This is a genomic window from Paenibacillus lacisoli, assembly GCF_030580655.1.
GTDB lineage: Bacteria > Bacillota > Bacilli > Paenibacillales > Paenibacillaceae > Paenibacillus > Paenibacillus lacisoli.
On the sequence record NZ_JAUQTB010000002.1, the window covers coordinates 1 to 57,671 of the forward strand.

Annotated in this window: 47 protein-coding genes and 1 pseudogene (1 of these 48 running past the window's edge); 13 read left to right on the forward strand and 35 right to left on the reverse strand. The window is 49.1% G+C overall.

From position 1 onward, the window contains the following. Positions 1-299: 299 nt before the first annotated feature. From Q5741_RS03815 to Q5741_RS03825, 3 genes are read right to left on the reverse strand one after another with little or no spacing between them, the layout of a single operon-like run. On the reverse strand, positions 300-1,007 hold the full coding sequence (locus tag Q5741_RS03815; protein ID WP_305022740.1) for a hypothetical protein: 708 nt from the start codon (positions 1,005-1,007) through the stop codon (positions 300-302). Between the two features lie 10 nt (positions 1,008-1,017). Further along, on the reverse strand, positions 1,018-6,948 hold the full coding sequence (locus Q5741_RS03820) for an RHS repeat-associated core domain-containing protein (RefSeq protein ID WP_305022741.1): 5,931 nt from the start codon (positions 6,946-6,948) through the stop codon (positions 1,018-1,020). Positions 6,949-6,982: 34 nt separating this feature from the next. Continuing rightward, positions 6,983-8,500, reverse strand: coding sequence for an RCC1 domain-containing protein (locus Q5741_RS03825; RefSeq protein ID WP_305022742.1), 1,518 nt, complete (start codon positions 8,498-8,500; stop codon positions 6,983-6,985). Positions 8,501-9,129: 629 nt separating this feature from the next. Here Q5741_RS03825 and Q5741_RS03830 point away from each other — a divergent pair. Further along, a pseudogene (locus Q5741_RS03830) lies at positions 9,130-10,086 on the forward strand (IS30 family transposase). A gap of 248 nt (positions 10,087-10,334) precedes the next feature. Here Q5741_RS03830 and Q5741_RS03835 read toward each other — a convergent pair. The 8 genes from Q5741_RS03835 to Q5741_RS03870 form a co-directional block, all read right to left on the reverse strand. Then, positions 10,335-11,054: a YebC/PmpR family DNA-binding transcriptional regulator gene (locus Q5741_RS03835; RefSeq protein ID WP_305022743.1), complete on the reverse strand. Its 720-nt coding sequence runs from the start codon at positions 11,052-11,054 to the stop codon at positions 10,335-10,337. A 155-nt stretch (positions 11,055-11,209) separates the two neighbouring features. Then, the gene (locus Q5741_RS03840) at positions 11,210-12,226 is read right to left on the reverse strand and encodes a pectinesterase family protein (RefSeq protein ID WP_305022744.1); all 1,017 of its coding nucleotides are present in this window, start codon (positions 12,224-12,226) and stop codon (positions 11,210-11,212) included. Positions 12,227-12,262: 36 nt separating this feature from the next. Next, positions 12,263-13,165: a dienelactone hydrolase family protein gene (locus Q5741_RS03845; protein ID WP_305022745.1), complete on the reverse strand. Its 903-nt coding sequence runs from the start codon at positions 13,163-13,165 to the stop codon at positions 12,263-12,265. A gap of 3 nt (positions 13,166-13,168) precedes the next feature. Further along, the gene (locus Q5741_RS03850) at positions 13,169-14,539 is read right to left on the reverse strand and encodes a glycoside hydrolase family 28 protein (RefSeq protein ID WP_305022746.1); all 1,371 of its coding nucleotides are present in this window, start codon (positions 14,537-14,539) and stop codon (positions 13,169-13,171) included. Between the two features lie 22 nt (positions 14,540-14,561). Beyond that, positions 14,562-15,677, reverse strand: a complete 1,116-nt coding sequence (locus tag Q5741_RS03855) for a glycoside hydrolase family 88/105 protein (RefSeq protein WP_305022747.1) — start codon at positions 15,675-15,677, stop codon at positions 14,562-14,564. A 43-nt stretch (positions 15,678-15,720) separates the two neighbouring features. Beyond that, the gene (locus Q5741_RS03860) at positions 15,721-16,659 is read right to left on the reverse strand and encodes a pectinesterase family protein (protein WP_305022748.1); all 939 of its coding nucleotides are present in this window, start codon (positions 16,657-16,659) and stop codon (positions 15,721-15,723) included. Between the two features lie 71 nt (positions 16,660-16,730). Then, positions 16,731-18,239, reverse strand: coding sequence for an extracellular solute-binding protein (locus Q5741_RS03865; RefSeq protein ID WP_305022749.1), 1,509 nt, complete (start codon positions 18,237-18,239; stop codon positions 16,731-16,733). A 170-nt stretch (positions 18,240-18,409) separates the two neighbouring features. After that, positions 18,410-19,267, reverse strand: coding sequence for an ABC transporter permease (locus Q5741_RS03870; protein ID WP_407074319.1), 858 nt, complete (start codon positions 19,265-19,267; stop codon positions 18,410-18,412). Positions 19,268-19,664: 397 nt separating this feature from the next. Here Q5741_RS03870 and Q5741_RS03875 point away from each other — a divergent pair, with 397 nt between their 5' ends. Then, complete coding sequence (locus Q5741_RS03875; protein ID WP_305022751.1) at positions 19,665-20,549, forward strand: carbohydrate ABC transporter permease; 885 nt, start codon at positions 19,665-19,667, stop codon at positions 20,547-20,549. A gap of 89 nt (positions 20,550-20,638) precedes the next feature. Here the strand turns inward: Q5741_RS03875 and Q5741_RS03880 are convergent, their stop codons facing one another. After that, positions 20,639-22,879 carry a helix-turn-helix transcriptional regulator gene (locus Q5741_RS03880; RefSeq protein ID WP_305022752.1) on the reverse strand — a complete coding sequence of 747 codons (2,241 nt, stop codon included), beginning with the start codon at positions 22,877-22,879 and terminating at the stop codon, positions 20,639-20,641. 264 nt (positions 22,880-23,143) lie between these two features. On the opposite strand from Q5741_RS03880, the gene Q5741_RS03885 reads away from it, so the two are divergent. From Q5741_RS03885 to Q5741_RS03910, 6 genes are read left to right on the forward strand one after another with little or no spacing between them, the layout of a single operon-like run. Next, positions 23,144-24,553: a tagaturonate reductase gene (locus Q5741_RS03885; protein ID WP_305022753.1), complete on the forward strand. Its 1,410-nt coding sequence runs from the start codon at positions 23,144-23,146 to the stop codon at positions 24,551-24,553. 13 nt (positions 24,554-24,566) lie between these two features. Then, positions 24,567-26,054, forward strand: coding sequence for a UxaA family hydrolase (locus Q5741_RS03890; protein ID WP_305022754.1), 1,488 nt, complete (start codon positions 24,567-24,569; stop codon positions 26,052-26,054). Positions 26,055-26,114: 60 nt separating this feature from the next. Then, positions 26,115-27,545: a glucuronate isomerase gene (uxaC, locus tag Q5741_RS03895; RefSeq protein WP_305023321.1), complete on the forward strand. Its 1,431-nt coding sequence runs from the start codon at positions 26,115-26,117 to the stop codon at positions 27,543-27,545. After that, positions 27,539-28,324, forward strand: coding sequence for an alpha/beta hydrolase (locus Q5741_RS03900; RefSeq protein WP_305022755.1), 786 nt, complete (start codon positions 27,539-27,541; stop codon positions 28,322-28,324). Before uxaC ends, Q5741_RS03900 begins: the two co-directional genes overlap by 7 nt. Continuing rightward, entirely contained in the window at positions 28,324-29,022 is a 699-nt protein-coding gene (locus tag Q5741_RS03905) for a rhamnogalacturonan acetylesterase (protein WP_305022756.1), read from the forward strand. Before Q5741_RS03900 ends, Q5741_RS03905 begins: the two co-directional genes overlap by 1 nt. Before the next feature lie 29 nt (positions 29,023-29,051). Continuing rightward, positions 29,052-29,894: a sugar phosphate isomerase/epimerase family protein gene (locus Q5741_RS03910; RefSeq protein ID WP_305022757.1), complete on the forward strand. Its 843-nt coding sequence runs from the start codon at positions 29,052-29,054 to the stop codon at positions 29,892-29,894. 73 nt (positions 29,895-29,967) lie between these two features. Here the strand turns inward: Q5741_RS03910 and Q5741_RS03915 are convergent, their stop codons facing one another. Then, complete coding sequence (locus Q5741_RS03915; protein WP_305022758.1) at positions 29,968-30,528, reverse strand: GNAT family N-acetyltransferase; 561 nt, start codon at positions 30,526-30,528, stop codon at positions 29,968-29,970. A 217-nt stretch (positions 30,529-30,745) separates the two neighbouring features. On the opposite strand from Q5741_RS03915, the gene Q5741_RS03920 reads away from it, so the two are divergent. Further along, the gene (locus Q5741_RS03920) at positions 30,746-31,516 is read left to right on the forward strand and encodes a polysaccharide deacetylase family protein (RefSeq protein ID WP_305022759.1); all 771 of its coding nucleotides are present in this window, start codon (positions 30,746-30,748) and stop codon (positions 31,514-31,516) included. Between the two features lie 42 nt (positions 31,517-31,558). Here the strand turns inward: Q5741_RS03920 and gpmA are convergent, their stop codons facing one another. From gpmA to Q5741_RS03935, 3 genes are all read right to left on the reverse strand, one after another. Further along, positions 31,559-32,308, reverse strand: a complete 750-nt coding sequence (gpmA, locus tag Q5741_RS03925; RefSeq protein WP_305022760.1) for a 2,3-diphosphoglycerate-dependent phosphoglycerate mutase — start codon at positions 32,306-32,308, stop codon at positions 31,559-31,561. 142 nt (positions 32,309-32,450) lie between these two features. Further along, complete coding sequence (locus tag Q5741_RS03930; protein WP_305023322.1) at positions 32,451-33,137, reverse strand: ArsR/SmtB family transcription factor; 687 nt, start codon at positions 33,135-33,137, stop codon at positions 32,451-32,453. 179 nt (positions 33,138-33,316) lie between these two features. Next, positions 33,317-33,484: a hypothetical protein gene (locus Q5741_RS03935; protein ID WP_305022761.1), complete on the reverse strand. Its 168-nt coding sequence runs from the start codon at positions 33,482-33,484 to the stop codon at positions 33,317-33,319. A 184-nt stretch (positions 33,485-33,668) separates the two neighbouring features. Here Q5741_RS03935 and Q5741_RS03940 point away from each other — a divergent pair, with 184 nt between their 5' ends. Next, positions 33,669-34,283 (forward strand): flavin reductase family protein, encoded by a 615-nt coding sequence (locus Q5741_RS03940; protein WP_305022762.1) that lies wholly within the window; start codon positions 33,669-33,671, stop codon positions 34,281-34,283. Between the two features lie 8 nt (positions 34,284-34,291). Here the strand turns inward: Q5741_RS03940 and Q5741_RS03945 are convergent, their stop codons facing one another. The 6 genes from Q5741_RS03945 to nadB form a co-directional block, all read right to left on the reverse strand. Next, on the reverse strand, positions 34,292-35,428 hold the full coding sequence (locus Q5741_RS03945; protein ID WP_305022763.1) for a 5-methyltetrahydropteroyltriglutamate--homocysteine S-methyltransferase: 1,137 nt from the start codon (positions 35,426-35,428) through the stop codon (positions 34,292-34,294). A 140-nt stretch (positions 35,429-35,568) separates the two neighbouring features. Further along, positions 35,569-36,696 carry a 5-methyltetrahydropteroyltriglutamate--homocysteine S-methyltransferase gene (locus Q5741_RS03950; protein ID WP_305022764.1) on the reverse strand — a complete coding sequence of 376 codons (1,128 nt, stop codon included), beginning with the start codon at positions 36,694-36,696 and terminating at the stop codon, positions 35,569-35,571. Positions 36,697-36,710: 14 nt separating this feature from the next. Beyond that, on the reverse strand, positions 36,711-37,643 hold the full coding sequence (locus Q5741_RS03955; RefSeq protein ID WP_305022765.1) for a LysR family transcriptional regulator: 933 nt from the start codon (positions 37,641-37,643) through the stop codon (positions 36,711-36,713). A gap of 181 nt (positions 37,644-37,824) precedes the next feature. Beyond that, positions 37,825-38,934 carry a quinolinate synthase NadA gene (gene nadA, locus Q5741_RS03960; protein WP_305022766.1) on the reverse strand — a complete coding sequence of 370 codons (1,110 nt, stop codon included), beginning with the start codon at positions 38,932-38,934 and terminating at the stop codon, positions 37,825-37,827. Positions 38,935-38,956: 22 nt separating this feature from the next. Continuing rightward, the gene (gene nadC, locus Q5741_RS03965) at positions 38,957-39,790 is read right to left on the reverse strand and encodes a carboxylating nicotinate-nucleotide diphosphorylase (RefSeq protein WP_305022767.1); all 834 of its coding nucleotides are present in this window, start codon (positions 39,788-39,790) and stop codon (positions 38,957-38,959) included. Continuing rightward, complete coding sequence (gene nadB, locus Q5741_RS03970; protein ID WP_305022768.1) at positions 39,772-41,346, reverse strand: L-aspartate oxidase; 1,575 nt, start codon at positions 41,344-41,346, stop codon at positions 39,772-39,774. The genes nadC and nadB overlap by 19 nt, the downstream gene beginning before the upstream one ends. Positions 41,347-41,627: 281 nt before the next feature. Here nadB and Q5741_RS03975 point away from each other — a divergent pair, with 281 nt between their 5' ends. Together Q5741_RS03975 and Q5741_RS03980 are read left to right on the forward strand one after the other, a co-directional pair. Next, positions 41,628-42,773 carry an IscS subfamily cysteine desulfurase gene (locus tag Q5741_RS03975; RefSeq protein ID WP_305022769.1) on the forward strand — a complete coding sequence of 382 codons (1,146 nt, stop codon included), beginning with the start codon at positions 41,628-41,630 and terminating at the stop codon, positions 42,771-42,773. Further along, positions 42,763-43,305 carry a transcription repressor NadR gene (locus Q5741_RS03980; protein ID WP_305022770.1) on the forward strand — a complete coding sequence of 181 codons (543 nt, stop codon included), beginning with the start codon at positions 42,763-42,765 and terminating at the stop codon, positions 43,303-43,305. The genes Q5741_RS03975 and Q5741_RS03980 overlap by 11 nt, the downstream gene beginning before the upstream one ends. A gap of 143 nt (positions 43,306-43,448) precedes the next feature. On the opposite strand, the gene Q5741_RS03985 is transcribed toward Q5741_RS03980, so the two are convergent. Both Q5741_RS03985 and Q5741_RS03990 read right to left on the reverse strand, forming a co-directional pair. Further along, positions 43,449-44,681, reverse strand: a complete 1,233-nt coding sequence (locus tag Q5741_RS03985) for an aminopeptidase (RefSeq protein WP_305022771.1) — start codon at positions 44,679-44,681, stop codon at positions 43,449-43,451. 75 nt (positions 44,682-44,756) lie between these two features. Further along, the gene (locus tag Q5741_RS03990) at positions 44,757-46,301 is read right to left on the reverse strand and encodes an acyl-CoA synthetase (RefSeq protein ID WP_305023323.1); all 1,545 of its coding nucleotides are present in this window, start codon (positions 46,299-46,301) and stop codon (positions 44,757-44,759) included. Positions 46,302-46,605: 304 nt separating this feature from the next. Between Q5741_RS03990 and Q5741_RS03995 the strand changes: the two genes are divergently transcribed. Then, a complete protein-coding gene (locus tag Q5741_RS03995; protein WP_305022772.1) occupies positions 46,606-46,986 on the forward strand; it encodes an iron-sulfur cluster biosynthesis family protein in 381 nt (126 codons plus the stop codon). A gap of 71 nt (positions 46,987-47,057) precedes the next feature. Here Q5741_RS03995 and Q5741_RS04000 read toward each other — a convergent pair whose 3' ends face one another. The 11 genes from Q5741_RS04000 to pucD all read right to left on the reverse strand — a co-directional run. Next, entirely contained in the window at positions 47,058-47,345 is a 288-nt protein-coding gene (locus tag Q5741_RS04000) for a hypothetical protein (protein ID WP_305022773.1), read from the reverse strand. A 75-nt stretch (positions 47,346-47,420) separates the two neighbouring features. Then, entirely contained in the window at positions 47,421-48,833 is a 1,413-nt protein-coding gene (locus tag Q5741_RS04005) for an alanine/glycine:cation symporter family protein (protein WP_305022774.1), read from the reverse strand. A gap of 134 nt (positions 48,834-48,967) precedes the next feature. Then, on the reverse strand, positions 48,968-49,951 hold the full coding sequence (locus Q5741_RS04010) for an aldo/keto reductase (RefSeq protein ID WP_305022775.1): 984 nt from the start codon (positions 49,949-49,951) through the stop codon (positions 48,968-48,970). Between the two features lie 83 nt (positions 49,952-50,034). Continuing rightward, positions 50,035-51,408 (reverse strand): sedoheptulokinase, encoded by a 1,374-nt coding sequence (locus tag Q5741_RS04015; protein WP_305022776.1) that lies wholly within the window; start codon positions 51,406-51,408, stop codon positions 50,035-50,037. A 139-nt stretch (positions 51,409-51,547) separates the two neighbouring features. Beyond that, a complete protein-coding gene (locus Q5741_RS04020) occupies positions 51,548-52,423 on the reverse strand; it encodes a DUF6612 family protein (RefSeq protein WP_305022777.1) in 876 nt (291 codons plus the stop codon). A 238-nt stretch (positions 52,424-52,661) separates the two neighbouring features. Continuing rightward, complete coding sequence (locus Q5741_RS04025) at positions 52,662-54,140, reverse strand: aldehyde dehydrogenase family protein (RefSeq protein WP_305022778.1); 1,479 nt, start codon at positions 54,138-54,140, stop codon at positions 52,662-52,664. A 241-nt stretch (positions 54,141-54,381) separates the two neighbouring features. Further along, the gene (locus tag Q5741_RS21740) at positions 54,382-54,675 is read right to left on the reverse strand and encodes a hypothetical protein (protein ID WP_455430322.1); all 294 of its coding nucleotides are present in this window, start codon (positions 54,673-54,675) and stop codon (positions 54,382-54,384) included. Next, the gene (locus Q5741_RS04035) at positions 54,672-55,433 is read right to left on the reverse strand and encodes a YqcI/YcgG family protein (RefSeq protein WP_305022780.1); all 762 of its coding nucleotides are present in this window, start codon (positions 55,431-55,433) and stop codon (positions 54,672-54,674) included. Before Q5741_RS04035 ends, Q5741_RS21740 begins: the two co-directional genes overlap by 4 nt. Positions 55,434-55,512: 79 nt before the next feature. Continuing rightward, positions 55,513-56,712 carry an amidase gene (locus Q5741_RS04040; protein ID WP_305022781.1) on the reverse strand — a complete coding sequence of 400 codons (1,200 nt, stop codon included), beginning with the start codon at positions 56,710-56,712 and terminating at the stop codon, positions 55,513-55,515. A gap of 25 nt (positions 56,713-56,737) precedes the next feature. Then, entirely contained in the window at positions 56,738-57,352 is a 615-nt protein-coding gene (locus tag Q5741_RS04045) for a (2Fe-2S)-binding protein (RefSeq protein ID WP_305022782.1), read from the reverse strand. Beyond that, positions 57,349-57,671, reverse strand: partial view of a xanthine dehydrogenase subunit D gene (gene pucD / locus Q5741_RS04050; protein ID WP_305023324.1) — the final stretch only. Its footprint extends 1,966 nt past the window's final position; the window shows 323 of its 2,289 coding nt (coding positions 1,967-2,289); its start codon lies beyond the right edge, outside the window; its stop codon occupies positions 57,349-57,351. The genes Q5741_RS04045 and pucD overlap by 4 nt, the downstream gene beginning before the upstream one ends.

Sequence of the window (57,671 nt, forward strand, 5' to 3'; positions counted from 1 at the left end):
CTAAGTCATTCTTGGCGTTTGTATACGTGGCTGCCATTTTCAAATTGACTCAATGAAGAGTTTTCAGACACGACCTAGTTTCTCTTATCAAAACTCGCATTATAGAAACATTAATCCCTCTTTATACTTTATTAACATTCGAGATTTTTTCCCTAAAAAAAGGAAGCACCTAACACTCTAAAGTGAGCACGGCGCTTCCTGTGTTAAAAAAACATTCAAAAAATTATCCGTTGTTCTCAGCAAGCAAAAAAACTTAAACGACTAACTCAACCTCACATGGATCAGTCAGTTATAATCAATTATTTCTTTCTAAATTTTTCAACTAAACCGTGAATAATATCGAAGTACTCCCTAAGAGATGTACTCGAATCCTTTAACACTATATTTGTTATTGAGAAGGGTCTCCTTTTGTATCCGACTTTTCCTCCAATATTATTCACAATAGGCTCCCCAAACTCATCATAAACCCAATCTGCTCCGAAGTTATTTCGGATGATTTCTCCATAACAATAGCTAATCACCATAATATCATTTTCATTCGGATTGAGTTCAAGCAAATGATCGAGGATGTCTACAGAATTGGAACTAAAAAGGTCAATGTTATTTCTTGCAATAAATTCTTTGATAACAGGCTCCCATGTAATGTCCAGAAAGTTCTGAGCTCTAGCCTTCTTAGGAGCGTTATCTTTAAACCACTTTAAAGCATAATTAATCGTAATATCACCTATAAGTTGCAGCTTCTCTCTTAGAGAATCAACACTATCATAGAATTGCCATTCCTCTAATTGACCTAATAGTAAGGCACTGTTATTGAAAGTGGTTCCATTGGAATAACTGCATCGTATTGCATTTTTATACCTAACACTCGTATCTAGCATGATGTGATCGTAGTAACCATCCATCTTTCGTGAAAAATCCCACGTGCCTGCAGTCTTTTTATATTCCGTAAAGTTATGCTCAAAAAATAATGGTAGTAAGATTTCCTCTATTTCCTTTGTTATATTCATCTTATCCTCCTTATGGAATCACTGGAATAAATGGTACGCCAGGGAAAGGACTTAATCCTCCACCTCGATTTTTGTTTCCACCAAGAGGTGGCATACCATTAGGTAAAGGGGTACCTTCAGGGTAGTACTCAGCTCCAAAGAACTTTTTGAACGAATTTGTTATTTTATCAATTATCGATTTTGGCTTTGTTACCTCCTTTGGATCAATAGAAGTTTCTTGCCTATTAGCAGGGCCATAATAAATCATACCCGGTTCGTTAGAATAATAAGTGTAATATCTTATTTCTTTTTTTGGATCAAATGGATTTAGTATTGCTATGCCATTAGGATTCCAACTAGTACCTGCTATTGCTCTAGCATCTAAATCACCCCTGAATCCATTCTCATTAATTCCTTCAATATATCTTTGTAACTGAGCACTTCCAACACCATTTCCCCTCTGAGATATCGGCTTTAGTTCAAATATTTCATATCGATGTTCACCAGTTTTTAATGCAAAATCTATACGTCCATTTTTGCCACTTGTAAGTGTTACATTTTTCTCTGTAAAAGCTATCTGCTGGCCTACAAATATGTTAATTGTCAGGAACAACCTTTGTAATTGCTTATGCGCCATATTTCCATATGCAAAACTACCAAATTGCGGCGCATGACCAGTTGGATCCCAGTACTTCAAAGGATTGTTATTAACGTAAGCATACAGATTAAGACTTATAGGATCAATTATACTACCAGTAAAAGTATCTTCGCTAATAAATCGGCCCATTTCTGGGTCATACCATCTTGCCCGCAAGTATTGCAGTTCAGTAGCATCATCCCATAACTCACCAGAATACCGGAATGGATTATATACTTTTTCCTCTTTGTAGGTGATGCTGCCCCACAGGTTATACTTATAACGATTTAATAGTTCTCCAGCTTCACTTCGCAATTCCGTGATGTCACCATGGCCATTTGTTGAAATATAAGCCTTGGTTCCATTAGGATATTGTATGGCTTCCAACTTCTGTCCTCGAATATAGTTAGCTTTAAGTTCTGGCTTACCATCTTTAATAGTAGCCTCCGCAACAATCTGATTTCCATCATAATAATAACGGCTTGTGATACCATTCTCCGTTCGTTCCGTTAGCAAACCTTCTCCATTATACTTATAGTTTACTTTTTCACCTGCCTTATTAACCTGCTGGAGCCTATTCCTAGAATCAAAAACATTTTCCGTCTCATGAGGTACGATTTCACCCTCAGTCTCTAATGTAAGTCGATTGCCTTGTTTATCGTAACTATAACTTTCATTATCAAGTGATGATGTACTGATTCGATTCAGTTTATCATACTTAAAAGTATCTTCCGAACCACCTTGAGTACGATTGACAATATTTTTATTGCTATCATATTCGTATGTGTAACTATTTAATCCAGCCTTATCTTTAATTTGATCTAAACCAGTTAAGTCCAAACCATTATAACGTCTGTGGCTTTCTACTCCATTCACTGTTTGTGTTGTATCTTGAAGACCGTTAAGGTAGTAGCTGTATGTTGCATCTGCTTTATCTTTACTACTCCCTACTGAGTTCATTCGATTCATAGAATCGTATGAATAATATACATCGTTCCCAAAAGGTCCTGTCATATGAGTCCGGTTTCCATTGAGATCATAATCTAACCTTAGCGTAAGCCCATCTGGGTACGTAACTTGGGTCAAATTTGAAGTTAATGGATCATACTGGTATGATGTGAGCCCTATGGTGTCCTTCATGCTCAATCGTTTACCAGTGTTGTCATACGTGAATTTGACTATATCGTCCGGACTTTTCTCCTCTAGTAAGCGGTCACGCAGATCATAGGAATAATCAAATATATCTCCATTACGATCAATCCACCGTAATAGATTACCACTTTCATCATAATATTTTTTCTCTGAAATTCCTAACTTATCAGACGTTAAGATTTCTCGAGCCAACTCATCATATTTCTTCTCTTTACTATTACCGTCTGGATCAGTTGTTTTAGTCAAATTACCCATCATGTCATATTCATAGCGATTAATGCTACCATTAGCGTCTGTTACGGATACCAATTGACCTAACACGTCATAGTTAAATGTAGTGGTATTTCCGTTTCCATCTGTCTCTTCGATAACTTTGCCCGAGATATTATCATAGGAATTTTTAGAAAGCATAGTCAAAGAATCATCTAGTTGCTTCTTCTCTTCCGTTTTCAGAAGTTGTCCCCAGACATCATAAGTTTCAGTCAATGAATATCCTTCGGGGTCAGTCTGGATAACTTGTCTAGAAGGATCGGAGTACCTAGTCATGTTGATGGTACCATCAGCAGCAGTAGTACTAGTTATTCGATTCCAACTATCATAGTCATAGCGTGTTCGATTACCCAATGCATCTTCTGTCCAGCTTTGTCTGCTATACGGATCATATCCTGTTCTGCCTGTTATTACGAGGCTATCTTTATAATATCCTTGCTCGATTTGCTGCCTCAGTGCGTTCCATCGTGTGTACGACTGAATCCCTGCTTCGTCCGTGACTGTAACTGTGTTCTTAAAGTCATCGTATAAAGCAGAGACAACCTTGCCATCTGGATAAGTGACTTTAATGGTTCTTCCCAATGTATCATACTGATAGCTTGTTTTGTGCTGATTACCATCCAAAGTGGAGGTCTGCAATCCTGTCGTAGGATCATAAGCTGAAGCATTCGATATGACGCGGACATTACCATCTGCATCCGTTACATTCATACTCTGTTTGGTTAAGAAAGCATTCTGATATTCATTGCTGTATTCGTTAGTTGTTGCAATCGATTGGTTATCATTTTTAATCGTTTGACTAATCGGGTTCCCGTAACTGTCATACGTATAATTAACTTGTCTTAGGAGTGCTCCAGAATCACTGTCCTTCCGTACAATTAACTGAGAAATGGCACCTTGTGGGGTACGAGTATAGGCCATGTACAGTTTAGCATTACTAGTTACTGGACTAGTTGTACTTATTAGCCAGTGTTTAGCACTATCATACGTATTAGTTGTTACTTGTCCTTTTTGATCTGTTGATTGAACGACGTTGCCATAGTCATCATAAAATGTGCTTGTTGTTAATCTATCTCCTGTCTGATTGTTGCTAGTTACAGTACCTGTTGGAGACGTAGACATGTAACTACGGTTCCCAACCTTTTTACCATAACTATAGCTAGTCAATTGCTCTTTTCCTTCTGCAGCTTCGACTGTGCTGTCCAAGTAATACTGAGCTGGTGTACTATCATCAATGAAATTTTTTCGATACATGTAAGTTGTGTTCGTGAGTCCATTATTGATAACAGTCTTAAAATTAGTGTTTTGTCCATAGCTGTTTCCAATATCGGATGGGTAGCTTAGTGTTTGTCGATTGAAATCTTCCGTCTCTGCGTTCTCATAGGTGATCTGATCTTTGCGTGACAAGAGACGGTAACTCTCATTTATCGCTTCAGGACCGATATAACGTTTTACGGCGTTATCTTCATACTGATAAATGGATTTGGCTCCCGTCGGATATTGAACAGACGTTATAAGTGCATAGGGGTTAGAAACTGCCCTCTCTGGATTATTTGTCATCAAATTAAATTTGGCATCTGCAATTTTGTACGAATAAGTGGTCTTCCGTCCCAATTGATCTGTCACAGAGTCTAGTAGTTCAACACCGTTTTGTGAATGCTTATCATACACAACAGTTTTGGTGCCTGATGTCACAGTTACCTTAGAAGTCGAATACTCAATATTAATTGTGTTACCGATTGCATCTTTTACCTGAGTTAGCAGTTTACGTCCATACATAGCATTTTGCTCATATCTAAATTGAACATTATTTCCATAGGCATCAGATGTTTGGAGTAACCGGCCGTCTCCAGTGAAGTATTGTTTTTGAGTTCCGTCAATGGTTGCCAGAACATATTGAGATACATCACCGTTTAGAGATATAGAACTGTCCTGGTTGAGAGAAAGACCTTCCCACTCGTAATTTTTGAGCGTGTTACCCTCAACCTCATAACTTCCACCAGTTTCAAGGTAAACTCTTTTCTTCCCATCCTTAATTTCGATGTAAGGAAGATTCCAAGACCATCCCTTACCAATCGGGTATAATTGTTCTTCAAGAGGCTGAGAAGTTTTATTATAATACGTTACGTCCGTACCTGTTCCCACCTGATATGCTTGTACTGATGCGTTTGGATTAGGCGCCAGGTAATAGTTATAACCATTATCACTACCAAGAGCAGCATTCGGAGCAGAACTAATAGTCTCTTTGATTTGGTTGGCTTCTGACCACAACTCATAAGTATCCGTTACTTGAGTAACATTTTCTGGTGGACCCTCAATTAATTGGGTATCGACCCATGGCAAAACAGAAACACTATATGCATACCTCTGCCTTGCACCACCAGATAATGTAACCCAGGAATCAAAACGAATATTTGAATACGTTGCTGGTTTTGTTACATAACCTTGGTACGTCTGTGTATAACTTCTTGTGTCCTTCGCTGGAATGGTATATGAACCAGTATAGGTAGCTACCCAAGATTTAGTACATACATAATTCGCTCCAGCAAGATACGGAGAGGCGCAGGCTTTAGTATTTTCAGTAGAAGTACGATTTAACGTAACCGTATACCCATCTGCTGTTGTTGTCTTAGTATCAGGGCATGAAGTCCCTGTACCAGTCGCATACCAATTCCCTTTAGCATCGTATTTACCAGGTATTGAATTTGTACAAGTTTGAGCTGGTGCTTGTTTTGTAACTGCAGGAGTATACGTTCCTGATACTTGTGGAGAACCTAGGGACGTCAATGTTCCACTATAGCCTCCAGAACTATACGGAATGGAGTATGCAAAACTGTTAGTAGAACTATAGCGATAATCAGTCACAGATTTCGTATCTGCAGGTGTTGTGTAAACTGCTCTCTGGCTAGCTGCATTATCAGCATCAGTTCTAGAATTGTAGGTTCCTTTTGTAATCTCTTTACTTTCAAGGATAAAGGTTTCATAGTCTACACTACCATCACCATTGTTATCCACTTGGGCCCATTTATCCTCTGTGTACTTGACAGCGTACTGCGTTGTTACTTTCTTACGAACTGCGTTATACTGCACAAAATAGTTGTATATTGGATAAGGATATGTCTTATAACCGAAGTCCATATCATAAAATTGAGATGAGCTTGTGTCATATTTCCTAGTGAGTGAAAAACCCATACCATTTCTACCAGGAAGGGTTGCATCCTTTTGTTCTAAGGTAAGGCTGCCTGTAAGGTTAGAAATCGATTCACCATTACTGCCTACAGAGTAAGGCGCTTGGTTAAACGATGACTTATTATAGACCGGTGCTTTTTCCGAGACATGTGGCTCTTCTCCAGACACTGTAGTACTAAGAGAAACAAGACTTTTTTGCTCGTAAACATCATCGGTAACCGAAGGAGCCTCTTCTTCATTTTTCTCATCAGCCCCATAAACATCATCCGTTACACTATTTGACCCATCACCATATACTGCCTCAGTTACTGGGAAGTAATCATATTTTTTCACAATGCTAGAATCATCAATGTCTACACTGTTAATATCCAACAATTTATTATCCACTTCGCTGTATACTTCAGTCGTAACTGATTGTGATTCATTACTTTCAAGGGGGACTAAACTTTTCAACGCTTCCTTAAAGTCTATATGGCTTAAATCTGCCTTATAAAAAGCAGTAAGTATCTGATTTAGTGTATAACCTTGTTCAAGGTAACCCTGCACAAAGGACTCTGTAGTCCCAAAAAGCTCAACGATACGTTGCACGGTTAGCTGATTATCTTGCACATCATCTGCAGATACTCTCGGTCCGGTAATGCCAGCAATAAGGCTCAGTAATAAGGAAGTGATTACTATGATTGATAAATATCTTTTTATCGTTGTTATCTTCAATTAATTCTCTCCGTTCGATATACAATCCTTAAACCTATGGGTTAATAATTGTTGTTTTAATTAAATTTCCGTTTTTATCGTAAGTGTAAACAATTTTCTTGCCTGACTCATAAGTTATACTGATCAAGCGACCGGCGGAGTTATATACATATGTGTACTGTTTAGATGCTTTTTTCTTAACTGAGTTACTCGGATCAGATACATTCCCTGTTTTATCTCGGGCACGAATCGTAAATGTATACTCCATTTTTGGGTTTAGTGTATTGATAATGTAATTGGTTTCCGTTGTTGTTCCTACTAGAACATCGTTTTGATAGATGTTATAACCAGCCAACATCTCGTTTCCTTCTAAAGATTGGTCCCATGACAATTTAATTGAAGTACCATTCAACACTTTAATTTTTAAGGCTTGGGGTGCAACCAATGGCTCTATCTGTTTAGGGCTATCATTTATCTCAATCTTGACTGGCTTGTTAGAAGTACCGCCCTTAGCATCAGTCATTAATCTCCCCCAGATAAATATTTCAGAGTTCTCTGTAACAGCCATGCTAGTAGCACTGCCTGCACTAATAGAGTCAACTTTATTTATCCCGTGTACTAATGACGGTGACAAATGATTAACATTTGTCTCGTCTCCAAGCTGTCCATTTATATTGCTTCCCCAAGAGAGCATAGATCCATCTTGTTTTAAACCCATACCGAATGTATTCCCTAAAGCAAGCTGTTTGATTGATTTTAAACCTTCAATTTGAATAGGTAACGGCCTGTTCACTTGGGTTCCATCGCCTAACTGACCACTGCTATTTATTCCCCATGCCCAAACATTATCTTGGTCATCAATAACTCCTACATATGTGGTTCCTAAATAAATGTGCTTGATACTTCGAGGAAGAACGATTTGAATGGGAACATTGCTTCCTTGCTGAGTTCCATTGCCAAATTGGTAATAGGAATTACTCCCCCATCCCCATACGGTACCGTCTTTCTTTAAAGCAAGAGTTGTATCGCCTTTTGCAGCAATCTCAATAACATCAGATAAATTAGGTACTTGGACTGGAGTTAACAGAGAAAAATCAGAAGAATTACTACCTATTCCCAACTGACCGACATAATTGCTTCCCCAAGTCCAGACCTTTCCCTCTCGGGTTAACGCCACACCATGTGACGCACCCGCTTCAACATCTATGGCATCTCTGATCGAAGTAATCTTATTAGGCTGGTTGTCTGTTCCACGCCATTGAAAGATCGTGCTGTCAGATGTAAGAACCAGACTTGATAAATTTCCTGCAGCAACATCTACTGCATTCGATAACGAAGGTATCTGACCTACTCCGTCTGTGTAAGAAGCAGTAGGTCTTCCTAATTGGCCTTGTGTGTTTGATCCTGCAGACCAGACAGATTGATCCTTTCCAAGAATAAGGAGATGCTGCACACCAACTGAAATCTTATTTAATCCGTTTGAGGCTTCAGCTGCTACTGCACTAATGCCCCCAATATTTAATAAGTTTGCGACAATAACCAAAAACAAAAAAACAACATTACATTTTTTCATGTTTACTCCGTTCTACTATCTCCATTTTGTGATTAAACTCTGTAGCTCCTTTCTATAAGAATCCTCTCAACTTCTATGAAACTTTTGAAATAGCTTACTAATTATCAATTATTTTTATCTTGAAAGATATGGGCTTTTTTTGTAGAAAAAAGACTTTTTTGTCGAATATTAACCATTTATTAGATACACCAACCTGTTTATTCATTAGATACTTCAAATTAGCAGTTATAATCCACCTTAAAATCAGCTAGTTATGTAGGTTGCTTAATTAGAATATCCTCCTTATTTTCTTACGACTTTACGATAGATCGGCGATACGACTATCATTAAATCTAGAGTTTATTTTTGAAAACTAAAGCCTGTCGAAGAAGAATAGTTAGCTGAAAATACTGCCTTGTTCCTATCGATTATGATCTAAACTATCCCCTCTTCCTTGGCGTCACAAGTCTTATCTAATACGGATTAGATCACTTTTTATCGACATTAATAAATAACAAACAAAGACTAAATATATGACGGATTGTAATATGAAGTGCGACACCTACTGGAAATAAATAAAAAATGGCCCATGGCCGGATTCGTGTAGAATGAAGTCACCACAGCACCATTCACACAAGGAGAATCCAACCATGAGCTACAGACATCTTAGCGTAATCGAACGTAGCAAGCTAGAAATCCTCCACAGACATGGTAGAAGCTCAAGAGCCATTGCGAAAGAACTGGGTAGGCATCCATCAACGATTTGTCGTGAGTTTAGATCGTATGGCTTCATCACATCCATATCAGGCAGAACAAGCTCAGAATGCTTATGAGGAGCGTCGGAAGACTTCGGTTTCTCCAGGGAGATGGTCCGATGCCTTGGCTGCTTCACTGGAGGAAAAATTGGAGGCAACGTGGTCTCCAGAACTAATCACCGAACGTTTCCGCACCGAAGACGGCGTGTAGTCTCTTTCAAAACCATCTATCGCTGGATCTATGCAGGGCGCCTGGTTGAAGGCGTAATACAGGTTCTTCGGCATAAGGGGAAGCGTCAGAAACCCGAAGAAACGCGCGGTAAATTCGCGATTGGAAAGACTATTTCAGATCGCCCGAAAGAAGTCCGTTCCCGTGAAACGTTTGGGCACTGGGAACTGGATACTGTTGTATCCGGTCGTGGGAAAAGTAAGGGCTGCGTAGCAACGTTGATTGAACACAAAACACGTCTATATACCGCTGTTTTCATGCCTGATCGCAACGCTTTGTCGATGGAGATTGCGCTCGGTGTAGCGATCTCACAGTATCCCACGGGAACCTTCCTCACAGCCACGGCTGACCGAGGCAAGGAGTTTGCATGCTATGCCAATCTGGAAACCACCCATAGCCTACACGTTTATTTTGCTGATCCGGATTCATCCTGGCAACGCGGTTCCAACGAGAATGCGAACGGATTACTTCAAGAGTTTTTCCCTAAAGGTACCGATCTCGCGGGGGTGAATGATGATAATCTCGCCCATTCACTCGATCTAATAAATCACAGACCACGAAAATGCTTGGGTTGGAAGACCGCACACAAATCTTTCGCAGAAGAACTGTCGCACTTGGTCTGACAATCCGTCATATACATCTTCCAACAACATAAAAAACCCACTCCTTGTATAGTCATTTTATACAAAAAGTGAGTTTAACAAGCCGCTGCTTTTCAGTTGAATTAGAAGGACGTATATCACCGTATTTATCAATTATAGTCAGCATGTTTATCCTCGCTGAATGAAATAAACGGTGAATTACGTCCAATTATTCAAAATCGAAAAGAAAGCAGAACCATCAAATGCCGGAGGTAAATAGCTCGTAAAGCCTATTCCTCAAACTCAACGTTGTGATACACCTGCTGAACGTCTTCCAGATCCTCCAGCGCATCGATCAGCTTCTCGAATTGTACAGCTGCATCGCCTTCCAGTGTCACATAGTTCTGTGCCAGCATGGTAAGCTCTGCTACAGTAAAGTCGGTGACGCCTGCATTCTTAAATGCTTCCTGTACAGCATGAAATTGATCCGGCTCTGCATATACGATAACTGCATCTTCTTCTTCAAGAATGTCTCGTACGTCAACGTCAGCTTCCAGCATGATTTCCAGCACTTCATCAGAAGTCTTGCCTTCTACACCGATGACGGCTGTCGGATCAAACATGTAAGCGACGGATCCGCTGACGCCCATATTACCGCCATTTTTGTTAAAAGCGGAACGGACTTCAGGAGCGGTACGGTTCACATTGTTCGTCAACGCATCCACGATAATCATAGAACCGCTCGGCCCGAAGCCTTCGTAGCGCAGCTCTTCATACATCTCGTCGCCGCTGCCTTTTGCTTTGTCCAGCGCCCGGTCAATAATGGCTTTCGGTACGTTATACGTTTTAGCTCGTTCCAGTACAACCTTAAGTGCACGGTTAGATTCTGGATCGGGCTCGCCCTTTTTAGCAGCTACATAGATTTCCACGCCAAATTTGGCGTAGACCCGGCTGGTGTTTGCGTCTTTCGAAGCTTTTTTCTCTTTAATATTATTCCATTTACGGCCCATAATATCGCTCTCTTTCACTTATGAATCTTGTACACTGGCATTCCTTGTCCCTGTACATTATATCTTCTGACGATAGGTTAAACAAGTTGTACGGCCTGTTTCTTAGAAACATATAGAAGCCGGACTGCACCTGCAGACCGGCAGTTCCATCCGGATCACCAATCGGTTCCAGATGAATTTTTTGAAATAAATTCGGATCCCGCCAATACATCTTCTCTCCTGGGTGCACCTTCACCGGATGAGTTCACATAGGCCCACCCGACTCTTGAAACGGGATTTTTTATCGCCGATACGGTTCCCCATTCCTTGTAGATGACCGTCGCTTCGTTCTCCGGACGGTCCCAGTTGTGCCACCCCTCAGGATGAAGATGCGATTCCATTCGGCAATTTACAAATTCGGTCTTTGCAAAAGGCCGCCACGGGCGTCCCAGATAGACAGGTCCCGTATCCCCTTGAGCAGAAAGATAACAGCGGTTCAGGACATACCCATATGGCTGATCCTGAGGGGTCGAAGCCGCGGTAATATATCCTTCTGCTCCACGATAATGAGGCAGGCTGATCATCTGACAGTGATCAAACCAGGCGGCAGCACCGCCGAATATGAAATCAACAGTTCCCTCAATGACACAATACTCATACAGCTGCCTGCAGATCCGATGCTTTTCACGTAAAGGGATTCCCTCAAAAGGTTTACCCTCCTTTGTAGAAGGCGGCAGCGGTCCGGTAAACAAAGTGTCCTGATACCCCTTAAATGTGCAGTAACGAAACACTGCCTCATCGCAGTGGGCATAGACAGCCAGCGCCTGGCCGATCTCCGGACCTTGCCCTGCACTGTTCGTGACGGTTATGTTCTCCATGATTATTTTTCGTCCGCCCAGAAATAGCGTAGGGGTAGCAAATGTTCCAATAGGCTGCCCGGAGGCATCCTTTTGTCTAGCGCAGGTATTCATCCGGATCTCTACCTCACCCAAGCCCTTGATATGCAGATAGGATCGGTATATTTTGACCGCTTCTTCATAGACTCCCGGCATAATATACAGCACATCCAAATGTTCGTTCACATCGCCGCTCTCATCCGCAGTTCCGTTCCACGTCCGCTCCAGCGCATCCACCGCCTCCTGGATTTTTGAATAATCACAGTATGGCTCCGGACCCACCCAGACTTCAGCCATAGATTCACCTCCCTGATTGCCGGTGTGTGAGTGTTTTTATAAGTGTTTTGCCAAAAAGACCTTCCAACGCTTCCGCATCTCCGCGGTCTCCATATGACCTCCACCACCACTTACAGCGTGCCAATGGTCCTTCACTCCTGCCTCGGCATAGGCCCGGCTCAAGCCTTCATCCAGCAGCTGTATTCCTTCAGGTGGGCAGAGACGGTCTTGCGTACCGTTCAAGCTCATACGCGGCCTGGGTACAATCCGCTTTTGTATGTCCAGCGTAGTGAAGAATTTCAGCAGGCCCGGTACATAGGAGTAAAAGCCATGGTGGTCCAATCCCCGCTTTTGCAAAAGCGTATGGGCATCCACCTGCCCGCACAGATCAACCGTCACCTTAATCCGTTCATCCAAAGCGGCCAGCCACCAGGCCATCAGACCGCCCATAGACATGCCAATGGTTGCAGTCCGGTTCATATCAAACTCTTCCCGGGTCTCCAGATAATCCAGCAGTCTGCGGCTGTCATACAGCATCATGCCCCACAGCACGCGTCCCTGCCACAGCATTTCCTTCACTAATTCGCTTTCCGTCTTGCCTGACCGTTCATTGAAACCCCACATATCAATACAGCAGGCGGCATACCCCATACCGGTTAATGTCCGGGCGAACGATGGCTGCTGAAGGTAGCTGCTGCTTTCCGTAAATTCACGCCGCCCCATATTATAATTGCCGCCATGAGAATGATTGAAGATCACGATCGGATACGGCGGTTTCACGTGCAGGGGAACAGCGATGGAAGCGGGTACGGACTGAATTCCATTCAGATCAAGCAGCCAAGTCTCCAGCCGATAACCCTCCTGTTCCTCTTCATTCAGCTTTTCGCTGTGAATCGAACCGCCATTCGGAAGATCACCCAGCAGCTTCAACAGCGGATCTGTTTGTAATGAATCCGACATCAGCTACACTTCCTGTTCACTAAGGTCCAGCTGCGGCGGCGGTGCGCTGACCGATTCAACGAGCGGCTGGTTATTGCTAGTTCCTTTGGACCTGCAGTCCTCGACTTCAACGTCTTCGCCATTCTCGATATAGAAGGCCGGCCCTTCATGGTTCTCGATGGTAACCTGCCGGAAGCTCACTTCCCGCACATTACCTAGATAGAACCCTCGTCCGGCCATGTCTTCAATGCCTGACATCATGGCAGGACGTCCGGGTTTCGGATTGTTTGCCATGGAAATGGCAATGTTATTGAAGGTGATCTCCGATATATACTGCTCCGCCAGCCCGTACATAAAGCCTGCGGCAGCGTGGACCTCCCGTGCGGTAATATCAGAGAAATGAATCCGGCGGAAAGACGGCGTTTCGGACGTAACCGGATATGGATTTTTATCCCACACATATTTATCTTTCCCGCGCGGACCGCAGAAATAATAGAGATTCAGGATGAACGGGCAGATAACATTCTCCATGATAATGTTGCTGACCCGCACATCTTCCACTACACCGCCGCGTCCCCGTCTCGATTTCAAGCGGATTCCCCGGTCAGTCTGTTGGAAAATACAGTTGCTGATGACGACATTGCGAATATTCCCGCTCATTTCACTGCCCAACACAACGCCGCCATGACCGTGAATCATCGTACAATTCGTAATGGTTATATTCTCGCAAGGGATCCGGTCAGGGGTATCTTCGGTCCCCGCCTTGATCGCAATACAGTCGTCCCCGACATCGATGTGACAATTGCTGATCCGCACATTACTGCAGGACTCCGGATCAATTCCGTCTGTATTGGGTGAATCAGCCGGGTTCAGGATGGATACATTGTCGATCGTAACATCACGGCAGTTTATCGGGTTAACCGTCCAGCTCGGGGAGTTTAACAACGTCAGATCCCGAAGCGTAATCCGCCGGCAGCTGTCAAAACTGATCATTTTGGGGCGAGGATACTGCAGTAGTCCCCGGTGCTGGCGGAACAGCTCCCACCATGGGGCGCCATTGCCATCGAGTGTACCCGCACCGCTTACACTTACATTTTCAAGATTTTGTCCGAAGATACAGGATGCGTATACTTGCCGATCCACCCCTTCCCAGCGTGATGCCACAACCGGGTAATCTTTAGGATCACTGCTGAACGACAAAACGGCACCAGGGCTCAGATGAAGTTCAATATGACTTTTCATCATAATAGCTCCAGTTCGATAGGTACCCGCCGGGATGTACACCTGGCCTCCCCCTTGATCACTGGCCGCCTGGATGGCCGCCGCAATCGCCTGAGTAGAGAGCTTCTCGCTGTTGCGGAAAGCACCGTAGTCGTCAATATTGTATACACTCATCGTTCATGCTCCCTTCCGTTCTCTATTCAGTCATGTATTCATAAGCCGCACATGCTTTGAGAAAAGCACCCAGCCCCTTCTGGTCATTCGTCACGATAGGTTCACTAATATAATAAGCAAAGGTTCCGTCCCTGCGGTCCTGGCCGCCAAGACCTGCCACCTGGCATACCTTGTTGAGATTCACCCAGCCGTTCTTCGTCATGAGCACAAATTCCGTGATCAGTCCGTTAAATCCGCGGTCAAGCGAAGCCTTCCAACGGCTGCGCTCCAGCAGCCCCAGTTTTATTCCCTTGGCCAGCGCATATACAATCATGCTGGAAGCGGAGGCCTCGAGATAATTGCCTTTAGCCTGTGGTTGATTAAGCACCTGATACCAGACACCGCTTCCCTGATCCTGAACACGTTCAAGCGCCGTCAGAGTCCGCTTCAGAATTCCGCTCAATGTATCATAGTCAACATGTTCCCTGGGAAGCAGCTCGAGTACATCCACAAGCGCCATCACAAACCAGCCGAGTGAACGCCCCCAGAAGTTCTCGGACAAGCCGCTCTCGGGGTGGCACCAAGGCTGTACTTTCTTCTCATCCCAGGCATGGAACAGGAGGCCGGTTTCCGGGTCGCGGGTATGCTGCTCGCAGAGGATGAACTGGCGTGTTACATCGGACAGATCCCCTTCAGGTTCATAACTGAGCAGAAACTCCAGGTAAAAGGGTGCGCCCATATATAATCCATCCAGCCAAATCTGATAGGGATAAATCTGCTTGTGCCAGAATGCCCCCTCTGAGGTTCTAGGATGGTCCTTGAGCTGCGCCCGCAGCCGATCCGCCGCTGCACGGTACTTGGCTTCTCCGGTCTCACGATGAAGAACGAACAGCAGCTTCCCTGTATTAATGTGATCAATATTATATTCGTCTGCACGGTATCCAGTAATGGAACCGTCATCATTAATAAAGTGATCCATATTGGAGCGAATGAATTCCAGATACGACGGATTTCCGGTCTGACGCCACAAAGACTCAAACCCTTTCAACACAACTCCGTAATCATAAGACCACTTGCCGTTATATCCCAGATCCTCATATAGACGCGGTGTCCGTTCCATAATCGATTCTGCCGTCTTTACTGCCCATGTGCTGCTCATGCCCGTTTCCCTCACCTTCTGTTGATAATGTTAAGTCTTCCTTTTATGATTTCGCCCACCATACTTCGGGACCGAGACAGGCTTCCACTCGAAATGTACCTGCCTCCTCATCGGTCAGCTGAGAGGCCCATGACACCCGCTCATCCGCCGCTGCCCCGGGTCCTTCAGAGGCGTATTCTGCATACCTCACTGTAGTTCGGACCGCCTGTGTCTTATCCCAGTCATGCCAACCTTCGCGTTTGATATGATCTCCCATCCAGCAGCGAAGGAAAACGGTCCGGGCATAATCTCTCCAGGGTCTTCCCAGATAGACACTGTCTTCACCAGCATCACTGATCAGACGGCACCGATGAAACACCAGACCCACCTGATGATCCATTGGGGTAGCCGCAGCCGTAATATAGCCGTTCACCGCTTGACCCTGATCTACACTAACAATGTCACAGGCTTCAAACCAAGCTGTTCCGGAGCCGAATATAAAGTCGATGTCACCGACAATTCGGCAGTTCTCCAAATAAATTCGCCCCGTTATATTCTGCTCTGCCTCTTTCGGCCTGCCGAGATATAAAGTATCCTGACGGGCACGAAATACGCAATTTCTGAATTTGATCCGATCTGCATCAACATATACCGCCACAGCCTGACCAACCTCTTCGCCGCTGCCGGCATCATTTTCCAGCTCAAATCCGGTTAGAGATACATCATTTCCTGTAACATAGACGCTGGCCGTAGCAAATGTCCCCATTGGTTTACCGTCTGCGTTTGGTTTGCGAGCAAAATCGCTCCAAGTAATAAGGACCGGACCTTCAGCAATGAATTCAACGTTCGGCTTATTGATGTACAGCTTTTCACGGTAGGTGCCTGCCATAACTCGGATGGTGATTCTGTCCTTATTTAGCTGTGGTATATGGTCTACAGCTGCCTGAATCGTACGAAAAGCCCCCGGATCACCATCCGAACACACAATTAAAGTGGGAGACATGCAGCTTCTGTACCCCTTTCATTAGAACTCATCCCACCCTGGAGGGGTGGGATGAACAAAGAATGATGCGCTTATTTCTTGGCTTTCGCGTAAGCCTCTTCGTATTCCTGGGTAATTTGATCTCCACCCTGTTTCTTCCAGCTGCTCACAGCATCCTTGAAGCCCGCTTCATCAATTTCACCCATAATAAATTTGAAGGTTGCATCGGTAATGATCTTCTGAAGCTCTGTCCCCTTTTCGTTCATCGTTGCAGAATCAAGCGGAACTGTTGGGTCAAGGACGGCAAACTTGTCGTTTTCACGTATGAGCTCATTGGACATTTGTTTCTCGGCATCTGCATCCTTCAGATCATACGTTACTTCGCTTGGCCGGGAGCTGGCGAATGGCTGAACATCGGCCTGCCACAGATCTTTGTTGATGACCTTGAATGCTCCATTGGCATCAATTTCATAATGGGTCCCTTCAATACCACCAGTCATGAGCATAAACACCTTCTCGTCCATCAGATCGTTGACGAATTTCAGCAGACGCTTCAGCTCGGCTTCACTTTTCACTTCCGATTTCGGGAACGCCAGCAGACCGCCGACACCGCTTCCTTCAGACCAGATGTGATATTGGCCGTCCCCTTTGGATATTTTGTTGACCGGAACCAGCTTCATGTTCGGCTGCAGTCCCTGTGACAGGTTGTGAAGATTGAGGATATCGACCATCCCTGTATAAATGCCGGTTTTACCCTGAGCGAACTGCTGCTGCTGATCTGTCTTCGCCGTTACGGCAAAGTCCTTGGCCAGATAACCATTCTGGTACAGCTTATGCGAGTAGTTCATGGTATCAAGATATTCTTGTGTATCAAACTCTGGCGTGAACTTGCCTGCATCGTCCACTTTCCAGCCATTTGGTGTGCCAAAATAGGAACTTAAAGTCTTGAAACTGCTGTAGCGCAGGTCCGAACGATCACCGAATCCGACCGTATCCTTTTTGCCGTTGCCGTCCGGATCATCCTCTGTAAACGCTCTCGCAACTTCGTACAGCTCATCCAGCGTTGTAGGCACCTTGAGTCCCAGCTTATCCAGCCAATCCTGACGGATGACAAATCCGGAACGGGCTAGATTTTTTTGGAAAGGAACTCCGTATAACACACCATCTACCGATGCGGCCTCACGGACTTTGGCCGGGATATTTTTCAGATTACTGAACTCATCCAAGTAAGGACCCACATCCCAGAACAGGCCTGACTTAAGCGAGCTGCGGACAGATGAATTGCTCATCATGGTCAGGGTTACGATGTCTGCCAGTTGACCAGATGCTAATGAAGTGGTAATGCGTTCTTCCTTGGAGGCGTCAGGCACCCAGTTGAAGGTAATTTTGGACTTGGTGTACTCTTCGATCTTGCTCTTCACTACATCGGTAGGCGGGGAAGCCGTATGCAGAATGTTCAGCCATGTCAGATTGACAGTTGAATTGTAATCATAGTTCTGGTCTGCCGATGCGCCTTCTTTACTTTTCTCTCCGCCGCAGCCGGTCAGCAATACCCCCGTTAACATCATCCCTGCAAGAACACCGCTTAACATTTTTTTCATAAGACTGCTCCTTTGCTAATGGATAAGGATTTTTATATATCATTCATCTGGAATACAGGCTCAGGTCTGGATCCATGGCGGACCGTATTTGTCTTGTGCTGTGCTAATGCTCGCCCTCGCCCTCCCCCTCGCCGTCCAGATGAAACTTGAGAACAAGTTGAGGTTCAGGCTTAGTACACTCCGTCTTCGCCCATTTTTTTGGCCAGCTTGTTGGACAGCATGACCAGAACCAGACCTACAATGCCTTTGAATAAGCCTACGGTCGTACTGAAGCTGAGCTGTCCATTCTTCAGACCGGCTGTATAAATATACGTATCGAAAATCTCAGCCACTTCACGGTTCAGCGAGTTCAGCAGCAGGTACATATGCTCGAAGCCCAAATCCAGGGTGCTGCCGATCTTGAGAATCAGAAGTGTAATGATAACCGGACGGATCGCCGGAAGGGTAACGTGCCAGATTTTGCGAAGACGGGCAGCGCCGTCCATTTCCGCAGCTTCATACAGCTGGGTATCCACCACCGTAATAGCAGCCAGATAGATGATGGTCGACCACCCAAGCTCCTTCCAGATGATCTGGCCGATATACACGGTTCGCAGCCATTCCGGTGAAGTCAGGAAGCTGATCTTCTGAAAACCGAGAGCGGCCAGCACTTCATTCAGCACACCGCCGTCCACCGTCATAAACACATAAGTAATCGAAACGATGATGACCCAAGACATAAAATGCGGAATATAAATGATGGTCTGAATACTGTTTTTGAAAAATTTATGACGCACCTCATTCAGCATCAAGGCCAATATAATCGGCAGCGGGAAAAAAATAATGATATTAAGGGCAAACAGGATCAGCGTATTGCTCAGCAGCATAAAAAAGGTGGGTTCTGTAAACAGCCGGACAAAATGCTTAAACCCTACCCACTCGCTCCCCGTAATGCCCAGATAAGGCTGATAGTTCTGGAAAGCAATCACCAGCCCTCCCATCGGCAGATATTTAAATACGATAAAATAAATTAAGCCCGGGAGAATCATCAGATAAAGCAGCTTGTTTCTTCGAATGCTGGCCAGCGTGGTCGATTTCGTTTTGGTCTTCTGCAGCTTGACGTCCACCGCGGCGGGAGTCGATACTTTCACAATGCCAACCTCCTTCGTTAGGTTCCTGAATAGAGCGTACGTGAAGGAGGTCGTTCCGTATATAATCATCTCATGATAGCGATTACATTTCCTTGTGATTCAAGGGTTTATACTCCTCCTGCCTCGCCAGATGATTATCGTCCAACCTGATGATTATAGGTGGAATTCATTCATCACAGTTTGTTTTCCCCTTGTGTTTATCTCTCAAAAGCAGACCTTAGAAAGTGATTATATACGGAATGAGACAGAGCTGATAACGTTGGATGCAAACGATTACAAGGAGGAACTAGCAGCTATGTCTAAATCCCGTAAAAAGAAAGAACCCCTGGGCAGCCGCATTTTTACTATTATTAACAACACCCTGCTGGTGCTGATCGCCCTTGCCTGTCTCCTGCCGTTCGTCAACATTATTGCCAGCTCATTCGCAACGACGAGCGAGGTGATGGCCAAGCGGTTTATCCTATTCCCTACCACATTCTCGCTTGATGCGTATCGCTACATCTTATCTACACCGATGATTTTTAAGGGATTGGCCGTCTCTATAGGCACCACGATTATAGGTACCATCGTCAGTATGGCGCTGACTGCGCTAATGGCTTACGCCTTGTCTCGTAAATACCTGCTCGGCCGTAACCTGATCAATTTTCTCATTGTCTTCTCGATGCTCTTCAGCGGCGGAATGATTCCAACCTTCCTTGTAGTCAAAGCGGTGGGTCTGATTGATTCCTACTGGTCTATGATTTTGCCGGTTGCTATCAACGCCTTCAATCTGATCATTATGCGCAACTTCTTCCAGGCGCTGCCTGACAGCCTTGAGGAGTCCGCTAAAATTGATGGCAGCACCGATTTCGGTGTGTTCTTCAAAATCATGCTTCCGCTGGCGCTGCCATCCATTGCCACAATCTCATTGTTTTACGCTGTCGCATACTGGAACACGTATATGAATGCCATTCTCTACATTAATGACTCCGCCAAATGGCCGATCCAGGTCCTGCTCCGGCAGATCGTTATTGTCTCCAGCGGCATGCAGGCAGAGAGCGGTGCTGTTGATGTTATTCCGCCAGCCCAGACCATCAAGATGGCGGTCATCGTGATTACGACCTTGCCAATGCTGATTGCTTATCCGTTTGTACAGAAGCATTTTGTCAAAGGAGCCATGCTCGGTTCAGTCAAAGGTTGATCGGGCTGACATAAGCAAAGGCTGCCCAGCAGTAAAAAATTCGGGCAGCCCTCTAATATGGTGCTTATGTCCAGCATTTTGAGCGGCCGCTAGAGAGCCTGATTCAGTTTACGGTAGGTACCTGGTGTCACCTGCTCCTTCTTGCGGAACGAGCGGATAAAATTCTGGGGATTCTGGTACTGAAGCCGTTCGGCGATATCCTTGATGGTCATGTTGGTCTCGATCAGCCATCTCTTCGCCATATCCAGCCGGTAGCTCATCAGATAATCACTAAAGGTTGTGCCGAATTCTTTTTTGAAGATGCTGCTGAGATAGCTTGGATTGTAATGGAGACGGTCGCCGATCAGTTCGAGCGACAGATCCTGATCGTATTCCGCACGTACAATGGCTGCGATCTGATCAGATAGGCTGCGGAATTGTTCTGTTGTCTTCTCCTTCATGCTCTTGACCATGGGCTGGATGACCTCCTCGACCAGAATGCGTTCAATCTCTTCCGGATTCCGGATATCAAGCAGCCGGTGGTACAGCATGGAATGGTCCGGCGACAGCAGGACATCACCGCCGAAGATCTGCTCCAGGCTGATCAGGTTGTTTACGAAACGGATAAGCATGACCTCAAAGTTCATCGGATGATGGCTGTGCTTCATCAGCGAACCGAGCAAAGGATACATTGTGCGAGAGACCTGCTCCTCATCCCCCTGACGGATGGCATCGAAGAGCTGTGTTTCCAGCTCGGCCGGATATTGAAGCATTACTTTACCCTGAACTACCGTCGTAATGTCATCATAAAAAATGATGGATTCCTTGCCTAAATGCAGACGATGATGAAGCGCCTGCTTGCTCATCTCACAAGCCTCCTTGCTTCGCAGCAGGTCATGATACGGCCGGCTGAAGCCGATGCTGACAGACAGCTTCAGATATTCCCGTGCTGACCGGATGACACTCTTCGCATCCTCCAGCATCTGCCTGCGCATGTCCTGTTCGCTGGCACCGTTGTACATCAGGATGGTAGCCTGCATCCTGTCATTTAGCAGGATCGGAATCATTCTTCGTTCCGGCGGCACGACCTCTTCAACAAGTTTGTTAACTGCCAGCAGCAGGACATCCTTGTCCGAAGAGGTCAGGTCACCATAATTATCCAGCTGGATGAGCATGGAAGCGAAGACCGATTGATCGTTCAGGGTATAACCGAAACGCTCCAACCCATGGTTCAGCTCCTCCCGGTTGACCCTGCTGCGGAAGAGGTTGAGAATAAACTGGGTTTCCAGCTCAGGCATCTCTTCTTCCATCAATCTTTCCAGGCTCTGCTTCTCGGTGAGAATCATATCGATGGAGCTGATGATCCAATCAATCTCATTGCTGGCTGTCGCAGGTGACATTACCGGCAGACTTCGCTGGATTTTCCGGATCGGTTTGGTAAAGTACAGTGCGATTACCCAAGCGACGATCACGATCAGAAAGGTGGTTACCAGTCCCATCAGAATCAGACCGTAACGGGTTGTCTTGAGCGCACTTGATATCTCCTGCGGATCAAGAAGTGTAACATATACCCAGCCGTTGTAGGAAGATTTGGAATAGATCGCGCGGATATCAGGATATCCGTCTTGTCCAAGGTCGGTCATTCCCATCCGCTGGTCTTTGCCCTCCCAGTTGGCCGCGGATTGCAGCCTGGCATCCTGGGGAAGGTGAAGCAGCTGATCCGAATTGTACATTAACTGACCCTGGCTGTTGAAAATGATCACGGCGTTCTCGTCGCTTTCCAGTGTCCGGTTCAAAGTTTGCAGTGAAATATCAGATAGGGCAATGGCCCTCTTGCTCTGAGAGAAAACGGGCAGCGTGTTGACAAAGCGAATCCCGTCGGTTGTCTTGACCCAGAACAGTCCATTGCTTTGTCCCTCGACATAGGTTTTCTTTAACTGGTCAATATCCGAAGGCTTGAGATGGGTCAGCCGTCCGTTTGAGATCTGCCAGCTCTGCACCAGGCTGATCAGTGTATACTGGGCATCTTCTATTCCCATGGTAGCGATATAATTCAATTGAGAATTGACGTCCCGGTAAGCGGCAAAGTCTCGTTCCGTGATCGGCTGATTAACTACTTGGCTGAATGAGCTCGTTGTACTGTAGGTGTTGAAGGCATACTCAATCGTTCGTATTTTTTGCTCCAGGGTATTTTTAGCCTGAGAGATAAAGCTTTGCTTGCTGTTGGCAACCCTCTCAATTAAGGAATTGTTCGTATTCATGTAAATGTAGCTTCCGAAGCTGATCACCAGCAGAACACCGAGCATCAGAATAGGAATAAAGATTTTGTAAAACATGATGCCTCTTTTCATTGCATAACCCCTTCTATAGCCATTTGCAGACACAACTGATCACTTGGCCGGCTAGCAGCAGAAATGGCGAGTAATTGAAAATAGCAGTAACTTTCATACCTGTATAGATTTGATCTTTTACAATTATAGCGCTTACATTTGAATACAGACAATAATTTTCCATCAGAAGCTTACAAAATGTAATGAGTTCCTTGTAATGACGCTCTTCGTTATCGTTTAACAGTAAATAGAATTTATTAACGCTATAGCACAGGAGGTTTGAACATGCTGAAAACACTGAACCGTGAACTTTATCCCGATCTTCCCGTCTATCCCGAGCGGATGATTCAGTTTGGCGGCGGTAACTTTATGCGTGCTTTTGTAGATTGGCAGCTGCAGCAGTTGAATAAACAGGGTCGCTTTATGGGAAGTGTGGTGATGGTCAAGTCAACGGATCACGGGATCGGAGATAAGCTGAACAATCAGAATGGCCTGTATACGGTGCTTCTGGATGGAATTGAGCAGGGAGCGCCTGTACATAAGGCCGAAATTGTCTCTACGATCAGCCGTGTGATCCATCCTAACGATGACTACAGGTCTTATCTGGCACTTGCTGAACAGGATGATCTCGAATTTATCACCTCGAATACGACGGAAGCGGGCATTGTCTATTTGGAAGAAAGACGCCCGGTTGATCAGGCTCCGGCTAGTTTTCCTGCCAAACTGACTGCCCTGCTCTACCGCCGTTATGAACTGGGCAAATCCGGTTTTGTCATTCTTCCTTGTGAATTAATTGATCGAAATGGCGAGAAACTGCGCGAGCTTGTTCTCAGGCATGCCGAGAACTGGCGGCTGGGAGAGGGTTTCACTCTTTGGTTGAACTCGGAGAATACCTTCACCTGCACCCTGGTGGACCGAATTGTATCCGGTTATCCTCATGCCCGGGCTGATGAGCTGAATAAGGAACTAGGCTACATTGATCAGCTGATGGTTAGCTCGGAGCCCTTTCTCTTCTGGGTAATTGAAGGGCCAGCCTGGCTGTCCGAACGACTTCCGCTGGATCAGGCCGGCCTTCATGTCATATTCACCGATGACATGACGCCATACCGGGAACGTAAAGTGCATCTGCTGAATGGTCCGCATACAGCCATGGTTCCGCTGGGCCTGCTCGCCGGTCTGCAGACCGTAGAGGAAGTCATGAACGATGAGGACTTTGCTCATTACATCCGCGGATTAATGAATGACGAGCTTATTCCCATGCTGTCCCTGCCGCATGAAGAACTCTGTTCCTTCGCTGATGCGGTGGTCGAGAGATTTCGAAATCCCTCCATACGGCATGAGCTGGCCTCCATATCATTGAACAGTATATCCAAGTTCAAGACCCGTCTCCTCCCTCTTCTGCTGCGTTATCAGTCGCTGAACAGCCGGCTTCCGTCCAGGATTACTCTGGCTATGGCTGCCCTTCTTCTGAGCTATCGAGGCGACCGGGTACAGCGTCAGGATGCGCCGGATATACTGGAGCGGTTTGACCGTGCCTGGCTGCATCCGGATACTTTCATAACCTCGATCCTGGAAGATGAGCAATTATGGGGTCAGGATCTGACAAATGTTCCGGGGCTAACTGCTGCGCTAGGAGATTACATCAGAATCCTGGAGAATAAGGGAGCGAGAGCTGCCCTGCATCACACCGTATAGGAGCGTGAATGGGATGAGATCATTAATGATTATGAATACACGGGATAATGTAGCGGTGGCGCTGAGGTCTGTCCATAGCGGAGAAATGATTTCACTGGAAGGACACTCATTCCAGGCTGCCGAAGATGTTACACAGGGACATAAAATAGCTCTCGGCGATCTGCAGGCTGGCGACCTCATCATTAAATACGGTTATCCGATCGGTCACGCCACCATGGACATTCGCAAAGGCGAGTGGGTGCATACCCACAATATCAAGACGAACCTGGCTGGTGAAGAGCAGTATGAATACGTACAGGACCTTCATCCGGTTGTGCACGCAGACCGGCAGCTGAGCTTCCAAGGATACCGGCGCCGGAATGGCAAAGCAGGAATCCGCAACGACTTGTTCGTTATCCCGACTGTAGGCTGTGTCAATGGTATCGCCGAACAGATGCTGTCCGAGTTCAGAGCGATTCACCCCGATCTGGGCGGGTTTGACAATCTGACCGTACTGAAGCATCCCTATGGCTGTTCCCAGCTCGGCGAAGATCATGCAATGACACGCAGTATCCTGCTGGATGCGGTTCATCATCCCAACGCAGGCGGTGTACTTGTTTTCGGGCTGGGCTGCGAGAATAATATCGTCTCGGAATTCCGGAGCATGCTGGGTGAATATGATCAGGAACGGGTAAAATTTCTGGTTGCCCAGGAGGTCAGAGATGAGGTCGAGGCCGGATTGGAACTGCTGGAAGAGCTGTATCATGCTGCCCGGAATGACGTTCGGGTCCCTATTCCTCTCAGTGAGCTGAATGTTGGACTGAAATGCGGCGGCTCCGACGGATTCTCCGGCATTACAGCGAACCCGCTGCTCGGCGCCTTCTCCGATTTTCTGATCTCTCAGGGCGGTACGACGGTTCTCACAGAGGTACCAGAGATGTTCGGAGCAGAAAAAATGCTGATGGCCCGTGCGGCGAGCCGCGAGGTATATGAACAGATCGTATCACTCATCAACAATTTCAAGCAGTACTTCCTCTCTTACGGGGAGCCGGTCTACGAGAATCCTTCACCAGGCAACAAGGCGGGCGGCATCAGTACATTGGAGGATAAATCACTGGGCTGTACTCAAAAGGCCGGCACGGCTCCCGTCGTGGATGTCCTGCAGTACGGCGAGAAATTGCGCCGGAAAGGGCTGAGTCTGCTGCAAGCACCAGGAAATGATCTGGTAGCTTCATCTGCTCTTGCTGCAGCCGACTGCCAGCTGGTGCTGTTCACAACCGGAAGAGGCACTCCGTTCGGCAGCTTTGTTCCCACGGTAAAAGTTGCAACCAATAATGACCTGTTTGCCAAAAAAGGTCACTGGATGGATTTCAACGCCGGCTCGCTGCTTGATACACCCATGGAGGAAGTGCTTGAACACTTTATCAGCTACATCGTCGAAGTCGCCAGCGGCAGACCAACCCGTAATGAACAGAATGAAGTGCGTGAATTAGCCATTTTCAAAACAGGTGTAACGTTGTAGGCTTTATAATGTAAGCGTTAACTATTTATGATAAGACCTACTCTCATCGACAAAGGAGTTATGACCATGTTCTTGAATGATGATTTTCTGCTTCGCAGTGAACTGGCTAGAGATTTGTTCCATAACGATGCCAAAGACATGCCTATCATTGACTATCACTGCCACCTCGATCCCAAAGAGATTTATGAAGATGCCCATTTCCCGAACCTGACAGCGGCCTGGCTGTACGGCGATCATTATAAATGGCGGCTCATGCGTGCCAATGGCATTCCGGAAGAGCTCATTACCGGTTCCGCATCCGACTATGATAAATTTCTCGCCTGGGCCCGCACAGTACCGCGGACAGTAGGCAACCCGCTCTACAGCTGGACTCATCTGGAGCTTCGCCGCTTCTTCGGCATCGAGCTGCCCCTGAATGAAGAGAACGCTCCTGCCATCTGGGAGCAGGCAAATTCCAAGCTGGCCCAACCTGAATTTTCCCGCCGCGGTTTAATCCGCCGCTCTAACGTCAAGATCGTCTGCACGACCGATGATCCGGCGGATAGCCTCGAATATCATAAGCTGATTCGTGATGAAGAAGCGTCTTTCCGCGTTTATCCCGCGTTCCGCCCGGATAAGGCACTGAATATTGATGCCCCAGGCTTTGCGGATTGGCTTCAGCGGCTCGAAGCATCGGCAGACCGGGCTGTTACAAGCTACTCCGAGCTGAAGGAAGTGCTGAGCGCGCGTGTTGCCTTCTTCCATGAGCAGGGCTGCCGGCTCTCTGATCATGGCATTGATATTCTGAAATATCAGGCAGGCACCTCTGAAGAGGTGGAGCGCATTCTGGCTCGCCGATTATCCGGTCAAGAGCTGACTGCAGAAGAAATCACGGTCTACCGCAGCGAGCTGCTGTCGTTCCTGATTAGCCTGTATGCTGAAAAAGGCTGGACGATGCAGCTTCATCTTCACGCCTTCCGGAATAATAATACACCGATGTTCGACCGTCTCGGACCGGATACCGGGTATGATGGAGTGAATGACCTGCCGCTGGCCCAATCCCTCTCCTCCCTTCTTGACCGGGCCGAGATGGAAAGCGGGCTCCCTAAGACCATTCTCTATTCGTTAAATCCGTCAGATTATCCTGTTCTGGTCTCCCTGATGGGCTGCTATCAGAAAGATATGCCCGGTAAAATGCAGCTGGGCTCCGGCTGGTGGTTCAACGATACGGTCAGCGGTATGCGTGACCAGCTCACCAAGCTGGCGGAGGGCGGACTGCTGTCCCGGTTTGTCGGCATGCTGACTGATTCGCGCAGCTTCCTCTCCTATACACGGCATGAGTACTTCCGCCGTGTCTTGTGCGACTGGCTGGGAGAGCTGGCCGAACGGGGTGAAGCACCGGATGACCGTGCACTGCTGGGCGAACTCGTACGTGACGTAGCCTACCATAACGCGGCTGTTTATTTTGACATGGAGGCTCCAAGATCCCGAACGGAGTCTTCTACATGCTAAACGTTACGATTTCGAACCATCTGGATGATTGCTGTTCAGATGGTTCTTCAACAGCAGATGCAGCAACGGAGCATTCGCATTTGATGCTATATCCTGTCTCAACCGGACAGCCGCGCCCTTTCATACTCATTCTCCCCGGCGGCGGGTACCATCATCATGCGGAGCATGAAGGCAGAAATATTGCAGAATGGGTCCACCGTCTGGGCATGCACGCTGGGGTCCTGCATTATAATGTAAAGTCAATTAGGCCCGAACAATTGATCCAGGATGTAGAAGACAGCTTGCGTCTGGTTCGCCAGCAGAAGGGGCCATGCCAAACTGAACCGGATAAAATTGGAATGATCGGATTCTCGGCAGGCGGCCATCTGGCGGCCATCAGCACTTTACACGGTCAGGACAAGCCCGACCTGCTGATCCTGGGTTATCCGGTGATTACGATGGAAGAGAACTTCGCCCATCAGGGCAGCCGATACCATCTGCTCGGAGCCGTGCCGTCACCGGAACAATTGGCGGCCTATTCAGCAGAAAAGCAGGTCCAAGGCGGAACTCCTCCTGTTTTCATCTGGACGACAGCGGATGACCGGAGTGTTCCGGTTGAGAACAGTTTGATTTTTGCTGCAGCTCTTGCCGCTGTTCAGGTTCCTTTTGAACTGCACATTTTTGAACAAGGCCGTCATGGGCTGGGTCTGTCGGTCGAAAACCCTGCTATCGCTCAGTGGGTCTTGCTTTGTGAGCGGTGGCTGGCTAAACATCATTTTATTTCGTTGGAGGGATCCTGATGAATCGGACCATATACATTGCCGGCGACTCCACTGCCGCTCCCAAGAGCGGCGATCAGAAACCGATGGCCGGCTGGGGCGAATATATTCCGCTGTTCTTCAGCCCGCAGCTCAACTTCTCTAACTGGGCCATTAACGGCCGCAGCACCAAGTCCTTTATTGACCAGGGCAGATTGTCTGCCATGCTGGACCAATTCCATCCAGGTGATTACTTGATCATTCAGTTTGGTCATAATGATGGTAAAATCGATGACCCAGAGCGATATACAAACCCTCATACCGATTTTAAACGTAATCTTTCTTTATTTACGGTGTCTGCACGCAGCCGCGGGGTTCTTCCGGTGCTGTTGACTCCTGTAAGCCGGCGTCGTTTTCTCGTGGACGGATCCCCGGATCCCTTGGCCGTTGGAGAATATCCGGCAGCGGTAAAAGAAGCTGCTGCAGAGACAGGAACACCTCTTCTGGATCTCTTCTCGCTCACCCAGAAGCTGTACGGATCCCTGGGGATCAGAGATTCCGCAAAGCTGTTTCTTCATCTGCCAGCCGGCAGACATCCTAACTATCCAGACGGGGTGGAGGATGATACCCATTTTAATGAACGAGGTGCCCGCCTGGTGGCAGAACAGGTTGCCGAAGCCGTCGGGAACTGTGCTGCACTTACTTCCCTGCATCCGTGGCTGCGGCTGACAAGAACTTGACCACTCTAAGACAGGAGGAGATGATGCGGATGAATGCCCCCTTACATTTGGGCATCCGAGCTCATGACTTTGGTCAGCTCCCGCTGCCCCAGCTGCTATCCAAGCTTCAGCAGTATCAATTTCAGCATATCCAATTTGCGGTGCGCAAATCTTTTCCATCAAGTGTCCCTCGTTTTGGGGCACTTAGCCCGGGCACTGCGGCCTATTATCGGCAGGCTTTCGAGCGGGCAGGCATACATATAGCCGTGCTTGGCTGTTATGTGAATATCACACATTCGGAGGTTGATCAACGTGAACAAGCGCTGACCGACTTCGGTGTACATCTTCGGCTGGCCAGAGACTTTGGTGCCAGCCTCGTAGGTACCGAGACCGGTAGTGTTGGGCAAGGTTATACTGAAGCTAATTTCACCGAAGAAGCCTTTCTCCGCGCCGTTGATTCGGTCCGGCGAATGGTAATAGAAGCTGAACAATTTGGTGTTACGGTAGGCATTGAAGCAGGGCTCAACCACCCCCTCTATACCGCAAAGTTAACCCGAAGACTGCTGGAGCTGATACCTTCACCGAATCTGCAGATTATCCTGGACTGTGCCAACCTGATGCGACCGGAGAACGCCGAACGTCCAGCCGATGTCATTGAGGAAGCTCTGGAGCTGCTGGGAGACCGGATCGCCGTCATACACCTCAAGGATTTCAGGCTGGAGGACGGGCAAATTCGCATTGTGCCTGCAGGACAAGGAGAACTTCCTTTTGCCCCTATCCTTCATTATATGAAATACCAGCGTCCTCATCTGCACGGCATACTGGAAAGCACATCTGAACCGCACATTGCAGACAGTGTTCAGATGCTTAACCAGCTCTACGACCGCTTATAACCCATAACAAAAGCCTTATCCCTTGATTCCGGCACTGCGTGCTTGAGATCGGGATAAGGCTGCTTCATTGCGCTTAATTGTGATACCACACATCCTCATATTCGCTGTGACGCTTGAATTGAGCCAGCGCGTAAGAGCAGGCGGGCAGGATTTTTTTGTTCTCTGTACGAGCTTTGGCCACCACATGATCCAGGAGCTGCTTAGCAATTTGCCCTCCACGGTGTTCAGGCGATACATAAGTATGGTCCAGAATCCATACGTCTGTGGAGGATTGCTCTACATAGGTAATTTCTCCGATAATGCCCTGTTCATTGGAACATACAAATCCTGTTCCGTTCTCTGTCATTTCTATACCGTCCGATCCAGCGGATGGCCCTTCCAGCGGCGGCTTGCCCTGCAGCGTATGCCGGGTCTCCTGTACGATCTCTTTGGTTTCTTGCACTTCCCCTTTAATACGGGCGATCCCGTCCTTCAGTTCCCCAGACGTATCTTTGGCCTGTTCCGAGATTCCCTGCACATTTTTTTTGACATCATCCACGTCCTGTTTGACATCGTTCACACTTCCTTTGATGCCATCCATAGACTGCTTCATCTGATCCATATTGTTTTTGATCTCTTTGAGCGGGTTCTTCATGGTGCAGCCTCCTTCACAGTTCATTTTCTATCTGCCTATCTCGTTATTACCCAAAATCAGCCCGGGTCGCTCTTCTTTCCCAGTAAAGCCCGGAATAGGGCCTAAACCGTAAAGTAATAATAAACAAAGCGCAAAGAGATAATAAACAAAGTTAGAACACGCCTGTCCGTGAAAAAAATCGGCACGACAATACTAACGACTAGAAGGAAGGGTCTGCATGTATAAATACTTCCTCGCAGCACTGTGTCTCCTCCTGGCCTTTCCCGTCACCGTGCAGGCACAGCCTGTATCTGCGGTTAAAAAAGACCGTAAGTTCTACGAACAAAAAGGCGACGTGATCTGGGAGGTCCAGACCGACAAGAAGTGGATTGCCTTTACCTTCGATGATGGGCCGGACCCGAAACAGACAGGTGCCATTCTGGATGTGCTGGAACAGTATCACGCCAAGGGTACCTTTTTTGTCATCGGCAAGCAGGCTGCACAGCATCCCCAGATGTTAAACCGAATCGCGTTTGAAGGTCATGAAGTGGCGAACCACACTTTTAATCATATCTTTTTTCGCCTCCCCTCCTCACCGGAACGGGTACGAACTGAGATTGAACGGACCGAAGCAGAAATAATTAAGGCTACAGGGAAAGGCTCGGCTCTCTTTCGGCCCCCCGGCGGGATTTACGATGAGACCATTATCCGGGAAGCACGAAGGCTTGGACTGTATCCTATCATGTGGTCCTGGCATCAGGATACCCGCGACTGGAGCCGTCCGGGAATTAAGAAGATCGTAAATAAAGTTCTGGATAACGCTCATAATGGCGACATCGTCCTGTTTCATGATTTTGTGCAGGGATCGAGTCAGACGGTAGAAGCTCTAAAACAGATCCTCCCGGAACTTCAGAGGCGCGGCTATGAAATCGTGACCGTCTCGGAACTGATCCAGTCATCCAGCCGCCAGCTTCACAAGAGCAGTATACCCTCCAAGCATAAATCATAACAGCGCAAGAGGGCTGCGGATCATTCCGCTGCCCTCTTTGCTTTACTCATTCATTTTGCCCTGATTAGCAACTTCTCTTGCTTTAGCTTCCACATGGTCCGGATCACCTAAATAAAAGCGGCGGATCGGGTTAACATCTTCATCAAGTTCATAGACTAGCGGAATACCCGTGGGGATATTCAATTCGGTTAATTCCTCCTCGTTAATATCCTCCATATACTTGATCAGCGCACGCAGTGTATTGCCGTGAGCCGAGATCAGGACCCGGTCATTCCTGCGGATCAAGGGCACCAGACGATGATGCCAGTATTGCCCGACACGGTGCACTGTGTCCTGCAGACTTTCTCCCAATGGAATATTTTCTGCCGGGATATCTTTATATCTTACATCATTTCGCGGATTCCGCGGATCGTCTTCATTCAGCATGGGCGGACGCACAGACAGGCTGCGCCGCCAGATATGCAGCTGCTGTTCTCCATATTTGGCCGCCGTATCGATTTTACTTAATCCTTGCAGCGCACCGTAATGCCGCTCGTTTAATTTCCATGACTTCTCCTCCGGAATCCAGAACAAGTCCATTTCGTCCAGCATGTAATGAAGGGTTTGAATAGAACGTTTGAGCACCGAGGCAAAGGCCAAATCAAAGGTGTAACCCTCGGATTTCAGGATTTTCCCGGCCTCCCTTGCTTCATGAACCCCTTTTTCTGTCAGGTTAACATCCGTCCAGCCGGTAAACAGATTTTGTCGGTTATATTCACTTTCGCCGTGGCGAACCAGCACAACTTGATACATCTGCTTTTCTCCTTTCCCTGCAGCGTCCAAAATGGTTATACGCCGTTCTTAGTATGTAAATAGACAAGTATTATTACCCTTTAGCAGCAGAATTTAAAAATTGCCATCCGTCACGGAAGTAATCGACATAGAGAACCGAAGCCTAGAGTGTAACCGAAAAGAATTTCTCCAAATTCATCTTGCCCTGACGGGTAACTACCACTGCCCGGGTATGAGCACTTCTCTCGATCCAAGCCAGCTCAATCAGGCGGGCAAGCACGACTTGACCCAAGGCACCGCCCAAATGAGGTTTCCGTTCACTCCAATCAAGGCATTGACGGGCAAAAGAGCGCCGTTTGCGTCTGGCAAGCTCCAGGTCAATACCGAGCGAAGCAAAAAAGGATTCTCCCTTGTCTGTGACCCTGTAATCCTCTTCATCCTCCAGCAGAACGCCCAGCCGGACCATCGCCTCTGTCAAAAGAACACCGGTCCGACCCGCCAAATGATCGTAACATGTCCTTGCATGCCTAATCGCAGCATCCTCCTCAGCCTGACGAAGCGATCGAACAGGCAGCCGGGGAGCAGCTGAGAGCAGTAATTCCATGATTCCAGCCACTTGTGCGTTCACAATGCCGAAATAGCGGTGTCTTCCCTGCTTCTTCGTATCCAGCACGCCCCCATCAACCATCATACTCAAATGATAACTTGCCGTTTGCGCTTTCACTCCTGCCGCACACGCAAGCTCTCCTGCTGTATGATAGCGCCCGTCCATTAGTAAGGTAAGCATAGCAGCCCGTGACGGCTCGCTTACGAAGGAGGCAATGACAGAGGCATTCGGTCCTGACATCATTTTCATATCTTCACACCATCCTTTTCATCCTGAAAATTATAGCGTGCTGCAGCCCTTAAGATAAACCCTTATTTAAGGTTTAAGATTGTATCCACAACGATAACCGAAGCGCTGCTAACCGCTAGTTACAGCAAAAAAGCCGGCAGCAGCCGGCAGCTTTGGTTCTGTAACGTTCTCACCTATCGTTTTTCTGTATGTTCACCATGGTTCTCTACGTTAATCTCTGACGACTGCTGCGTTATATCCGCTTCTCCTGGCAACAAGCCGGTTCTCAGATGCGGGCGGGTGTCCTCGTAGATCGTTTCAGGATCACCATCTGTCACATCAGGTTTACGGTCATATGGCATGTCTTATCCCTCCTCATTATTATCCTGTCCAATTCATTCCGTAGTTATAAAATGGTGAGGAGTTCAAAGGAAAGTGCTGAGATCATGAAGTATAGATGCAATCCATACTTCGATGAACCTGGAAGTAACCTTATGTTATGCTGAAGCCGTATTCGAGAAACGACCCTGAAGGAGGACGTAAAAAATGTTCAACCCTCTAAAACCAAGCCAGGAAATTAATCCATCCATTCTGTATTATGGTACTCCTGTCATACTGCTCTCGTCATGGAATGAGGATGGCACAACAAACCTTAGTCCGCTGTCCTCATCCTGGGCGCTTGGCCGCTCGATCGTCCTGGGGATCGGACAAGGAGGTCAGGCTCTGGCGAATTTGCAGGAGCGGCCGGATTGTGTCATTAACGTACCCGGGCCTGATCTATGGCCGGCTGTTGAACGGTTGGCTCCTTTTACCGGAAAAGAAGAGGTACCTGCAGCAAAAGCAGCCGCTGGTTTTACCTATAAAAAAGATAAGTTTGAAACCAGTAATTTGACCCCCGTTCCATCCATCTCTGTGCAGGCAGCAAGAATAGCCGAGTGCCCGCTGCAGATTGAAGCCTGTGTCAGGAAAATAACAAACCCTTCAAGCTCAGACAGCTTTGCCATTGTCGAGACCGAGGCCATCCGCATCCATGCACACCCGGACATCCTGCTGAATGAGCGGCATGTCGATCCAGCCAAATGGAGCCCGCTCATTTATAATTTCAGGCATTACTTTGGTCTTGGCGAGGAGCTTGGTAAGACATTCCGCTCAGAGACCTGACGCTTGCTTCAGCCCCAAACCTCTTCTGCCACTTCCTTGATGAACTTCAGCTTATTCCACTGCTGTTCTTCGGTCAGGAGATTGCCTTCTTCCGTCGAAGCAAACCCGCACTGCGGGCTCAGGCACAGCTGATTAATATCTACATACTGAGAAGCTTCCCGGATCCGGTCAAGAATGTCCTGCTTATCCTCCAGCTCACCATTCTTGGAGGTGAACAATCCCAGTACGACCACCTGATCTTGAATATGCTGCAGAGGAGCAAAGTCCCCGGCACGCTGGCTGTCATATTCCAGATAAAATCCGTCTACATGAACAGTGCCGAACAATACCTTAGCAATCGGGTCATAACCACCGGAAGCTGCCCAAGTCGAGTGAAAATTACCACGGCATACATGCATCGTGATCACAAGATCCTCAGGACGGCTTTTGATGGCTTCGTTATTCAGGTAGGCGTACAATTTGGCGATCTCGTTAACGTCAACGCCTTCCTTCTGGCGATGCTCCCAATAACCTTTGTCGCACAGCATTCCCCAGGTGCAGTCATCCAGCTGCAAGTTGCGGCAGCCTGCGTCATAGAATGCCTGAATTGCATCACGATAAGCGGCAGCAATATCTTCCACCAGTTCCTGCTGGGTAGTATAAACCTCAAAGGTGCGGTCACGGTTCTCCCCGCGCTGCAGCTCGGACAGGAACTGTGCCGGAGAAGGAATCGTCTGCCGTGGCAGCACATCGCGGCCGGCAGCTTCCTGTAGAAATAGGAAGTCTTCTATGAACGGATGTGTGCTGAACTTGATTTTGCCGGACAACCGCGCCGTTTCCGCACGGGTCTCCACGCCCTGGAATCTGTAGCCTTCTGAAATCTCGGCCTTCTCGACTCCGTCCAGGCCCCACATAAAGTCAAGATGCCACCAGGAGCGGCGGAATTCTCCGTCCGTTACACCTTTCAAGCCAGCTTCTTTCTGCTTTTGGACGAGCTTTATAATCTCCTCATCCTCAATATGACGAAGCTGCTCGGCAGTGATTTCATTATTTTGAAATTGAAGACGTGCTTCCTTGATTGCAGCGGGACGCAGGAAGCTGCCTACGATATCATATCGGAATGGAACGGTCTCTCTCTGAACGGCTTGCTCGAACAATGTACTCATGTGTTTTCCCTCCTGATTGGGTCTGTGCATTCTGTGTTGAACCCAATATATCATCCACAGCTGCGCGGGGGGTAACGCTCAAAAATTATGGCCTACCATAAGCTTTCGCTATAGCAGGCCACAATGTCGTTCATTCGGAGTTATTCAGGTTCTGTCCAAATTTCATTGGCTGTATCGATGACAAGCCGGATTTTATCCCATTGCTCTTCTTCTGTAATCAGATTCCCTTCTTCGGTCGAAGCAAACCCGCACTGCGGACTGAGACAGAGCTGATTCAAATCCACATATTCGGATGCCTCGGCGATTCGGGCTTTGAGCACCTCCTTGCTTTCCAGCCCGCCATGCTTGGTCGTAACCAGTCCCAGTACAACACGCTGATCCTTGATATGCCGCAGCGGCTCGAAGCCGCCGGAGCGTTCACTGTCATATTCCAGGAAAAAGGCATCCACTCTGCACTGGGCAAACAGCGTCTCCGCTACCGGCTCATACCCTCCTGCGGCGAACCAGGTCGATACATAATTCCCCCTGCACACATGCAGTGCAATGGTCATATCAGATGGTTTCCCGGCAATGCTCTCATTAATGAGCTTGACGTAGTCTGCCGCTAGCTGATCCGGGTCCTGTCCGCGTCCGCGCAGAAGAGCGCGATGCCGCCCGCTGCACAATGTCCCCCATGACGTATCATCCAGCTGGAGATAACGGCAGCCCGCAGCATACAGTCCTGCAATCATTTCACGGTACACTTTCACAATATCCTTGTACAGCTCCTGATCATCACCATAAACTTCATTGACCTGATGGCTTTGCACAAAATGGAACAGCGCTGGGGAAGGAATAGTCATCTTGGCCAAAACGTCATGACCGGCAAGCTCCTTCAGACGGACAAAATGTTCGATCATCGGATGATTACCAAGAGAAATGCGGTCCACGATCTGAAATGATTCAGCACGAGTTTTGGGGTCGGGCCGCCCCGGATTAATATTCAGATTCACTTTCACTGTACCTTCAATACCGAGGAAGAAATCCAGATGCCACCAAGAACGGCGGTATTCCCCGTCGCTGACCGCTTTCAAGCCGAGCGCCTTTTGAATATCGATCAGTCTTCTTATCTCTACATCCTCGGTCTCCTGCAGTCCGGCAGCATTACATTCTCCGCGATCATAGGCCGCCCGGGCCTCCTTTAACGAGTCAGGCCGGAGGAAGCTGCCCACGATATCATAGCGGAAAGGCGGAACGTTCGTACGTGTACCTGATATTATGTTTTTCATATGCTCCTCCTGCATCACAATAAGAATTGATGGATATCCAGGTAATTACTCTGAACCAGATCATTGAGCAGATCAATATACTGGCCCGCGATATCACTGGGCTTTCGATCCTTGTGAGCAATCCAGCCCACCGTGAATACCTCTTCGCTCTCAAAGGGAATAACCTGCAGCCCCTCACCGTTAAACTGGGTCGCCAAGATCCCCGTTCCAACCGTGTACCCATTCGTATTCAGCAGCAGATCCGACAATGTCGCCCGGTCATTCACCTTGATACTCTTAGCCACATCCGTAAAGCTCAGCACTTCCTCCGAGAAATGAGGTGAATTATTGTCCCCCTGATCAAAAGAAATATAAGGATACTCTTTAACCTGTTCCAGGGATAAAGTCTCTTCCCGGGCCAGCGGATGCCGCTCGCCGAGAAAAATATACGGCGCCGCATTAAACAATGGAGTGAATTTTAAATTGCTGTCGCTGAACAGCTTGTTCATCACCCGGGAGTTGCGTTCGTTGATATACAGAATGCCCACTTCGCTGCGCAGTGTACGGACATCTTCAATGATCTGGAAGGTCTGCGTCTCCCGCAGGTGGAAATTATATTCTTCCCTGGCGTCAAGCTCCAGCAGCTTCCCGAAGGCTTCTGCTGCGAATGCATAATGCTGGCTTGATACGGCAAAATGCACCGCTCTGCGTTTCTGGCCGTGATACCGGCTCTCGATCAGCTCGGCCTGCTCGATCATCTGGCGGGCGTAGCCGAGAAATTCAACGCCTTCTACAGACAGGCTGATCCCCCGGTTTGTCCGGTCAAAAATCGTGATTCCCAGTTCACTTTCCAGCTCCTTAATCGCATTGGACAGACTCGGCTGAGAAATAAACAGCCGTTTGGCTGCCTCATTCATGGAACCGCAGTTGGCAATCTCTATGGCATACCGAAGCTGCTGTAGTGTCAAGCCGTTCCCCCCTTTTCTTTCGTACCGCGATAGCTTGCTAATCTTCAATTATGGTAGCACAAAACGTCAGCTTGTCCATATCCGCTTGTGTTTTCCCGCGGCAAAAAGGCAGCCAGACCGGCGTTTCTGCCGTCTAACTGCCTTTTTAATGAGGATAAAGATAACTATAAATGCAATGGATCTATCTGATTTGCAGCATCCGGTCCAGAGCCTTCACCGCATCAACAGTTACCGCCTCCGGCACAGTAATAATGCCGACTGGATCCCCCTGCTCGATCTGTTCCAGCGACCAGAGCAGGTGCGGAAGATCGATCCGGTTCATGGTCAGGCACGGGCACATATTCGGATTTAGCGACTCGATCTGTTTATCCTTATGCTGATTCATGATGCGCTGCACCAGATTCATCTCGGTACCGACAGCCCACTTCGTTCCGGGTTCGGCTGCCTGAATAGTATCAATGATGTATTTAGTGGAGCCCGCGTAATCCGACAGCTCGACAACTTCGCGGGAGCATTCGGGATGAACGATAATCTTTACTTCCGGGTCTCTCTCCCGAAGACTGCGAATGTTCTCCACCGTAAATTTTTCGTGCACTGAACAGTGACCCTTCCACAAAAGTACACGTATATTCTGGACATCTTCGCGGCCCGTCACCAGTTCATTGAGTTCAGGATCCCATACGGCCATGTCTTCCAACGGAATTCCCAGGTCATAAGCGGTGTTCCGTCCGAGATGCTGATCCGGCAGGAAGAGAATGCGTTCTTTTTGCCGGAATGCCCATTTCAGCACCTCCCTCGCATTGGACGAAGTGACGGTTGCACCGCCATGACGGCCTACGAACGCCTTGATTTCAGCTGTCGAATTCACATAGGTTAACGGAATGATGGTGTCTCCATACACAGCCTGCAGCCGCTCCCATGCCACTTCGGTCTGCTGCATATTGGCCATATCGGCCATCGAGCAGCCTGCCCGCATATCCGGCAGAACGACCGTCTGGCTCGGCGTTGTGAGCATGTCTGCGGTCTCCGCCATGAAATGTACACCGCAGAATACAATATATTCCGCTGATGAATTTTGCTGGGCCAGCTGAGCAAGCTGCAGAGAATCGCCGGTAATATCGGCAAATTGGATAACCTCGTCCTTCTGGTAATGATGGCCCGGAATAAGCAGGCGGGAACCCAATTTGTGCTTGATTTCCGACACACGCTGTTCCATTTCCTCTTTACTCAGCTGCTTGTAACGTTCCGGCATCATGCCGCGGCCGCCTTTTAATGCTTCAAAAATCGACATTTATACTCCTCCTCCTGCTTGCTTAGCGAAGTTCAACATTCATGCTGATGTCCAGATTATGCACCGAGTGGGTTAGGAACCCTAACGAAATATAATCCACGCCTGTTCCGCGGTATTCATGCAGTGTGGAGTAATTGATCCCGCCTGACGCTTCCGTTATGATCGTAGAAGGCGTAAGCGCTGCAAAGTGCTTAACCTCTTCCGGAGTCCGGTTGTCGAACATAATGACATCAGCCTGAGCCTCAATCGCCTCCAGCAGCTGTTCTTCCGACTCAATCTCCACTTCAATCCGGATCATGTGGCCTGCACCGGCACGTGCCCGCTTGACCGCTTCCTTAATCGATCCGCAAGCAGCAATATGATTATCTTTGATCATGATCCCGTCATACAGCCCGAACCGGTGATTATAACCGCCTCCGACCCGGACAGCATACTTCTCCAGTGCGCGCAAACCCGGTGTCGTCTTGCGGGTATCGCAGATTCGTGTGTGATCATCGTTCAGCAGCATGATCGCCTTCCGGGTCTGCGTCGCTATGGCTGACATGCGCTGAATGAGATTCAGAACAATGCGTTCCCCGGTCAGTAACGGTGCGGCAGGGCCCTTCATTACAGCGATAATCTCTCCCTTAGCCAGACTGTCTCCGTCCCTTTTCTGTATGTCAACATTAATGTCCTCAGACATCAGCCTGAAACCTTCCTTGATGATGTTCCCGCCTGCGAAGATGCCGTCGGCCTTGCTGAGAATGGACGCCTCACAGTATTCGCCATTAAAAATAAGAGAAGATGTCTGGTCTCCGCTGCCAATGTCTTCGGCAAAAAAGGACTCCAGCATCTGTCTCAGCTGAAAACGCTCCATGATGATCGAATCCTTTCGTTATGAATGATACGGCTGCCCTGCCTGGATAAAATAATTTGTCTGCCTCCCCAAACGCTGTCATCCCGTTCCGGAAAGTCACTCCGGTAATGGGCACCCCGGCTCTCCTCCCGCAGCAGGGCAGCGGATGTAACCAGTACCGCCAGCTGCCACAGGTTCGATAATTCCATCTGTACTCTTGTGATTTTTTGCACATTAAACACCTGTGAAGGCAGCCCTTCCAGCCACTCCTTCATGCCCCGCAGCTGCTCCCCGGTACGTTCGATCGATACAGCTGCCGTCATCCGCCGCTGCAATTCTGCAAGTGTAGTCTGCGGTACCTGAATCAATACCGGCGAAACAGAGAGCCCCGTCTTCCATTCAGTCATCGAATCATTCATGGCAGCAATGCGCTGTGCAGTCCTGCGGCCTGTAACCAAAGCCTCCAGCAAGGAATTGCTGGCCAGACGGTTTGCACCGTGAAGCCCTGTACATGCTGCTTCTCCAATCGCGAACAGCCCGCGTACCGTACTCTCTCCCCACGTATTGACCTGAATGCCGCCCATTAGAAAATGCATGCCCGGTGCAACAGGAATCCTCTGGTCTCTCAGGTCGACACCGGCCTGCTCACACAGCCGGGTAATACTTGGGAAGCGGCTGCTGAAATTGCTGCAAGCCTCAATATTGATATAAATCGTGCGGCCCTGCTGCATCTCTTCATGCATGACTCGTGCAACAATATCACGGGGAGCCAGATCTTCATATTCATGCCGGCCCTTCATGATCCGGCGGCCGGTCTCGTCAACCAGAACACCGCCCTCGCCGCGTACCGCTTCAGACACCAGCCCGTAACTGCGGCCGTTCTTCACTAATAGCGTTGGATGAAACTGCATGAATTCCATGTCCGTCAATGCGGCTCCTGCACGATATGCCAGCATAAGACCATCTCCGGTCACCGTCAGATGATTGCTGTGGTGGCTGTACAAGCTGCCGCAGCCGCCCGTTGCCAGCACGACCTGATCTGCATGAATATATTCGATCCTGCCTTCCCGGTCGAGGAGCTTAACTCCGCAGCAATGGTTATCCATCACCAGCAAGTCTACAACACGGACATACTCCCGTACCTCGATATGACCAGGAATCCGCTGTTGGAGATGCTCTATCAGCTTCCAGCCTGATGCATCACCACCCGCATGGAAAATCCGATTTAGGGAATGAGCCCCTTCCCTCCCAAGCAGCAGCGTGCCTTCCGGGCTCCGGTCGAAAGGAAAACGGGCATCTATCAACTCCTGCATCATCTGCTTGCCTTCATGGATTACCATCTGTACGATGTCAAAGTCATTATGACCAGCGCCCGCAAGGAGCGTATCCTCAATATGACTGGCTTCGGAATCTTCAGGCAGGTAGGAGGTGGCAATCCCTCCTTGTGCCATGGCTGAATTACTGTCGGACATCGTCTCCTTCGTCAGCAGGATCACTCTCCGGTCTGCTGGCAGCGAAGAAGCCAGCGACAGCGCCGCTGCTCCAGAACCAACAATAACTACGGTTGGGTCGGACATCTTCACATCTCTCCACTCCACTAAACTCTACAATTCTGAATCGTGCTTAGTTCACTAATTCGTTATGAAATTCACAACCTAATTCATTAGGTGTCTTTACACCTGTATTGACACTGATTCTGATACAACACTACAATAAGCTCAGTCACTTTGCAAGCAAGGATTTTGGGAACGGGCGCGTTCCAGTTCATATAAACAATGCTTGTCGGACGCTTTCAATCAGGTACAATAGTTTCATGTGGAATTATAGATATAAGAGTGAAGCAAAGGAGAATCAGAGGTTGATCTATCTGGACTATGCGGCGACAGCGCCGATGAACGAGCAGGCACTTACGGCTCTGAACGAACTAAATCGCGAGGTATACGGTAACAGCCACAGTCTTCATGATGCGGGCGGCCGGGCAGAAAATATTCTGGAGTACAGCCGGGAGCAGCTGGCAGGTATGATCGGAGGGGCTAAGGAAGGGGTCTACTTCACCAGCGGCGGTTCCGAGTCGAACCTGCTGGCCATCCTGTCCATCTTGAATGGACTGCCTGAAGGTCGTAAGCATTGGATCACCACTACCGTCGAGCATGCATCTATTCGCAATGCGCTTCCGCTGCTGGAACGACTCGGTTATCGCGTTACGGCTATTCAACCGAATTCGCAGGGGTTGGTAACAAAAGAAATTCTGGAGAATGCAATCCAGACGGATACGGGGCTTGTATCCATCCAGCATGCCAACTCGGAGACGGGGATTATACAGCCGCTCGAAGAGCTGTCCCCGCTGCTGAGAGCTCGGGGAATTGTTCTTCACAGTGATATGGTTCAGACCTTTTGCAAGCTGCCGATCGATGTGACCCGTATGGGCGTGGATGCCGCTTCCTTCTCCAGTCATAAAGTATACGGTCCAAAAGGCGTCGGCGCAGCTTATATCGCTCCAGCTGTCCCATGGAAACCTGTACTGCCCGGCACCAGCCACGAGCGCGGCTTTCGCGCCGGTACGGTTAATGTACCGGGAATCGGCGCTTTTGTCACTGCAGCTGCGAGCGTCATACAGGATCAGCCGGAGGTGCTGGCACACTTCCGGCGGCTGCGCAGCCATCTGTTCAGCCAGGCGAAGCAGCATGGGATTCCACTGACGAGCGCAGCGAATGAACGGGAGGTCCATCTGCTTCCGCACGTGGCGGGCTGTATTTTTGGCGGAATGGAAGGTCAGTATGTTATGCTGGAGTGCAACCGGAACGGGATCTGCATCTCTACCGGAACGGCCTGTGCAGCAGGCCACCAAGAGCCTTCAGCCTCCCTGACGGCAATTGGACTGAGGAAGGAGGATGCCCTTCAATTCATCCGCATTTCCTTTGGCCGGTCCACAACCACGGAAGAACTTGACCAGCTTATTCAGCTGCTGGCATCACTGAAAGGAGGCGGTCCGATTGACGGATAAAATCAAGCTGACCGGGGATGAACGCCGGGCTCAGCTGCTCGACTGGCTGAAATCCTCTTCTCCTCTTACCGGGAACGAGCTGGCTCAGCGGGCCAGTGTATCCAGACAGGTCATTGTTCAGGACATGACACTGCTGAAAGCGCGCAACGAGCCCATTCTTGCGACCAGCCAAGGTTATGTATATATGGAGAGTGATTCGAGACAAGGCCCTGCCCTGCTTGAACGGGTAATCGCCGTGCAGCATACACCGGAGCAGAGCGAGGAGGAGCTGCTGCTTATTGTCGATCATGGCGTCGGCGTCAAGGATGTTATCGTGGAACACCCTGTCTATGGACAAATATCAGCACAGATCCGCGTACATACACGCAAAGAAGTCTACGAATTCATTAGCAACATCCGCTCCAGTAAAGCCACCTTTATCTCAGAGTTGACCCAGGGGGTGCATCTGCATACCCTGACTTCGCCAAGTGAAGAGCGGCTTGATGAGGTGTGTGAAGCTTTGAGGGAAATTGGGTTTCTTGTAACTGACTGAGTGAATCAGACCCCGCTGCAGGTGCATATCCGGTTCATCCCTGCTGAAGCAGCTGCCAACAAAACTTAGAACTGACACAAAACAAAAGAGCCTGCCGGATCACAGAATGGTGACCCTGGCAGGCTCTTGTTCCTAGCTGCAAATTAAATAACCCAGTTCCCTTGGCGGAATACCGCTTCTACCGTTCCGTCGAACAGCTCCCCGTCGATGTTTAGATCAGCAGAACCGATCATAAAATCGACATGAGTCAGGCTGACATTGGCCCCGTGTGCCAAAAGCTCCTCAGAGGTCATCTCTGTTCCCTTCTCCAGGTTAAACGGATAGGCACTGCCCAGTGCAAGATGGCAGGACGCATTCTCATCTACACCTGTGTTGTAGAAAATTCGGTTCAGGTTGGAGATCGGCGAGTCATGCGGCACGAGGGCAACCTCCCCGAGATAGCTTGCACCCTCATCCGTCTCCAGCAGGTTCTGAAGATGCTGCTCCCCGGATTCAGCCGTGTACTTGATAACTTTACCATTCTCGAACGTAAATGTAATCTTATCCACCAGCTGGCCGTTCAGGTTCAGCGGCATGGTGCTTGTCACATACCCGTTGACGCCACTGCGTTTGGGCATGGTGAACACTTCTTCGGTCGGCATGTTAGCCACAAATTGATGTCCCTGTCCATTCTCGGCTCCGCCGCTTTTCCAGATATGCCCTTCAGCCAGCTCGATGGTCAGATCGGTACCTGGTGCCTGATAACGAAGGCTTTTGTAGCGTTTGACGTTAAGCTTATCCTGCATCTGCTGGAGCGTCTCCAGGTGCTGGCGCCAGTTCTCCACGGCATCGCCGCTTCCTACACGGTTCATCTTGAAGATCGTGTCCCACATCACAGCCACTCGCTCTTCTTCTGGAACATCTGCAAAAACCTTGTTCGCCCATGCCTGGGTTGGCGCCTTAATCAGACACCAGCTGATTTTGTTGCTGCGGGTGTACTTGGAGTAGCCGGCCCGAGCCGCAGCAGCAGCCTTGGTCGACTGAGCTACCTTGCCGGAGTCAATTCCCTGGTACAGGTCCGGATCCGGTACCTTGATCGTCAGTGTTGCTCCGCCTTCTTCCGCAAACTTCTCCAGCATGTCGGCCTTCCACTGCGGATAATAACCAAATGTATCGTCTGCTCCGTATTCAAAACGGCTGCGCGTAATGACATCATCCTCCAGATCGACCTGGACATATTTTGCGCCAGCCGCATAAGCCTTCTGTACAATAAAACGTGTAAATTCCAGCGTCTCCACCGGTGAAGTTACCATCAGCACCTGTCCTGGTTGAATATTAACGCCCACTTTGATGACGAGTTCCGCATACTGCTCCAGCATTTCTGTAAATTGACTCATTTCGTTGTCCACTCCCGGCCTATGTATTCGACCAGCCCAGCGGGCTGGTCAGTCTATGGTTGATGCCAACTGTAGTTAATTCTGTTTCGTTTGCCCTTTCTCCTGCTCGCGCAGCTCTACGCGGCGGATCTTCCCGGAGGTGGTTTTCGGCAGATCGGATACAAATTCTATTTTACGCGGATATTTATACGGCGCAGTCCATTCCTTCACATGCTGCTGCAGCTCCTTCACCAGCTCTGGTGAACCCGCTGCATCCTCCCGCAGCACAACAAACGCTTTTACGACATGACCGCGGATCTCATCAGGACTGGCTACTACCGCACATTCTTTCACGGCAGCATGCTTCATCAGCGCTTCTTCGACCTCGAACGGACCGATCGTATAGCCTGAACTGATAATTATATCATCACCGCGTCCCTCAAACCAGAAGTAGCCGTCTTCATCACGGCGGGCACGGTCACCTGTTACAAAGTAGTCTCCCCGCTGGCTGGCCTGCTTACGGCCCGGATCTTTGTAGTAACCATGGAAAAGCGCAGGCATATCAAGCCGAACTGCGATATCGCCAACCACACCCGGAGCAACCGGAAGCCCTTCGTCATCGACAATTTCGACCAGCCCTGGCGCAATGGACATCCCCATGGAGCCCACGCGCAAATCTGCGTCCTTCAGTACACCAATCAGAAGCGTGCTCTCGGTCTGGCCATAACCGTCCCGGATCATGATCCCAGCTTGGCTGCGGAAAATATCAATAACCTGCTGATTCAGCGGCTCCCCGGCCGATACGGCGCTTCTCAGCTTCGATAGATCAAATTGCTCCAGTCCGCCGCCTTTCGCCATTAGACGATACTCGGTCGGCGTACAGCACAGCACCTGTATACCATATTCCTGGATCAATTCCAGATACCGCTGGGGGTGGAAAGATCCACTGTAGACAAACCCGGTCGCTCCTCTTCCTAAAACGGATAGGAACGGGCTCCAAATCCATTTTTGCCACCCGGGTGCAGCTGTTGCCCAAACCGTATCATCCGGATGGATATCCAGCCAAAGCGTGGATGCAATCCGAAGATGGGCATATCCCCAGCCATGGCTGTGCATAACCCCTTTGGGATTGCCTGTCGTGCCGGATGTATACGCCAGAATCGCAAGATCGTCCCGATGGGTAACCTCTGCTGTGAATGTATCCGGTTGTCCATCCATGAGGGCCTGCAGTCCAAGCCATCCCTCTGCCTGCCCGCCGTTCAGGGCTGGAACCGCAATACGGTGCTTGAGGGCAGGCAGTTCCTCCTGAATTTTGTCCACTTCTCCAGTCAGGTCAGACCAGGCGAGGATCGCAGATGCTTCAGAATGCTGGAGACGGTAGGATAGATCTTTGGCACGAAGCATCTCGGAAGAAGGAATAATGGCCACACCCATCTTGAGACAGGCCATGTAGATGACGTAAGCGATAATTCGACGGGGTACCATAACAAGTACGCGGTCCCCCTTCTCCAGTCCCAGCTCTTTTAATCCTGAGGCAAGGCGGTTCACTTGACGTCTCAGTTCGCCGTACGTAATCTCTGCGTACTCCTCTTCGACACCAAGCCATTTCAGCGCAACTTTGTCGGACGGATGATTTTCCATTTCGGATGTCAAATTATATAGTTCGGGTGCAGTCCACGATTCGTAGTTCAATTGGAGCCATCTCCTCTGTACGTTTAAATAATTTACTGCTTCTTATTATAACACTAAATCCTAGTACCAAGTACTAGTACCACGAAAAATAATTAACCTCTTATCATTATGGGGAAATTATTGCTCTATAGATACATTAGCAAGCAAGTATACCGCCCCCATAAAGGTTGCATGAAGATTAAACCGTTCGCTCCCTATCGCATACAGGGTATAGTATACTTAGAACATACCCTTGAAACTGGGAGTGAATATGATGAAGATACAGCTGACAGCACTAGCAGCAGAGCGATTGCTCGATAAAATCGGGACTGAACCAGGTTATATTAAAATGTTCTACGAGACCCAGGATTGCGGCTGTGACGGTATTACCGTACTGCTTATCGTCGATGAACCGGCCAAGGATGATGTACCTGTAGATACGGATACCGTACCTTTTATCATTGATAAGCTGCATGCCGTCTATTACGAAGAGTCCATGCGCCTGGATACCGACCCGACATATCCCTCTTATACTCTGAACAGTGACTCCATGACCTACAGCAGGAATATTACGGTCCGGGATATCCGCCATACAAACGAGATGCCTGCCGCATCATCGGCCGCTGCAGCTTGTGCAGTACCCCAAAAATCATAATCGATATGTCTGCAGTAAGCAGAAACCCGGTCCCTAAGGACCGGGTTTCTTGTTTTATTTTATTCTTGTCACTAACGCCGCACCTGCCGAAAAGCCTGAATAAATGACTCGGGATGACTCTCTACAGTATACGAAAAGACACCTTGATAGGTATGAAGATACAGCATGCCTCCTCCGCCCTCCGGACCCATCGGACGAAAGGACATGTCGAATACCTGTCCTAATTCAAATTCACGGTGGCGGGTCTGTACCCGGTCCGGAAAGAGGTAAAGCATCCGTTCCTCGTGAACCGTAATCTGGGCGGCATCCATAATGCTCCGCTGAACCTTCGTATACGGTTGTCTGGCAATCCAAGCCAATGCGATCCCTCCAGTATCTGGTGAAAAAGGTCACTCCGGTCCATGACCGAAATGACCTTCTCCCGAACGTAAAGATTAGCTTTTGGTCGACGGCTGGTCATCCCAGCATTCGGTATCCGTCAATCCGCGAATCGAAGATGAGCGGAAGACCGGATCCTGGCCTGCTTTTTTCTGCCGCATATAATCTGCCAAAGCGCCAAAAGCAAAACGGGCCAGCAGCACAATTGCGATCAGATTGACGATAACCATCAGACCCATGAACAGGTCGGCCATATCCCATACAAGCTGCACCTTGGCAACCGCGCCGAACATAACCATCGCCAGCACACCAATCCGGTAAGCCCAGAGCCAGCCTTTACTGGACTTAATAAACTCTATGTTGGTTTCACCGTAGTAATAGTTCCCGATCAGCGTGCTGAAAGCGAACAGGAATACCATAATAGCCAGGAAGCCGGATGCCCATGAACCGATGTGCACACTCAGCGCAGCCTGTGTCAGCTCAATACCGCCCAGTCCCTGCTGCTTGTAAGCCCCTGACAGCAGCACGATGAAGGCGGTGCTGGTGCAAATGATCAGTGTGTCCGTCAGAACACCAAATGCCTGAATCAGTCCCTGCTTCACCGGATGGCTCGTAGTCGCAGTTGCAGCTGCATTCGGTGCACTGCCCATACCTGCTTCATTGGAGAACAAACCGCGTTTGATCCCGTTCATCAAAGCCGCACCAATTGAACCGCCTGCAATCTGGTCAAAACCAAAGGCATTCTTGACGATCTGTCCAATGACGCCCGGAAGCTGTGTAATGTTCGTCAGCACAATAAACAGGGCAATACCGATATACAGCACGGCGAGTATAATGACGATGTACTCGGACATTTTGGCGATCCGTTTGACGCCGCCGATGATAATGGCTCCGAAAGCAACGGTCATAATCAAGCCTACGATGAGCCGGTCTGTCCCGAAGGAGTTGGCAAATGCAACTGTAATCGTATTGGACTGGACGGCGTTAAATACGAGGCCGAAAGACAGCGTAATGAGAATCGCAAACAGGATACCCATCCACCGTTTTTTCAGGCCTTTTTCCATGTAATAAGCCGGGCCCCCGCGGAAGCCGCCGCCATCGCGAACTTTATAAATCTGCGCCAGCGTACTCTCCACGAATGCGGATACCGAGCCGATGACGGCCAGAACCCACATCCAGAACACAGCACCTGGACCTCCAAGTGCTATGGCAATAGCTACGCCCGTAATATTTCCTGTTCCTACCCTTGCCGCCATACTGATACAGAATGCCTGGAAGGGTGAGATACCATCCTTGTTTTTGCCGCCGGATTCCCGAAGTACACGGAACATTTCTCCGAGCAGCCGGACCTGCAGAAATTTACTGCGGAACGTAAAGTAAAGGCCTGCGCCGATCAGCATAATAATAAGCAGTTTTGACCATAACAGGTCGTTGATTAAGGTAATCCCATCTTGTAGAACCTGCTGCATCTTGAAGTTTCCTCGCTGTCATCATAATTTTGGTGTCAACTTTTATAACAGTATACAAAAATTGAAACATGAAAGAAAGAGAAACATTCTATTGAGATATTTTCACAAAAGCTTCCAACACGCAGTTTGCAGATTTATATTTCCCCGCGGACATGCGGTACTACTTCCTGCCGATAAAAATGGTACAGCTTCTTCAGCTCGTCATCGCTAAAGGAAGGTACGTCCAGCGTACCGAGATTATCCAATACCTGATCCGTATTTTTGAATCCGGGAATGACACAGGACACCTGGGGCTGATCCAGAATCCAGCGCATAGATGCCCGAGCCATACTGTGCCGCCCCTCTGCGATCCATGACAGCTGTTCAGCAAGCTCAACCCCTTTGGCAAAAGGCAACCCCGCGAACGTCTCGCCGACATTAAACTGCTCTCCATTGGCGTTAAAATTGCGATGGTCATTAGCTTCAAACTGCGAGGATTTGCTGAATTTGCCGGTCAGCAGACCGCTTGCCAGCGGCAGCCGGACCAGTATGCCTGCATCCTTCTCCGCAGCAAGCGGCAGCAGCTGCTCTACAGCCTGCTGGCGGAACAGATTGAAAATGATCTGCAGTGCTTCTACCCCGGGTACGGACAGGCAATGCAGCCCTTCTTCTACTGTCTCGACACTGACTCCATAGTGCCTGATTTTGCCTTCGTCTTTCAGTTTGTCCAATACCTCGAATACAGCCCCCTGCTTCAGCACTTCAAAAGGTGCACAGTGAACCTGGTACAGGTCAATCGCTTCACGTTGTAAACGCTTCAAACTCTGTTCACAGTATGCACGGACAGCCTTCTCTGAATAATTGTCCGCATCGTGGATATTACCTGCGCGGCAGAATTTGGTTGCAATATGTACATCATCATGCCTGCCTTTCGTCGCCTTGGCGAGCAGCTCCTCCGCATGACCGCCTCCATACACATCCGCGGTATCGAAGAAGTTAACACCTTCCCCTATTGCAAGCTGCAGGGATTTCAGAGCATCTTCATCCTTACTCGTACCCCAGTCTCCCCCGATGGCCCAAGTGCCGAAGCTCACCTCACTGACTTCTAGACCAGTTCTTCCCAATTTTCTATATTTCATAGCCGCTTCCTCCTGTAATTTTCGTTATAGATATCCAATTCATCTCTTACCCGGATTAGGGAGTACCTTAAACATGAGTTTACTTAAGATTCCAACAGCCGGCCAGCCTGAACAAAATGTTCAACGATCCCCAACCCTACGGCAGCCGTCAGAGCCGCCCCGACGGCGCCCTCCTCCTGCCATTTCGGCAGCTGCAGCGGTAAGCCGAATTGCTGCTCTGCTGCTAGACGAAGAGCTTGGTTCAGACGCAAACCATTACCAGACCCGATCAGCCGTGTTCTTCCCTGCATAACTTCGGGAGGCAGCGCGGCCGCAAAATGATACAGCTCCTCCACCATTCCCCAGATAAATCCATGAGTCAGATTGGCTGGTGTCAAATTGTCCATGGTGATGTTGGTAATTGCGCCTCTCTGAGTCGGATTATCCCGGGTTCCAAGAAACTGTGCGGCCACCCGGAGACTTTCACTGCCTTGCGGCGAAAAAGCGCTTTGCGCGGTCAGACTTTCCATATAATCATATACACTGCCGGGATCACGGCCTGTATAAGTGTGAATAAGCTCGCGCATGAATTGTTCAAGCACCGCATACGCTTTTCCACCGGTTAAGGATGCTCCAACCCACAGGTACCCGCCACCCGGATAAGGTCTGCGCTCCATTCCCTGAATATCACCTTCATATCCGTCAACATAGACAGACAGCTGTCCGCCGGTTCCCAGATTCAGCAGCAGACTCTCGGCAGGTGCGCTCACACTGCCGAGAAAGCTGGCCTGATTGTCACCGATCGATAGAAATACAGCCACTCCTTCCGGCGTCTCGCCGACCTGCGAACCGGACGGAAGAATCTGCGGCAGCAGGGAGATATCAAGACCGGCATCTTCAAGCTTGTCCTGTTCAAATGCTCCTTTCCTCCAGTCATAGCCTCCCACGCCCGCGGCCTGGGTCGGATCGATGACCGGCATGGCCGAGCGGGTCATCCGCATAGCTATGTAATCCGCTATCGTGACCATGCCCACCCCTTCCTGCGGGACGAGCCCTTGGGCCACATTGCAGGCATGAGTCGCCAAGCCATAGCCTGGTGCTACCGGGGTACGCAGTCTGCGTGACAGTGTTTCGGCAAAGCTGATACCGCCCGCACTTATCTCGGCGGCCCGTTGATCCTGCCAAGTGTACAGCGGACTGCAATGGCGGCCCGATGCATCGACATATAGGATTCCATGCATTTGTCCGGTAAGACCGATGCCTCCCAGCGGTTGAGCCAGCGTGGCCGTCATCTCTGCCTGCAGCCTGCTTACCAGCTGCCAGATCACTTCCGGATCTTGAAGCTTCTCGCCGCTCGTGGAAGAGGGGATCGCGGAGTTGTTGGGCAGGCTTCTGCTGCATTGTATGATTTGCTGGTCGGTGTCCAGTATAATACCACTGATCGAGGTGGTTCCGATATCCATTCCCATAACGAACATGCTTGTGTCCTCCCTGTTTCGGCTTCCAATAGTGCTTCTACCAGTATCCGCAACTCGGGGCCCTGTGTCAAAAAAAGACAGCCCTCCTCCCGGAGAGCTGTCTTTCTGTTAATCAAACATGTAGAATGATGGCTTCAACTTACTTCGCGCTGTTGGTCACTTCAGCAGGAATGTCGATTTTGTCAATCGAGTTATGCTTGCTGATCTTGCCCTTCATGTCCATGACCATATCAATTTTCTGGCCTTCCACATCCATCGTCATAACCATATTTACATTGGTATCAACCGGATAGTTGGTTTTTTTGTCGACGGAGTACGACATGTCCATGCTCTTGATGTCCATTTGATCCAGCAGCTGGGCAGCCTGTGCGTTGGCACCTTCGCTCTGCTCCAGGAAGCTCTTCGCCAGTTCCTTCACGCCGTCGCCGGACAGATTAGCTTTGAGCAGATAGGTGTCGCCTTCGTCTGTGACTTTAGCCTGGTCGGCAATGGAGTCAAACTGCTTGAACTGCTGCTCCGGGCTGCCTGCATTTTTCATTTGTTCCAGAAGAGGCTTGGCGCTCTCGTCCGGCAGCTTCACCCATGTTCCGTTCTGCTGGCTGTAGATGCCATCTTCGGTGATATACTGCTTGATCGTTTCACCATTGCTGGCGCCTGGAATGTTGGATTCAATCTCCTGGTACATTGCGAAAGGCTCTTTCACCATGTCCTGTTTCGTTTTCATAGAGATGTCCTGCTTCTGCTCTTTACCGTCTACTGTCATCGTCAGGCTCTGATTAATGGTGCTCTCCATGGAGAAACTTTTCAGGCTTGCACCTGCTTCAGTTACCTTCTGGACCAGTTCCTTTGTGGTTGGAACCTTGGTTTCCTCCGAAGCCTTCGTAGCCGAAGCATCCGTGGATGGCGTGGAAGTTGATGTGGCCGGTGTATCACTCTTTGCCTCATCATTGCTGCTGCACGCAGATAAACTTGCTGTTAACATGACCCCTGTTAGAATTACTGCCCACTTTTTCAAAAGAATGTCCTCCTAAATTGTATTCCCTTTGATAATAAACAAAAAAAGCAGCTTGAAACCATTTTAAAGGGAAATTAAGGCTATCCTACTAAAAAATAAGTAACATCTGCATGTGAATTATGAAGGTTTATGAAGACATTTTGTCGTTAGATAGGGCCTATGACTTACGCTTTTTCGACATTTTTCTACATTAACTATAAAAAGAGACGGCAGCGCCGTCTCTCCATGAAGCAGGATATTAACCATTCACCAGCGGATAGTCCCGGTACGGATTCTGAATGCTGATCCAGCGCATACGCGAGAATTTGTCGATGGCCCAGTCACCGCCAAACCGTCCCAGCCCCGAAGCCTTCTCCCCACCGAACATGACATGGGCTTCATCATTCACCGACTGGTCGTTCACGTGGATCATCCCTGTCTCGATCCGGCGTGCCACACGATAACCGCGTTCCAGATCCGTTGTAAAAACAGAACCGCTCAGTCCGTATTTGGTGTCATTCGCAATGCGAAGCGCCTCTTCTTCACCCGATGCTTTGATAATAACCGCCACCGGGCCGAACAGCTCCTTCTGCACGATATCGAAATCCGGCTTCACATCCACCAGCACGGTGGGTTCCAGAACGCTGCCTTTGGCTGTACCGCCTGCAGCCACTCTGGCCCCCTGCTTCTTCGCCGATTCGACCTCTCCGAGCAGCCGGTCAACTTCACGCTTGTGAATGAGCGGCCCAACAAGAGTCTTAGGATCTGCAGGATCTCCAGCCTGCAGTTTTTTCACATAACCGAGGAAGGCTTCAAGGAACGCATCGTAAATGCTCTCATCCACAACAATCCGATTCAATGCCATGCAAATTTGACCCTGGTGCAGGAACTTGCCAAAGACAGCGGCCGCCGCTGCACGATCCGCCTCCGCGTCATCCAGAACGACCATAACGTTATTGCCGCCCAGCTCCAGCGCCGATTCCTTGAGATGCTCGCCAGCCAGGCGTCCAATCCCCTGACCCACCTCAGTTGAACCTGTAAACGAAATCACCTTCGGTATCGGATGGCTGACAAAATCATCGCCGATCTCGCTGCCGCTGCCTGCCACGACATTGAGGACGCCTGCCGGAAGTCCCGCTTCCTCGAACAGATCCGCAATCAGCCATCCGGCTGTGATCGGGGTATCCGAAGCGGGTTTGATGACTACGCCGTTTCCGAGTGCAAGAGCTGGTGCTACAGAGCGCATACACAAATGCAGCGGGAAGTTCCATGGTCCGATGACGCCGATAACGCCTTTGGCTTCCCGGATAATCCGGTTCTCCTTTCCGGGAATATCGGAAGGAAGAATTTCACCCTTCATCCGGTACGGAAACGAGGCGGATTCTTCAGCAACTCTTCTCGCACTTTTCCATTCAAGCTCTGCTTTTACCCTTGTACTGCCCGATTCCTGGATCAGCAGCTCGATGATCTCGTCTTTTCGCTGGTCCATCACGACGGTCACCTGGCGAAGCACCTTACTGCGTTCACCCGGGGGCAGAGCAGCCCATTCGTGCCCTTTTTCCAAGGCTGAACGGTACGCTCTGTCAATATCGTCTTTGCTGGAGGATGTCCAGCTGCCAATCACATCACCCGTGAACGGGTTCAGGTTGTCCAACTGCTTCTCGCCTGACCCTTCCACCCATTGGCCTGCGATGTATTGCTTATTCCATTCCTTGGTCGACTTGTTCATTAGACTCATGATAATTGCCTCCTTCTGGTTGGTTGTTCAGCAATAACGATTGGTTAGCAATTCACTAATAGTTACCCTTATTAAGGCGTGGGAAAACGATGATGGGTGCATTGTACGGATGCATCATTTTGGAAAAGAGGTTTTCACACCGAACCATGTCTTCACAGAACTATTTCAGATGAGTTATACTTCAGTCAATCGAATGATATGACACCAAGAATCGGCAGCGACCGACGATCTTCCGCTGCGGCTAACCCTCGAAGATCCAGCCTTCGGCCTGAGCTTTTTCACAGCATGAATCATCGATTCCACGATTACCGTCACCTTCCAGAACATCGGCCCGGGACAGACCCAAGTCGTGAACCGTGCCAGGTTTGCTTCCGAGGATGCGCTTCGGACAGTGATTGAGATGGGGATGGAACAGGGAATTACTGAAACCTGGGATCGGCTTGATGAATATTTGACCGCTTCCAGCTAACCATTTCAGGATATGAGTGAATTCAAAAGCAGCAGCCCCCTCGAAGAGGCTGCTGCTTTTTGTCATTTTACCGTCTCATCCTCTGCCCTTGCCTTCAAGGCTGCACGATGAAACGGACAGCCGCCCGGAGAGGTATCATCGTCCCGCAGAAAGTACTGCTTGTATTCCAGATTGCCTTGAGCTCCATACTGCTTCAATTCGGGATGCGCGGGTACTGCATCATATGCCTTCAGGCGGCTGCGAATCCGGGGAGCAATAGCCGCAGCCTTCTGCGGATTCGCATTCCACCGGGTTAATACCCACCGCGGTGTCAGCGCCAGCATAAAGTAAGGAAAGCTTCTGCTCTGGCGGGCATGATGTGCCGGTGTACCACAATAGACAAAATAGCGTTCATCTTCATAACAGAATTCCCACATTGGCTGATGTGGGTCTTCAGGAATGTCTTCCGGCCATGGCATGCTGTCCAATTGGCTCACATCGCTTAGCAGACTCCAGAACACATTTTCATACTCAAGCACACTTCGAATTTCCTCCTCCGGTTCAAAGAAGATCACCAGCGAGGAGTAATCACCGAACGAGCGGGAAGATCTACCGTACTCAGCCAGAATCTCGGCCATCTCCCGGCCAGCCGATCCGCTCCACGGATGGGACACAAAACTATAGCGGAGGTGACCCTGTGCGAATGCATGTGTGGCCGGAATACAGGGAAAACGCGCTTCGCGATTACTCATTTTGGAAGCGAACGCCAGGCACGCCTCCTTCTTCCAGTCTTCCAGTGGAAGCTCTTCATTCACGATATCCCTATATTGAAACAAAAGCGGCATGAACAGTCCTCCTTTTACCTACAGCTTATCGCCTACAGGAAAAATGGTGACTGTCCCGCCGCTTTCTTCTCCGGCTTATTCAATTGTTCTGCAGAACCCGGAAATGGGTCTCTAACCAGCTTAACAGACGCAGATCCTGGCCAGGACCTGCGATAAAGGAAAGCCCAACCGGACATCCCTCCGATTCCGCCAAAGGCAGGGTGACCTGCGGCAGACCGCCAAGTCCGGCAATGCAAGTCAGCTGCATCGTATGCTGGCGAATCTGATCGGCCCGTGGCCCGGTATACCCTCTAAGCGGTGCCGGGCCGGGAACGGTAGGAATGACGAGCATGCTGTCGCTGCCCAGCATCTCAATCAGACGCGTACGGATCGATTGCCTGCGTGCCGTATGCTCCTCATACTGCTCCTGAGTAATGGTCTGTGTCCAGCGGATTCGTTCCCCGATATCTGAGCCAAACACCGGCTTCTCCCGTTCAATCCACGCACCGTGCTCCTGCCAGATCTCATACCCCTGTACCATCCGAAACACACCGGCCCAGTCCTGCAGCGCTTCCCCTTCTAGAGGAAGCGACACGGATTCCAGCCTCACAGGCAGCGAGGACTTACATCCGGTCAATGCTTCACGCAGTGCTGCGGCAGCTAACGGATCACACAGCTCCCATGCTTCCTCAGGAAGAAATGCCAGCTTCCATGACCAGGTTGTCTCTCTGTTCACCTCAGCCGAATCCAGCAGCAGGAAGCCCGTCTGCTTCAACAATTCCAGGGTAGGTGCCATCCAACCGACCGTGTCAAAGCTTGCGGCCAGCGGGATCACACCATCCAACGGAATTTTCCCCCAGGTCGGGCGCATGCCGTACAGTCCACAATAAGATGAAGGAACACGTACAGAACCCCCTGTATCGGTACCCAGCGCGACCCCGGCCAGACCCGCTGCAACCGCAGCGGCCGAGCCGCTCGACGATCCTCCCGGTATACGGTCCGGCGCCTTTGGATTAACAGGGGTACCATAATGAACATTCTCCCCGGCCAGGCTGAACATCAGCTCATCGGTTGCCGTCATGGCAGTCAGACAGGCGCCATTCGAAAGCAGCTTGAAGATCGAAGAAGAATGTGAGGCTGCCGGTGCGTGAGTTCGAAGCCAGGTCGGGTTGCCTGCCCCGTTCGTGTGTCCTTCTACCGCGAACACGTCTTTGACGGCAAAGCTGATTCCATTAAGCACTCCGTTCCCTGTCGGCTCTATATTTTTGGGGCTGACAATCGTACTGTAATCTGGCTGCATGCCGGAGCCCTCCTTTTTTCCATTATTACTTGATACCCTGATTGGTTGACAGATCTCTCTCATCACAGTGTACTATGGCACGTTCCACGGAACGAATAATCGCTCCATAACCGGTACAGCGGCATAAATTTCCGCACAGTCCTTCTTCTATCTGCTGCCGGGTAGGATGCGGATGGTTGTCAAGCAGCGCTTTGGTAGATAGAATCATGCCTGGGGTACAGTAACCGCATTGAAAACCGCCCTCTTCCAGAAATGCGGCCTGAACCGGATCAACACCAGCCAACGGATCTTCCTCAAACGAAGGCAAAGCTGTACTGCCAATCCCTTCTATGGTCGTGATGCTCTTCCCCTCGCATTGATATGCCATCAGAAGGCAGGAGTTCAGCGGTTGGCCGTCAACCAGCACCATACATGCCCCGCACCGGCCGATCTCACAGGATACTTTGGTTCCTGTCATCTGCAGGTCATGACGCAGCAGATCGACCAGCCGCCGGGAAGGCGACGTAACGACTGTGATCTCTTTCCCATTCAATACAGCATTCCAGCGATAGGAGTGGGTTGAGGAATTTGAGGACAGCGTATCTGCTGACGTATCCCGCGCTACCAAGTCTACAGCATCCCGTTCATGCTCGTCATTCATACGAAATGTCTCCTCTCCTCGTCCTGTTCAAACAACGGCTGTATGAGACGCTCCCGCTCGATCGGCAGCTTGTTCAGCCACATGCCGGTGGCATGATGTACGGCTGAAGTTATAGCAGGTGCAAGGGCAACCGAGCCGACTTCGCCGATCCCTCGGGGACCGAATGAGTCTCCGTCAGGGAGATCTTCAATGGCTTCAATCTCTAGCCGGGTATGAATGTCCTTGATGGTCGGCATCAAATACGTATCCAGATTAGTTGTAGCGTACAATCCTTCACGCATGACGGCGTCTTCCGTTAAGGTAAAGCCTAACGCCATCA

Coding starts and splice junctions, on each gene's coding strand:
- Q5741_RS03815 (WP_305022740.1), bottom strand. CDS start 1,007: ATGAATATAACAAAGGAAATAGAGGAAATCTTACTACCATTATTTTTT.
- Q5741_RS03825 (WP_305022742.1), bottom strand. CDS start 8,500: ATGAAAAAATGTAATGTTGTTTTTTTGTTTTTGGTTATTGTCGCAAAC.
- Q5741_RS03835 (WP_305022743.1), bottom strand. CDS start 11,054: ATGGGCCGTAAATGGAATAATATTAAAGAGAAAAAAGCTTCGAAAGAC.
- Q5741_RS03840 (WP_305022744.1), bottom strand. CDS start 12,226: ATGGCTGAAGTCTGGGTGGGTCCGGAGCCATACTGTGATTATTCAAAA.
- Q5741_RS03845 (WP_305022745.1), bottom strand. CDS start 13,165: ATGTCGGATTCATTACAAACAGATCCGCTGTTGAAGCTGCTGGGTGAT.
- Q5741_RS03850 (WP_305022746.1), bottom strand. CDS start 14,539: ATGAGTGTATACAATATTGACGACTACGGTGCTTTCCGCAACAGCGAG.
- Q5741_RS03855 (WP_305022747.1), bottom strand. CDS start 15,677: ATGAGCAGCACATGGGCAGTAAAGACGGCAGAATCGATTATGGAACGG.
- Q5741_RS03860 (WP_305022748.1), bottom strand. CDS start 16,659: ATGTCTCCCACTTTAATTGTGTGTTCGGATGGTGATCCGGGGGCTTTT.
- Q5741_RS03865 (WP_305022749.1), bottom strand. CDS start 18,239: ATGAAAAAAATGTTAAGCGGTGTTCTTGCAGGGATGATGTTAACGGGG.
- Q5741_RS03870 (WP_407074319.1), bottom strand. CDS start 19,267: ATGATTCTCCCGGGCTTAATTTATTTTATCGTATTTAAATATCTGCCG.
- Q5741_RS03875 (WP_305022751.1), top strand. CDS start 19,665: ATGTCTAAATCCCGTAAAAAGAAAGAACCCCTGGGCAGCCGCATTTTT.
- Q5741_RS03880 (WP_305022752.1), bottom strand. CDS start 22,879: ATGAAAAGAGGCATCATGTTTTACAAAATCTTTATTCCTATTCTGATG.
- Q5741_RS03885 (WP_305022753.1), top strand. CDS start 23,144: ATGCTGAAAACACTGAACCGTGAACTTTATCCCGATCTTCCCGTCTAT.
- Q5741_RS03890 (WP_305022754.1), top strand. CDS start 24,567: ATGAGATCATTAATGATTATGAATACACGGGATAATGTAGCGGTGGCG.
- uxaC (WP_305023321.1), top strand. CDS start 26,115: ATGACCATGTTCTTGAATGATGATTTTCTGCTTCGCAGTGAACTGGCT.
- Q5741_RS03900 (WP_305022755.1), top strand. CDS start 27,539: ATGCTAAACGTTACGATTTCGAACCATCTGGATGATTGCTGTTCAGAT.
- Q5741_RS03905 (WP_305022756.1), top strand. CDS start 28,324: ATGAATCGGACCATATACATTGCCGGCGACTCCACTGCCGCTCCCAAG.
- Q5741_RS03910 (WP_305022757.1), top strand. CDS start 29,052: ATGAATGCCCCCTTACATTTGGGCATCCGAGCTCATGACTTTGGTCAG.
- Q5741_RS03915 (WP_305022758.1), bottom strand. CDS start 30,528: ATGAAGAACCCGCTCAAAGAGATCAAAAACAATATGGATCAGATGAAG.
- Q5741_RS03920 (WP_305022759.1), top strand. CDS start 30,746: ATGTATAAATACTTCCTCGCAGCACTGTGTCTCCTCCTGGCCTTTCCC.
- gpmA (WP_305022760.1), bottom strand. CDS start 32,308: ATGTATCAAGTTGTGCTGGTTCGCCACGGCGAAAGTGAATATAACCGA.
- Q5741_RS03930 (WP_305023322.1), bottom strand. CDS start 33,137: ATGATGTCAGGACCGAATGCCTCTGTCATTGCCTCCTTCGTAAGCGAG.
- Q5741_RS03935 (WP_305022761.1), bottom strand. CDS start 33,484: ATGCCATATGACCGTAAACCTGATGTGACAGATGGTGATCCTGAAACG.
- Q5741_RS03940 (WP_305022762.1), top strand. CDS start 33,669: ATGTTCAACCCTCTAAAACCAAGCCAGGAAATTAATCCATCCATTCTG.
- Q5741_RS03945 (WP_305022763.1), bottom strand. CDS start 35,428: ATGAGTACATTGTTCGAGCAAGCCGTTCAGAGAGAGACCGTTCCATTC.
- Q5741_RS03950 (WP_305022764.1), bottom strand. CDS start 36,696: ATGAAAAACATAATATCAGGTACACGTACGAACGTTCCGCCTTTCCGC.
- nadA (WP_305022766.1), bottom strand. CDS start 38,934: ATGTCGATTTTTGAAGCATTAAAAGGCGGCCGCGGCATGATGCCGGAA.
- nadC (WP_305022767.1), bottom strand. CDS start 39,790: ATGGAGCGTTTTCAGCTGAGACAGATGCTGGAGTCCTTTTTTGCCGAA.
- nadB (WP_305022768.1), bottom strand. CDS start 41,346: ATGTCCGACCCAACCGTAGTTATTGTTGGTTCTGGAGCAGCGGCGCTG.
- Q5741_RS03985 (WP_305022771.1), bottom strand. CDS start 44,681: ATGAGTCAATTTACAGAAATGCTGGAGCAGTATGCGGAACTCGTCATC.
- Q5741_RS03990 (WP_305023323.1), bottom strand. CDS start 46,301: ATGGAAAATCATCCGTCCGACAAAGTTGCGCTGAAATGGCTTGGTGTC.
- Q5741_RS03995 (WP_305022772.1), top strand. CDS start 46,606: ATGAAGATACAGCTGACAGCACTAGCAGCAGAGCGATTGCTCGATAAA.
- Q5741_RS04005 (WP_305022774.1), bottom strand. CDS start 48,833: ATGCAGCAGGTTCTACAAGATGGGATTACCTTAATCAACGACCTGTTA.
- Q5741_RS04010 (WP_305022775.1), bottom strand. CDS start 49,951: ATGAAATATAGAAAATTGGGAAGAACTGGTCTAGAAGTCAGTGAGGTG.
- Q5741_RS04015 (WP_305022776.1), bottom strand. CDS start 51,408: ATGTTCGTTATGGGAATGGATATCGGAACCACCTCGATCAGTGGTATT.
- Q5741_RS04025 (WP_305022778.1), bottom strand. CDS start 54,140: ATGAGTCTAATGAACAAGTCGACCAAGGAATGGAATAAGCAATACATC.
- Q5741_RS21740 (WP_455430322.1), bottom strand. CDS start 54,675: ATGACAAAAAGCAGCAGCCTCTTCGAGGGGGCTGCTGCTTTTGAATTC.
- Q5741_RS04035 (WP_305022780.1), bottom strand. CDS start 55,433: ATGCCGCTTTTGTTTCAATATAGGGATATCGTGAATGAAGAGCTTCCA.
- Q5741_RS04040 (WP_305022781.1), bottom strand. CDS start 56,712: ATGCAGCCAGATTACAGTACGATTGTCAGCCCCAAAAATATAGAGCCG.
- Q5741_RS04045 (WP_305022782.1), bottom strand. CDS start 57,352: ATGAATGACGAGCATGAACGGGATGCTGTAGACTTGGTAGCGCGGGAT.